Origin of the sequence: Pelagerythrobacter sp., assembly GCF_041912895.1 — a bacterium.
Lineage (GTDB): Bacteria > Pseudomonadota > Alphaproteobacteria > Sphingomonadales > Sphingomonadaceae > Pelagerythrobacter.
This window is the reverse complement of record NZ_JAYSGI010000002.1, coordinates 502,271-554,612: the sequence shown is the minus strand read 5'-3', so window position 1 is coordinate 554,612 and position 52,342 is coordinate 502,271. Positions and strand designations below refer to the sequence as shown.

The following is a 52,342-nucleotide window of genomic DNA, read 5'->3' as shown; positions in this document are numbered from 1 at the left end:
TCGCTGTCGCCCGAGCTGTTCGTGTCGCTGATGGGGCGCGAGGCCAAGGCCAAGCCGATGAAGGGCACCCGCCCGCGCGCCGACGATCCGGCCGAGGACTGCGCGCTGGCGGAGGAACTTGCGGGTTCGGACAAGGACCGCGCCGAAAACCTGATGATCGTCGACCTGATGCGCAACGACCTGTCGCGCGTCGCCGAAGCGGGGAGCGTGCGGGTCGAGGCGCCGTTCGCGGTCGAGAGCTATCCCACGGTGCACCAGATGGTCACCACGGTGCGCGCGCGGCTGACCGAAGGGCGCAGCGCGGCGGACCTGCTGCGCGCGGTCTTCCCCTGCGGCTCGATCACCGGCGCGCCCAAGATTCGCGCGATGGAGCTGATCGCCGAGGTCGAGCGCGATGCGCGCGGACCCTACTGCGGCGCACTCGGGCGGATCGCCCCTGATGGCGACGCGGCGTTCAACGTCGCGATCCGCACGCTGCGGCTGACACCGATCGAGAACGGGCAAGGCAGCGCGGTGCTCGGCGTCGGCTCGGCGATCGTGGCCGACAGCGAACCGCTGGCCGAATGGCGCGAGGCGCTGCTGAAAGGCGGCTTCGCGCGGCGCAGTTCGCCCGATCACCGCGCGCCCGGCTTCGACCTGATCGAGACGATGCGCTTCACGCCCGACGAAGGGATCGCGCTGATCGAAGGGCACCTCGAGCGCATGAAGGCCAGCGCCGCCGCGCTCGGCTTCGCGTTCGACCGTCACGCGGCGCGCAACCGCATCCAGGCGCTGTGCTTCGAGCTGGAGCGCGAATCGCGCGTGCGGCTGCTCACCTCGCGCAGCGGCGCGATCGCGCTGGAGGCGAGCGACATCCCCGAACCGCCGGGCGAGCCGGTACGCTGCATCGCGCTGCCGCTGCCGGTCGATCCGGGGGACTGGCGGCTGCGGCACAAGACCACCGATCGCGGGTTCTACGCCGATGCGCTGGCGGTTGCGCACGACGCAGGCGCCGACGAGGCGCTGTTCGTGCGCGACGACGGGCTGGTGACCGAAGGCAGCTTCACCAACGTGTTCATGGAACGCGACGGCGTGTTGCTGACCCCGCCTACGCGACTGGGCCTGCTGCCCGGCGTGCGGCGCGGCGCGCTGATCGAGCAGGGCAAGGCGCGCGAGGCGGAGCTGACGCTGGCCGACCTCGACGGCGGATTTTTCACAGGCAACGCCCTGCGCGGGCTGATGCGGGCGATACTTGTATGACGATCGATATCCTGTTCGAAGACGGCGAAGCGCTGGTGATCGACAAGCCCGGCGGGCTACCGATCGAGCGCCCGCGCAAGGGCGGCGTTTCGCTGGAGGATCACCTCGACACGCTCAAGCTCGGCTTCCAGCGCGCGCCTGTGGCGGTGCATCGGCTCGACACCGATACCTCGGGCTGCCTGCTGCTGGCGCGCAATCCGAAGGCGCTGAAGCGATTCGCCAGGGCGTTCGAGGAGCGGCAGGTCGGTAAGCGCTATCTCGGCATTCTCGACGGCGTTCCGACGGAGGACGAGGGCACGATCGAACTGTCGCTCAGCAAGATTTCCTCCGCCGAGAAGGGCTGGCGGATGATCCCGGCGAAGAAGGGCAAGCCCTCGGTCACACACTGGCGCGTGCTCGCGCGGCAAGAGGATGCGAACGGTGGGCGCACGCTGGTCGAGTTCCGGCCCGAGACGGGGCGCACGCACCAGATTCGCGTCCACGCGGCGAGCGGGCTCGGCCTGCCGCTGCTCGGCGATCCGGTCTACGGCACGGGCAAGGGCGCGCCGCGCACGATGCTCCACGCCGCCGGGCTGACGGTGCAGCGCGAAGGCAAGCCCCCGATCGAAGCCGCCGCGCCCCTGCCTGCCGATTTCGCGGCGCTGGGGTTTCCGGATGGGTAGAATCCTCGATCGCGCGCTGGAAATCGCGGAAGAGAAGTTCATCGCCGCGAGCGGGCCGGGCGGCCAGAACGTCAACAAGGTCGCCACCGCCGTGCAGTTGCGGGTCGACGTGTTCGCTCTCGGCATGCCGCCCGATGCGTTCAACCGGCTCAAGGAAATCGCCGGCAGCCGAATGACGCAGGGCGGAGAGATCGTGCTGACCGCGCGCGAATACCGCACGCAGGAAGCGAACCGGGAGGCCGCGCGCGAACGGCTCGCCGCGCTGCTGAACGAAGCGCTGACCCCGCCGGCAAAGCGGGCCAAGAGCCGGGTCAACCGGGTGGGCAAGGTCAAGCGGCTCAAGGCCAAGAAGACGCGCGGCGCGGTCAAGGCCAATCGCGGCAAGGTCGACTGGTAGCCAGCTTGACTTTCGCCGGTGAATCGCCCAATGGCCGCGCCGGAATGGCGGTGCCGTGTGCGCCGCCCGTATTTTTTCGGGCCACAGCAGCCCACAGATCGATCTTTAGGAACACGCCATGGCGAAGCCCACCACCGTCAAGATCAAGCTCGTCTCGACCGCCGACACGGGCTTCTACTACGTGACCAAGAAGAACCCCCGGAACATCACCGAGAAGATGACCTTCCGCAAGTACGATCCCGTCGCGCGCAAGCACGTCGAGTTCAAGGAAGCGAAGATCAAGTAAGCTGAATTTCCGGAACCGGATGAATTCAGGATCGGTTCAACGCTCCGGACATAGCCACGGAGCATGAACACAGTGCACAAATTCGCCCTCACTCCCGCGCGCCTGGCAATCGCCGGCGCGCTGGCCATTGCCGCACCTGCGGCGCTGCTCGCCCCTGCCGCCCCGGTGGCCGCTGCCGAAGGCGATCTCGACCGCGCGGTGGCCGCGCTGCGCGGGATCAGCACGATGAAGGCCGATTTCACGCAGACCGACCGCAAGGGCCAGACCGTCTCGGGCGAGATGACGCTCAAGCGCCCCGGCAAGATCCGCTTCCAGTACGAAGACGGCGTGCCGCTGCTGCTGGTGTCCAACGGCAAGTCGTTCACGATGATCGATTACGAGGTGAACCAGGTCGAGCGCTGGCCGATTTCCGATTCGCCGCTCGGCGCGCTGCTCGATCCCAGCCGCGACGTGAAGCGGTACGGCAAGCTCGTGTCCACCGACCATCCCGATGTCGTCAGCGTCGAAGTGCGCGACACCAGTAAGCCGCAGTTCGGCGTAATCACGCTGATCTTCAGCCGCAATGCCTCCGCGCCCGGCGGGCTGCAACTGACCAACTGGGTCGCGCTCGATGCGCAGAACAATCGCACCACGGTGCGCCTGCGGAATCATAAGTACGGCGTGCAGGTGGCGGACAGCGCGTTCACTTATCAGGATCCGCGCCGTTCCACCCGTCGCCCCCGGTGAACGCATCGGCGACATGCGGTTCGCAGCTTGCGACGAGACGCGGTCGATTGTTCATTGGCTAGAAAGCACAGCGCGCCTATTTTGTAATCCACAAGGCGGCTCGAGGCGGGTTTCCCCCCTGTTGCCCTGACCTCGCAAGAAAGGTCGCTTTGTACAAAGCGTGACGAACGCTAACATGGAACCCTCGTGCCAATGCCCCCGGCACGAGGGTTTTTTGTTGTCGCCCTGCTTGCGGCGCCATGACGCGCTGCCTATCCCGCCTGCATGATCTCGATAGCCACCTGGAACATCAATTCGGTCCGCCTGCGTATCGAGCAGGTCAAGCGCGTGCTGATCGAGCATTCGCCCGATGTGCTGTGCCTGCAGGAGATCAAGTGCCAGGAAGCGCAGTTTCCGGCCAAGGCGCTGGCCGATCTCGGCTACGTCCACCAGGCGGTGCACGGGCAGAAGGGCTATCACGGCGTCGCCACCGTCAGCCGCGTGCCCATGCGCGAGTTTTCCCGGCATGACTGGCAGGACAACGGCGAGGCCCGTCATGTCGGGGTGGAGTTGCTCGGGCCCAAAGCCGGTTCGGGCAAGGGCATGGTGCTGGAGAACGTCTATATCCCGGCGGGCGGCGACATTCCCGATCGCGAAGTGAACCTGAAATTCGGCCAGAAGCTCGATTTCCTCGAACGGATGACGCGCTGGGCCGACGCGCTCGACCGGCCCACGCTGATCGTCGGCGATTTCAACATCGCCCCGCTCGAAAGCGACGTCTACGATCACAAGGCGCTGCTCAAGGTCGTCAGCCACACGCCCGTGGAGGTCGAGACGCTCGCGCGGTTCCGCGACGCGCACGGCTGGGTCGATCTGGGCCGCCGGTTCATCCCCGAGCCGGAGCGCAACTATTCGTGGTGGTCTTATCGCAGCTTCTGGCGGCAGAAGGACCAGGGCCGGCGGCTCGACCACATGTGGGCCAGCCCCGACCTCGCCGCGCAGGCGAAGAGCCACCGCTTCGTGGAAGAGACGCGGCGCTGGGAAAGCCCGAGCGACCACGTGCCGCTGATCACCGAGTTCGACCTCTGACCGCTCCCGGGCCATCCCCGGCCCGCCGCGCCGCGCAGGCGATCGACGCGCTGCGCCACGGCTGGCCGCTGGCGATGGACGGCGGGCCGGTGCTGCTGCCGGTGGAAACCGCTGTGGCGCGCGAGGCGGTGGCGGAGCGGATGCTGATTTCGGCGGCGCGCGCGGAAACATTGAAGCTCGCCAACCAGCGCACCGCTGCCGAGCCGCACGCGCCGGTGCTGATCCGCGGGGCCGAGCTGTTCGATCTTGTCGCCGCGCTGCCCGTCGCCGATCCCGCGCTCGACCTGCGCACCCCGCTGAAGGGGCCGTTTCGCGCCGAGGATATCGACTGGCCCGAGCAGGCGCGAGCAGCGCTCGAGTTCGCGCGCATCGCGGGAATCCTGCCCGCGTTCCTGGTCGATCCGGCCGACGCGGGCGAAGCGCAGCCGGTCGTCGCCACAGACCTCGCGGCATGGGCCGACAGCGCGGCGCTGCGCATCGCCACCCGCGCGCGCCTGCCTGTCTCGGCGAGCGAGGATGCGCAGATCGTCGCGTTCCGCAGCGCCGACGACTTGCGCGAACATGTCGCGCTGGTGATCGGCGAACAACGCAGCGACGTGGCCCCGCTGGTGCGGCTCCACTCCGAATGCCTGACCGGCGACATCCTCGGCAGCCTGAAATGCGATTGCGGCCCGCAGCTCGACGCCGCGCTCCACGCGATGGCGCACGAGGCCGGGCGCGGCAGTTGGGGCGTGCTGCTCTATCTGCGGCAGGAAGGGCGCGGGATCGGGCTGGTCAACAAGCTGCGCGCCTACCGCCTGCAGGATCAGGGCTTCGACACCGTGGACGCCAACCGCCGCCTCGGCCTGCCCGACGAAGCGCGGGATTTCCCGGTGGCGGCGCGGATGCTCGAACTGCTCGGCGTGAGGGCGATCCGTCTGATGACCAACAACCCGGCCAAGGTCGCCGCGCTCGAGACAAGCGGGATCGCGGTCGCCGAGCGCGTACCGCACCAGCTACCCGACAATCCGCACAACACCCGCTACCTCGCGACCAAGCGCGACCGTTCGGGGCATTTGCTGATCTAGCGGAGCTGGCTGTCCTTGCTGCCACGCCGGTTGATCGTTGAGTGGCGAGTGGCAGTGTCGCGCTGCGACTGGCAGGCGACGCAAGTGCGCACGCCGGGCAGCGCGGCGCGGCGCTTCTCGGGGATTTCCTCGCCGCATTCGTCGCAGTATTCGGCGCTCTCGCCGTGCGGCATACGGTTGCGCGCGGCGCGCACCGCGTCGCTCACCGTATCGTCGATCTGGTCCTGAACGGCCCCGTCGCGGGCCCAGCCGCCTGCCATCGTGCGCGCCTCCTTATCCGTTCAACCGGCGGGGGCGGAGCGCGGTTCCGCGCGTCAGCGTTCCTCGAAGCGCTGGATGCGCGCGCCCAATGCGTTGGGCCCGATATTGAGGCTGTCGCCGCTCCAGTCCGCGACGAAGGTCGAACTGCGGCTGACCGAGGGGGCGAAGCGCGCGTCGTTGCCTTCGATTCGCAGCCCATCGGAGCTGTGGTTCACGTCTTCCGCGCCGACCGCGATGAAGGCGGAGTAATTCTCCTTGTCGCGGCCCTGCACGAACCAGTTGTTGGTGATCTGGCCGGTCGCGCCGGCGGGCAGGTCGATCATGTAGTTGGTGCCACGCCCCGCCGAATCGTCGAAGCTCGATGCCGCGACGTCCACCCGCGCCGCGCGCGCCTTGACGTAATGGCCGCCGGTGCCGCGCTCGAAGCGGCTGCGGGTCACGCGCAAGTGGCCGTAATCGCCGATGTAGATCGAATGCGCGCAGCCGCCCGAGCCTTCGCAGGTGCCGAGGCCGGAGAAGGTCGACTTGTCGATCACGATCGTGCTCGAGGGATCGTCCGCCGTCAGGATGCCCTGCTGGCTGTCGGCGAACCACGATTGCGCCACGGTGAGATCGCCCTGTTCGAGCCGGATGCCCGCGCCGTTGTAGTCGGGCACGGCCATGCCGCGGAACACGAGGCCGGAAACCTTCGCCGAGCGCCCGCGCAGCACCAGCGCGGCCTTGCCTTCGCACGTCTCGCCGTCGAACACCGCCTTGCCGGGCTGCGCCGCGAGGTAGGAGACAGAGCCCGCTTCCTGCACCGCGCACTGGCGATAGGTGCCGTCGGCGATTGCGATCGTCCCCTCGCCCGCGCCGATCGCATCGACCGCCTGCTGGAGCGAGGCGTAACCCTGCCCGGTCTCGACCACCGTGAACGGCGCGGCGCCGCCTTGCGCAAGCAGCGCGGTTGCGGGGATCGCGCACGCGGCCAGCGCGGCGAGAGTGAGGCGGGCGGGCGTGATGCGGGCGCGGCTTTCCATGTAGTCCGCACTAGCGCAAAAGGGTTAACCGGCGGCTAAACCCGCCGCTACGGCGAAAGCGCGACCAGAGGTGCGACGAGCACGAACAGCACATGGCTGCCGGCATGGGCGAGCATGGCTGCTTCGAGCCCGTGGCGGGCGAACAGCCAGCCGAAGCCGAGCCCGGGCAGGACATTGCCCGCGAGGACTGCCGCGATCAGCCACATCGGCGGATCGGGCACGAGCATGAAGAGCATCCCGAAATGGCCGATGGCGAACAGCAGCGCGGCTGTCGCATTGGCGCTCCAGAATGCCACCGCGCGGGTCGTGCGCAGCGAAAGCAGTGCGATTATCGCCGTGCTCAGCACTCCCCAGCGCACAATGATTTCCTCGGCGATGCCGCCATAGAGCACCCGGGCGATTAGCGGCATCGCTATGTCGGGGGCCGCCGAGAATACCGCGCGGGTGGCATGACCATATGCGAGCAGGATCGCGGCCGTGGCGGCAACCACCGCGAGGATCGGCGGCAATGCGGCGCGCCAGGCGAACGCTGGCAATTTTCCGTGCACCATTGCCGCCAATATGGGGGTGGATAACCCGGCCCTGGGCGCGGCCCACCAGCCGAGCGGAACCGCGACCGCCACGAAAAGTGCCGGGTTGATCAGCAGCGCCCAGCGCGGAACGTCCATGCCCGCAGGCAGGGCGAGCTCAAGCGGCACCGCCAGAAGCGAGGCGACGCCCGCCATCCCGAGTAGCCAAAGCGCGGCCAGCACGCGAACATCGCGGCGGGGCGGCGATGCCTTCACCGCTTGCGCCCGGCCCGGTCGCGTTCGCGCTTGAGGCGTCGCAGTTCGGCGAGGTCGATCACCTCACTGCGTGGTTTGACCCACACGATCAGGGCGATCGTCCACACCGCCACCGCAAGCAGGAAGCCGATCACCATGATGGCGGTGACGGCGGGGGCAGGATCGCGCGACACCGCCCATATGAAGATGGCGCAGACGGGCGCGAGGGCGAGCAGCCACAGCGCCATGCCGCGCCAGCCCTCGGCATTGCGGGGATAGACCTTGAAATTCCAGCCATGCCGGTAACAGACGAATGGCTTGTCCTCGTCGCGCATCGCAACCTCCCTCAGTTGGCTTTCGGCGGCCTGCCCCGGCGCGGCGGGCTGGCGGTTTTCACGGGAATGCCGCGCGCCTTCAGCGCCTCGCGCAGCAGCATCTCGATCTCGGCGTTGGCGCTGCGCAGTTCGGCCGCGGCCAGCCGCTCGACCGCGGCGTGGACGGCCGGGTCGAGGCGGAGGGCAAAGGCTTTCTTCGCAGGCATCGGAGCGGCTTACTGGTACAGCGTGCCCGCGTTGACCACTGGCTGCGCCTCGCGCTCGCCGCACAGCACGACCATCAGGTTCGACACCATCGTCGCGCGCCGCTCGTCGTCGAGCTCGACGATGTTGTCCTGGCTGAGCTTGGTTAGTGCGTCCTCGACCATACCGACCGCGCCCATCACCAGCTTCGACCGGGCGGCGATCACCGCTTCGGCCTGCTGGCGGCGCAGCATCGCCCCGGCGATCTCGGAGGCATAGGCGAGGTGGGTGAGGCCTGCCTCGTCGACCACGATCCCCGCCACCTTGAGCCGGTCGTTCAATTCTTCCAGCAGCTCGCGATTGACCACCTCGGCGCTGCCGCGCAGCGTGAGTTCCTCGCCTTCCAGATCGTCGTAGGGATGGCGCGAGCCGACCGTGCGCAGGCCCGCCTCGATCTGGATATTGGCGAATTCCTGGAAATCGTCGACGTCGAAGCTGGCCTGCGCGGTGTCGGCCACGCGCCACACCACGTTGCACGCGATCTCGATCGGATTGCCCTTCAGGTCGTTGATCTTGACCTTGTCCGAATGGACGTTGCGCGCGCGGGCGGAGATCTTCTTGCGCCCCATCCACGGCCAGACCCAGCGCAGCCCCTCGGTCCGCTCGGTCCCGCGATATTCGCCGAACAGCGTGATGACCGCGGCCTGGTTCGGCTGGATCATGAAGAAGCCGCACAGCACGAACAGGAACGCGACCGATCCACCCGCGATGGCCCCGGCATAAGCCGCGATCGTGCCGTCGCTCGCCCCTTCGGCGGGCATTGCGGCGAAGATCACCCACACCGTCGCCACCAGCAGGATCAGCAGCAGCACGAGCATCAGGTAGCCGTTGTGCGAATGCGCCGCGCTTTCGCGGCTGGTCTTCATTCCCTTGAGCATGTCGGACATGACACGAATTCCCTTCCGATATAATTATGATATCATATATATATCGACTCACCGATTCGCGCAAGCCGTTTCGCTCAGGGGGGTTGAAACCGCGGCCGTTAGCCATCATCTGGCGCGTGCGGACCGGGCCCCTCTGGCGCGGCGCTGCGGCCCTTGGCCCCGCGCTGCGTGATGTCGGACCGCATCGGATGTTGCCGATGCCGGGCCCGGGGTCTTCCCCCCTCCCCCACACCTCGCGCGCGGCTCGGCACATCCGATTCGAACCCGACACCGTATCTGCCCGGAGCGCCCGCGATGACCGATTTCCTTTCCGCCGATTGGCTCGGCACACCCGCCTGGTTCTGGCTCGTCTTCCTCGTGATCGTGATCGCGCTGACCGCGTTCGATCTAGGCGTGCTGAACAAGGAAGACCGCGAGATGGGCGTGGCCGAATCGCTCAAGCTCAGCGCGTTCTACATCGGCATCGCGATGCTCTTCGGCGGTTGGATCTGGTTCGAGCGCGGGCCGGAGCCGGGGATGCAGTATTTCACCGGCTACTTCATCGAGAAGGCGCTCTCGATCGACAACGTCTTCGTGATCTCGCTGATCTTCACCTATTTCTCGATCCCGGCGAAATACCAGTATCGCGCGCTGCTGTGGGGCATCATGGCGGTGATCGTGCTGCGCGGGCTGATGATTGCCGGCGGCGCGGCGCTGGTCGCCGAAGCCTACTGGGTGCTCTATCTCTTCGCCGCGTTCCTGATCGTGACCGGCATCCGGATGTTCTTCACCTCCGACCACGATCCCGACATCGGCAACAACCCCGCGATCCGCTGGATTTCGCGCCACATGCGCGTGACGCGCGAGCTGCACGGCCACAAGTTCCTGGTCCGCACACCGAGCGAGAAGCGCGGCGGGCGCATGGTGCTGGCGGCGACGCCGCTGCTGCTGGCGCTGGTCGTCATCAACATCGCCGACCTGGTGTTCGCGATCGATTCGGTGCCCGCGATCTTCGCGATCACGACCGACACCTTCATCGTCTATACCAGCAACATCATGGCGATCCTCGGCCTGCGCGCGCTCTATTTCGCGCTCGCGGCGATGGTCCACCGCTTCGAATACCTGAAGTACGCGCTGGCCGCGGTGCTGGTGTTCATCGGCTCGAAAATCCTCGTGTCCGACTTCATTCTCGGCGGGGCGAAGTTCCCGCCCGTGCTGAGCCTGGGTGTCACGCTGGCGCTGATCGGCGCGGGGATCGGCTATTCGCTGTGGAAGACGCGCGGGGAAGAGATGGTCAAGCCGCCCGAATAACCGAAAGGAACCGGTCGCCGTAGGCGTCCAGCTTCTTCGCGCCGACACCGCCGATCGCGCCCAGTTCGGCGAGCGAGGCGGGACGGCGCGCGGCCATCTCCCGCAGCGTGGCGTCGTGGAAGATCACGTAGGGCGGCAGGCCGGCCTCGCTCGCCAGTTCGCGCCGCAGGTCGCGCAGCGCCTCGAACAGCGGATCGCCGACCGGGTTGGGGCTGGCATCGCGCCGCCGCCTGCGCTCGGAACGGGGCGGGACCACGATCGCCACCGCCTGCTCGCCCTTGAGGATCGCGCGGGCATCGCCGCCGAGCGCGAGCCCGCCGTGCTCGTTCGCGACCAGCGCGCCGCGCGCCTGCAACGCCCGGCTCAGCGGCTGGAGCAGGCGCGCCTCGTCACCCTCGACGATGCCGAACACCGACAGCCGGTCGTGCCCGCGCTGGCGCACGCGATCATCCTCCGCCCCGGTCAGCACCTTCTGCAAGTGCCCGAAGCCGAAGCTCTGCCCGGTGCGGTACGCGGCAGAGAGCAGCTTGCGCGCGAGTTCGGTCGCGTCGGTGACGCCGGGCGGGGACAGGCAGTTGTCGCAATTGCCGCACTGCGCGGGCGGGTCTTCGCCGAAATGGCGCAGCAGCACGGCGCGGCGGCAGCCGGCGGTCTCGACCAGCCCGGCGAGCGCATCGAGCCGCGCGCGCTCGCCCGTGCGGCGATTCTCCGGCACTTCGGACAATCGCTGGCGCGCCGTGGCGAAATCGCCCGCGCCCCACAGCATCACCGCCCGCGCCGGATCGCCGTCGCGCCCCGCGCGGCCGGTTTCCTGGTAATATCCCTCGATCGACTTCGGGATGCCCGCATGGGCGACGAAGCGCACGTCGGGTTTGTCGATCCCCATGCCGAAGGCGACCGTGGCGACGATCACCATGTCCTCGCTGCTGACGAACGCCGCCTGGTTGCCCCCGCGCACCGCCGGGTCCAGCCCGGCGTGATAGGGCCGCACCTCGCGCCCGGTGGCCGCGCCCAGCTTGTCCGCCAGATCCTCTACCTTGCGGCGCGTGGGGGCATAGACGATGCCCGGCCCCGGCACTTCGTCCATCAGCGCGGCGATCTGGCGCACCGGGTTGTCGCGGTGGCGCATGGCGTAGCGGATATTGGGCCGGTCGAACCCGGCGAGCACCAGCCCGTCCGCGGGAATGCCGAGCTGCTCCAGGATGTCGGCGCGGGTGTGCGCGTCGGCGGTGGCGGTAAGCGCGAGGCGCGGCACTTGCGGAAACGCGTCGAGCAGGCCGCGCAGCAGGCGGTAGTCTGGCCGGAAATCGTGGCCCCATTCGGACACGCAATGCGCCTCGTCCACCGCGAACAGCGCGAGCGGCGCGGAGCCGAGCAGTTCGCGGAAACCCGGCTGGCTGGCGCGTTCGGGCGCGACGTAGAGCAGGTCGAGCGTTCCGGACCGGAACCGGTCGAGCGTCTCGCGCCAGTCGGCATCGACGCTGGTCAGCGTCGCCGCCTCGATCCCGTTGGCGCGCGCAGCGCGCAGCTGGTCGTGCATCAGCGCGATCAGCGGGCTGACGACCACGCAGGTGCCCGGTAGCATCGCGGCGGGCAGCTGGTAGGTGAGCGACTTGCCCGCGCCGGTGGGCATCACCGCCAGCGTCGATTCGCCTGCCAACACCCGCGCCACCACTTGCGGCTGCACCCCGCGAAAATCGTCGAACCCGAACAGGCGGCGCAGTTCGCCGCGCGCCGCGCCCAGTCGTTCGTCGCCTTCCGAAATCGTCGCCATGCCACGGCCATGGCATAGCCGGGACGCGGGGTGAACGGGGCGGGGCCATTTTTGCAGATTGCGGTTGAAATGTGGCAGAGCTAAGTGAGCCGCACGCCATGTGGCGCCCGAATCACGGAGAACCCCCGATGAAGAAGTTCGCTTTCGCTCTCGCTCCCGTCGCCGCGCTGGCGCTCGCCGCCTGCGGCAGCAGCGACGACGCTTCGGTCGATGCCGAGGCCGACACCGTCGAAATGCCCGCCGACGAGGCGCTGACGCCGATCACCGACGAGCCGGTCGCCGCGCCGGTGACCACGCCGACCGCCGAAGACACGACCGCCGCCGACAACGCGGCCGCCGACGCCGATGCCGCGGGTGAAGCCGCCGCCGCGGCCGCGGCCGATGTCGCCGCCGAAGCCTCGACCGCTTCGGAAGAGACCGAGTAGGCGATCGTCCGCCGGCCCTTCGCGGGCCGAAAGAAACGCTTGGGAAGCGGGCGGTCGCACGGCGATTCGCCCGCTTTTCCTTTGTGCGCGCGGCGCTATGGTGCCCCGCCATGACCCGTATCGCCCTGCTCGCCCCCCTTGTCCTGCTCGCCGCGTGCGAGCCTGCCGACAACGAACCCGGCCCCGGCGGGGTGACGGTAGGCGAGGCGAAGGCGCTCGACGAAGCGGCCGAAATGCTCGAACAGCGGCGCCTGCCGCCCGAAGCGATGGGCCGCGATACCACCGCGGAGGACGAGCCGGCTACAGCGCCCGACGCCCCTCCTCCCGCCTCATAATCCGACCCGACGAGAGGACCGACAGGCATGGCCGAACCCGGCATGGACCCCGAACTTTTCGAACAGTTTCTCGACCAGCTCGAACGCTACGTGCGCGAACGGCTGATCCCCGCCGAGCGCGAGGTGATCGAGACCGACCGCATTCCCGACGCGATCGTGGCCGAGATGAAGGACATGGGGCTGTTCGGCCTGACCGTACCCGAGGACTACGACGGCGCGGGGCTGAGCACGAGCCAGTATGCGCGCGTGGTCAAGACGATGGCCTACGCCGCGCCCGCCTATCGCTCGATCTTCTCGATCAACGTCGGCATGTTCAACTCGGCGATCAAGAACGGCGGCACCGAGGCGCAGAAGGCCGAATGGTGGCCGCGGATCGCGGCGGGCGAGATCGCCTGTTTCGGCCTGACCGAGCCGGGATCGGGCAGTGACAGCGCCGCGATGGCGACCACCGCGCGGCGCGACCCCAGCGGGAACGGCTGGATACTCAACGGCACCAAACGCTACATCACCAACGCGCCGCACGCGCGGGTCGGGCTGATCATGGCGCGCACCGAGAAGGACAACCTGCCCAAGAACGCGCACGTCTCCGCCTTCATCGTGCCGATGGACGCGCCGGGCGTCACCGTGGGTTCGCCGGACGAGAAGATGGGCCAGTCGGGCAGCCATATCGCCGACGTGATCCTGGAAGACGTCCACGTGCCGGGCGAGGCGCTGCTGGGCGGCGAGACCGGCAAGGGCTTCGTGTTCGCGATGAAGAGCCTCGACAACGGGCGCATCTCGGTCGGCGCGGCATCGACCGGCTATGCGCGTCGCGCGCTCGATTCAGCACTGCGCTACGCCACCGAGCGCAAGGCGTTCGGCGAGCCGATCGCCAACTTCCAGCTGATCCAGCAGATGCTGGCCGAGAGCGAGACCGAGATCTACGCCGCCGAATGCATGATGGCCGACGTCGCCGCGCGGGTCGATCGCGGCGAAAGCACGATCCGGCAGGCCGCCGCGTTCAAGGTCTTCGCATCCGAGATGTGCGGCCGCGTGGTCGACCGCGTGGTGCAGATCTACGGCGGCGCGGGCTACCTCGCCGAATACGATGCCGAGCGCTTTTTCCGCGATGCGCGCATCTACCGCATCTACGAAGGCACGACGCAGATCCTCCAGCTGCAGATCGCCAAGCACATGCTGCGCGATTTCGCGGCGCAGGCCTGAATGTACGATCTCCTCCGCGGCCTTTCGCTCGTCGAGGTGTCGAGCTTCGTCGCCTCGCCGACCGCCGGGCTGTATTGCGCGCAGATGGGCGCGGAGGTCATTCGCGTCGACCAGATCGGCGGCGGGTTGGATTACGACCGCTACATGCAGACCGCCGAAGGGCGCAGCCTTGCGTGGGAGAATCTCAACCGCGCGAAGAAATCGGTCGCGCTCGACCTGCGCGGCGGCGAGGGGCGCGAGCTGTGCGTCGAGCTGGCGCGCGCGACCGGCCAGCTCGTCACCAACCTGCCGGAGAAGAGCTTCCTCTCCCATGCGGCGGTGAGCGAAGGGCGGCCCGACATGGTCTCGGTGCGGATCATGGGCTGGCACGACGGGCGCCAGGCGATGGACTTCACCGTCAACGCGGCCAGCGGCTATCCGCTGATGACCGGCCCTGACGAATGGGCGGCGGACACCGCGCCGCCAGTCAACCAGGTGCTGCCCGCGTGGGATTTCATCACCGGCGCCTATGGCGCCTTCGCGCTGTTGGCCGCGCTGCACCACCGCGCCGCGACCGGCGAGGGCAGCGAGGTGCGCGTGCCGCTGGGCGACGTCATGCTGGGCACGGTGGCCAACTCGGGCGCGATGGCCGAGATGCTCTATCGCGGGGACGACCGCGAACGGCTCGGCAACGCGATCTGGGGTGCGCTGGGCCGCGATTTCACCAGCCGCGACGGCAAGCGCTTCATGATCGCGGTGCTGACCAGCAAGCAGTGGCGCGCGATGGTCGGCGCGCTCGACATTGCGCAGCCGATCGCCGCGCTGGAGGCCGAAGCCGGGGTCGAATTCGCGCAGTCCGATCACCACCGCTTCGTCCATCGCGAGGCGCTGTTCGCGATCGTGCAGGAAGCAGCCGCACGCGAGGACTACGCAGTGCTGGCCGAGCGGCTGGCGGCGGCGGGCGCGACGTTCGAGCGCTACCGCACGATGCACGAGGCGGCGGGCGACCCGGCGCTGGTGACAGGCAACCCGCTGTTCGGCCCCTCGCCCGCCAACCCGAGCGGCTTCGAATACCCCGCCCCGCGCAGCTTCGCCAACCTGCCCGGCCGCGTGGCGGGCGATCCCGCGCCCGCGCCCTATCTCGGCCAGCACAGCGAAGAAGTGCTCGCCGAGCGACTGGGGCTGGCGTCGGGCGCAATTGCCGCACTGATCGATCGCGGCGTGGTCGCTGCGAGCGACAAGGACAGTTTCAGGAGACCAGCATGACCGCCAAACGCCGCGCTGCCATCGTCAGCCCCTTGCGCACGCCCGTCGGGCGCTTCCTCGGCACGCTCGCGCCGCTCACCGCGGGCGATCTGGGCGCGGCGATCCTGAAGGCGCTGATCGAGCGCAGCGGGATCGACCCCGAACGCGTCGACGACGTGGTGTTCAGCCAGGGCTACGGCAGCGGGGAAGCGCCCGCGATCGGCCACTGGGCCTGGCTCGCGGCGGGCCTGCCGCTGGAAGTCCCCGGCTACCAGCTCGACCGGCGCTGCGGATCGGGGCTGCAATCGGTCGTCAACGCGGCGATGATGATCGAGGCGGGCCATGCCGATGTGGTCGTGGCGGGCGGCTGCGATAGCATGTCCAACGTCGAGCATTACACCACCAGCCTGCGCGGCGGCACCAAGATGGGCGACGTCGAGTTGTGGGACCGGCTGACGCGCGGGCGGCTGATGAGCCAGCCGATCGAGCGGTTCGGCGTCATCACCGGGATGATCGAGACGGCCGAAAACCTCGCGAAGGATTACGGGATCACGCGCGAGGAGGCCGACGAATACGCCGTGCGCAGCCACCGCAATGCCGCCGCCGCGTGGGAGGCGGGGCGGTTCGACGCGCAGCTCGTCCCGCTCGAGGTGCCGCAGCGGCGCGGCGACCCGCTGGTGTTCGACCGCGACGAGGGCTTCCGGCCGGACGCGAGCATGGAGAGCCTCGGCGCGCTGCGCCCGCTGGAGAATGGCATCGTCACCGCGGGCAACGCCAGCCAGCAGAACGACGCCGCTGCCGCGTGCCTGGTGGTGGCGGAGGACAAGCTGGAGGAACTCGACCTCGCTCCCTCGCTGTGGTTCACCGGCTACGCGGCGGCGGGCTGCGACCCGAGCCGGATGGGCATCGGCCCCGTGCCCGCGGTGGAGCGGCTGCTCGCGCGCACCGGCATGGGCTGGGACGATGTGGGCCTGGTCGAACTGAACGAAGCGTTCGCGCCGCAGGTGCTCGCGGTGCTGAAAGGCTGGGGCTGGAGCGCGGACGACAGCCGCCGCGACATCCTCAACGTCAACGGCTCGGGCATCTCGCTCGGCCACCCGATCGGCGCGACGGGCGGGCGCATCCTCGCCGACATGGCGCACGAGATGCACCGGCGCGAAGTACGCTACGGGCTTGAGACGATGTGCATCGGCGGCGGCCAGGGCATCGCCGCACTGTTCGAGCGGGCGGCATGATCCTCCCCGGCACGGGGAGGGGGACCATGCATAGCATGGTGGAGGGGCACAGGCCGCTGCTCCGAACATCTGCTGCCCGGATCACATCGCCGTGCCCCTCCACCACCCTGCGGGTGGTTCCCCTCCCCCGGTGGGGGAGGATGGAATGAGCGACTGGCAGGCATGGATCGGGCGCGAGGAGCGCCGCGCGGATCGGCTCGACCCTGCGCTCGCGGCGCGGTGGTGCGCCGCGTTCGATCTGCCGCCGCCCGCACCCGGCGCCGCGATGCCGCAGGGCAGCCACTTCTGCCTCTGCACCCCCGACGCGCCGACCGCCACGCTGGGCGAGGACGGGCATCCGGCGCGCGACGACAGCCCCGACAGCTTCCTCCCACCGGTGCCGCTGGCGCGCCGGATGTGGGCTTCCAGCGCGATCGAATTCCACGCTCCCATCGCGGTCGGCGCCGCGATCGAGCGCGTTTCCCGCGTCGCCTCGATCGCCGCGAAGGAGGGGCGCAGCGGCCCGATGGTCTTCGTCGAAGTGGCGCACGAAACCGCCGCCGACGGCGTGTCGGCGGTGCGCGAGGTGCAGACGCTGGTCTATCGCGAGGCCGCCGCGCCCAACGCGCCGCTGTCGCCCCCGCCGTCGGACGAAGGCGCCTTCGATCCCGCCGGATGGGATGCGCACCGCGTGGTCCAGCCCGATCCGCGCGTGCTGTTCCGCTATTCGGCGCTGACCTTCAACACTCACCGTATCCATTACGACACGCCCTATGCGGAGGAAGTGGAGCGCTATCGCGGGCTCGTCGTCCACGGGCCGCTGACCGCCAGCCTGCTGCTGCAACTGGCGGCGCAAGAACTGGGCGACAACGCGCTCGCGAGCTTCGCCTTTCGCGGGATGAGCCCGGCGATCGCGGGGGAGCCGCTGCATCTCGCGATGAAGCGCAAGGACGGCGCAATCGAACTGGCGGCATTCGCGCGCGACGGGCGACAGGCGATGCAGGCGACCGCGCGCGCATAGAAAAGGGCGGCAGTCGCCCGCCGCCCTTTCCAGGTTCGCACTATGCGACGTCAGACCTCGGGATCGGCATCCACTTCGGCTTCGGTGTCGGCCGAGACGCTCGTGTCGTCGGCATCGGCTTCCACCGTCGCATCGACATCGGCGCTGGCGTCGGCTTCGTCGACGGTGTGATCGGCATGATCCACCACCTCTTCGGTCGTGTCGCGTGTGCGGTCGACGGTCTCGTCGGCGGTGTCGCGCACCCGCGTGGTGGTATCGTTGACCGGACCGGTGAGGTCGTCCGCTTCGGCATTCACGGTCGTATCGACATTGCCGGTGACGGGGCCGACGGCGCCTTCGACCGAACCGGTCGTGCCGCCGACGATCTGCGCGTGCGCCGCCGTGCCGCCGGCGCCGAGCGCGAGGGCGATCGAAAGCGTGAGAATCCTGTTCATCGTATCCATCCTTCTCAATGGCGAGATGGATAGGACGGGCTAGGTGCGGCAAAGCTCCCGCGGTTGCGGCGGTTTGCCCCGCGCCGTCGCCGGACGGAGCGCGTTAATCGCAGGTTTAACCGATCCGCTCGGCGCCGCGGCGATCCTTGCCCGAGCGGCGGGCACCGACGCGCCGGTCCGGCCCGGCGAATGGCTCCTGCTTCGTGCGGCGGTCGCCCTTGCGGCGATCGGCCGCCTTTGCATGCGAATCGCGTCCGGTCTCGGTCATTGGATCGTCGCCTTTCCAAACGGTCCGCGGCCCGCATCGCGCAGGCTCGGGACGAACCGCGCAGCAGGCTATGCGCGGCACGGTTTAGATGGCGTTAAAGACCTGTCCGGCACGCGGCAGATCATCGCTTTCCTCGCCCCCGCGCAGTCGCTAGGGCGCGGCAGGCAGGGAAGGTTTTTGCGAATATGAGCGACGAGACGGCGACGATCGCCAAGGCCCAGGTGCTGATCGAGGCGCTGCCCTATTTCCAGCGCTATGCCGGGCGCACCTTCGTGGTGAAATACGGCGGCCATGCGATGGGCGATCCAAAAGCCGCGCGCGAGTTCGCCAACGATATCGTGCTGCTGAAGGCGGTCGGCATCAACCCCGTGGTGGTCCACGGCGGCGGGCCGCAGATCGGCGCGATGCTGAAGAAGCTGGGGGTGGAGAGCACGTTCGTCGACGGCTTGCGCGTGACCGACAAGGCGACCGCCGAAGTGGCCGAGATGGTCCTGTCGGGCGCGATCAACAAGGAACTCGTCGGCTGGGTCAACCAGGCCGGAGGCAAGGCACTGGGCATCTCGGGCAAGGACGGCGGGCTCGTCACCGCGACGAAAGTCCAGCGCACCGCGAAGGACCCAGACAGCAATATCGAGCAGGCGGTCGATCTCGGCTTCGTGGGCGAGCCCTCGGCGGTCGATACGCGGGTGATCGATACCGCTGTCGGCGCCGGAATGATCCCGATCGTCGCCCCGATCGGCGCTGGCGAGGACGGCCACACCTACAACATCAACGCCGACACCATGGCGGGCGCGATCGCCGCTGCGCTGGGCGCGGCGCGGCTGTTCCTGCTGACCGACGTTCCCGGCGTGCTCGACAAGGGCGGCGAGCTGCTCAGCGATCTCACCCCCGCCGATATCGCCCGCCTGCGCGAAGACGGCACGATCGGCGGCGGCATGATCCCCAAGCTGGAAACCTGCGTCCACGCGGTCGAGGCGGGGTGCGAGGCCGCGGTGGTGCTCGACGGGCGGGTGCCGCACGCGATGCTGCTGGAATTCTTCACCGCGCGCGGGGCGGGCACGCTGATCCGCGCCGGCTGATAAGGCGCCTCGGGCGGTTGCTACGGCGGCCCCGATACGGGTAGGAAGGCGCCCGAAACGCCGACCGGGCAGGAAAGGGAATTACGTGGGTCTCATCATCGACATCCTCGGCATGCTGATCAACGTGGTGGTGATGCTCGTCATCATCCAGTTCATCATCGGGCTGCTGTTCGCGTTCAACGTCATCAACCAGCGCAACGAATTCCTCGCGCAGATCTACACCTCGATCAATTCGCTGCTCGAGCCGGTGCTCGCCCCAATCCGGCGCATCCTGCCGCAAACGGGCGCGATCGACTTCTCGCCGCTGGTGCTCATCATCGCGCTGCAGATCTTCATGCGCGTGCTGATCTACGTCGCCGTGGGCTATTGATGGCGGCCGACATTATCGACGGAAAGGCGTTCGCCGCCGCCCTGCGCGAGAAGGTCGGCGCGCTGGCGGCCGATTTCGCCGCTGCGGCGGGGCGCAAGGCGGGCCTCGCGGTGGTGCTGGTGGGCGAAGATCCGGCGAGCCAGGTCTATGTCGGCAGCAAGGGCAAGGCCACGCTCGCCGCCAACATGGAAAGTTTCGAGCACCGGCTGGCTGACGATACGTCCGAAGCCGACCTGCTCGCGCTGGTCGAACGGCTCAATGCCGATCCGGCGGTCGACGGCATCCTCGTGCAGCTCCCGCTGCCGAAACATATCGACGAACAGGCGGTGATCGCCGCGATCGACCCGGACAAGGACGTGGACGGGTTCCACGTCATCAACGCCGGGCGGCTCGCCGTGGGCCGGCGCGGCTTCGTCCCGTGCACACCGCTGGGCTGCATGATGCTGCTGGCCGACCGGCTGGGCGATCTTTCGGGGCTGGACGCGGTCGTCATCGGCCGTTCGAACATCGTCGGCAAGCCGATGGCGCAGCTTCTCACCGATGCCAACGCCACCGTCACCATCGCGCACAGCCGGACGAAGGATCTGCCCGGCGTGGTGCGGCGCGCGGACATCGTCGTCGCGGCGGTCGGGCGTGCGGAAATGGTGAAGGGCGACTGGCTGAAGCCCGGCGCGACGGTGATCGACGTGGGCATCAACCGCCTGGCGCCCGAACCCGGCACGGCCAAGGGGCGGCTGGTGGGCGACGTCGCCTTTGCCGAGGCGCGCGCGGTCGCGGGCGCGATCACCCCGGTGCCGGGCGGGGTCGGCCCGATGACGATCGCCGTGCTGCTCAGGAACACGCTCGTCGCCGCGCACCGCAACGCCGGAATCGCGCTGGCGGAGGATGCGATATGAGGAACCTGCTCGCGCTGGGCTGCATCGCCGCGCTGCTCGCCGGCTGCGCGAGCGGGAGCAACGATCCGCGCACGCGCTTCTATCGCTCGCTGTCCGAGCAGGCCAACCCGAGCGCGGTGGTGGCCGCCGAACTCGCCTTCGCCCGCGAGGCGCGCGAGGAAGGGCAGTGGACCGCCTTCCGCGAATTTTCGACCGGCGATGCGGTGATGTTCGTGCCCGAGGCGGTCAACGCGCGCGAATGGCTGTCCGGCCGCGCCGATCCGCCGCAGCCAGTCCAGTGGCAGCCGCATGAGGTCTGGGCGAGCTGCGACGGCTCGCTTTCGGTCACGCGCGGCGCATGGCAGCGGCCCGACGGCAGCACGGGCTATTTCACCACCGTGTGGGAGCGGCAGGGCCGCGCGGGCGACAACGAGAAATACCGCTGGGTGCTCGACCAGGGCGACGCGCTGGCCGAGCCGCTGGCCAGGCCCGACATCATTCAGACGCAAGTCGCCGATTGCGGCGGCGACGGCTTGCCCGCCACTGCCGCACCCGGCGCGAACACGGCGACGCAGGGTGGCGGCATGTCGCGCGATCGCACGCTCGCCTATGCCTGGACGGTCGCCCCCGATCTCTCGCGCACGCTGGCGGTCACGATGCTGATCGGCGGCGCGGCGGAAGAGGTCTTGACCGTTTCGGTCGCCGCGCCCACCGGCGGCTGATGACCGAGATCTTCATTTCCGCCTTCATCACGTTGTTCGTGGTGATCGATCCGCCCGGCTGCGCGCCGATCTATGCCGGGCTGACCAAGGGGGCGAGCGCCGCGCAGTCGCGCTCGATGGCGATCCGCGCGTGCCTGATCGCGCTCGCCATCCTGCTGGTCTTCGCGCTGTTTGGGCAGCAACTGCTCGCCGCGCTCCATATCGAGCTCGACAGCTTCCGCATCGCGGGCGGGCTGATGCTGTTCTGGATCGCGTTCGAGATGGTGTTCGAGAAGCGCACCCAGCGGCGCGAGGAACGCGCAGAGAAAGTCGCCGCCACGCCGGAGATCGAGGACGTGTCGGTCTTCCCGATGGCGATGCCGATGCTCGCCGGGCCGGGCGCGATCGCCGCGATCATGCTGCTGATGAACGAGGCCGACAGCACCAACCAGATGCTGGTCGTGCTCGGCGCGCTGCTGCTGGTGCTGGCGATCACGCTGGCCGCCTTCCTCGCCGCCGCCCCGCTGATCCGCCTGCTCGGCGACCGCGTGGAAGCGGTGATAACGCGCCTGCTGGGCGTCCTGCTCGCAGCGCTGGCGGCACAGTACGTGATCGACGGGCTGCGGGGGGCGTTCTTTTGAGTTACGCCCGCCCATCCGGGCGGACATCCTCGGCGCTGTTCCCTCCGCTACGCTACGGGGCGCCTGCGGGCGGCCGTTCGGCCTTGCGATCCGCTGGTCGCGGACCGGACTTTCGCCCGACAGCTTAGTCCGGGAATGTTTCGGTGCCTGACAGCCATGGCTTGGAAGGGATCGGTCGGCGACCAGCCGACCGCAAGCGCGAACGCGCGCCCGCAGCGACGCGCCCGAAGGGCGTGTGAGCGAGGATAGCCAAGGCCGCGGATGCGGCCGCCGGCGCTTGAGGCGAAACAAGCTACTGCAACGTCACTCTGTCACCGTCGCCGTCGCGGTGGCCGAAGAACTGCATGAGCTGGATCAGCAGCTCGCATCGTTCGCCCAGTGTCCCGGCCTCCAGCAGCGCCTGCTTCGCCGCCGGGTCGAACGGCGCGATCTGCGATACGCCGTTGATCAGCGCCATGTCGTCGAGCCGCTCGACCGAATCCCAGTCCACGCTGTAGCCCTGCGCATCGGCGAAGCGGCGCGCCTCGTGCTCGAACCCGGCGCGCTCGACGCTGCTCAGCACTTCGTCCTGGTCGTCCGCGATCAGCTCGGCCTCGATCCGGCGGAACGGGGTGGTCACGTCGAGTTCGCGCAGCACGCGGAAGCGCGATTCGCCTTCGAGCACGATGTTGTAGCGCCCGTCTTCGAGCGCCTCGACCTCGCCGATCCGCCCGACGCAGCCGATCGCGAACAGCGCGGAGCCCTCGGCCGGGCTTTGCGGCTGGATCATCGCGATCCGCCGGTCGCGCACCAGCGCCTCGCCCACCAGTGCGCGGTAACGCGGCTCGAACACGTGCAGCGGCAGTTGCAGGCCGGGAAACAGGATCGCGCCGGGCAGCGGGAAGATGGCGAGGCGGGTGGACAACGGGGATCAGCCGAACAGGATCTTCGACAACCGCCGCCGCGTGGCGACCACCCACGGGTCTTCCAGCCCGACCGCCTCGAAGATCTGGAGCAGCTTGGCGCGCGCCGCACCTTCGTTCCACTCGCGGTCGCGCTCGACCATCGCCAGCAGCGTGTCGGCGGCCTCGCCGCGGCTGTCGGCGGCGAAGGCCGCTTCGGCGAAGGCGAGCTGCTTGTCCATGTCGGCCGGATCTTCCGCCGCGCCGGCGCGCAGCGCCTGGAGCTCGCCGTCGTCGACTTTCGTGCCCGCGAGTTCGAGTGCACTGCGCGCAGTCTTGATCGCGGGGTCTTCGGCCAGTGCCGGATCGAGCGCATCGGCCAGCGCGCGCGCCTCGTCCGCCCGGCCCGCGGCGACCAGCGCGCGGATCAACCCGGCATGGGCGGCGGCGTTGTCGGGCGCCATGTCGATCACTTGCGCGAAGATGCCCGCGGCGCGTTCGCCGTCGCCTTCGGCCAGCACCTGCTCGCCCATGGTCACGAACTGCTCGACGTCCTGCGCCTGCTGGCCGCCCGCACCGCCGCCCGCGCCATCGAGCGGCAGCTTCTCGAGCAGCTGGTCGAGCATCTGCTTGAGCTGCGATTCGCTGCGCGCATTGGTCAGGTCGGCGACCGGCTGGCCCTGAAACATCGCATAGACCGTGGGGATCGAGCGGACCTGGAACTGGCTGGCGATGAACTGTTCCTCGTCCACGTTCACCTTGGCCAGCACCACGCCCTTGTCGGCATAGTCGGCGGCGACTTTCTCCAGCACCGGGGTCAGCGCCTTGCACGGCCCGCACCATTCGGCCCAGAAATCGAGGATGACGAGGTTCGACATCGACGGTTCGACCACGTCCTTGCGAAAGCGGTCGACCGCTTTCTGTTCGTCGATATTGAGGCCCATGCTAGCCAAGTGCAGCTCCCATTGTCGCGCGTTTCGATAAGCCGCCAATGTGGGCCTTCGCCGCCAATTGTGAAGCGAAAACCGCGCGCTCGCCCGCCGCGCATTTTCCCCTTGCGGCCTCGCCGACCCGCTGCTACTCGCGCCGCCTCCCGCCGGAACCACAGCATTTCCGGCAACGCCAGTGAGCGGGCGTAGCTCAGGGGTAGAGCACAACCTTGCCAAGGTTGGGGTCGAGAGTTCGAATCTCTTCGCCCGCTCCATCGATCCAGCAGAACGGTATTCGCGCATGCGGGCTCGGCGCCGCCCGGCGGGGCGCATGGCGCGCGCGCCGCTGAGCCAGCCCGAAATCGCCGTTTGTCGGATTCGCTGTGGACATGGGCGAACGAATCGCTATCAGGCCGCGATATGTTGTATCGTTATGCTATCGCGGCTCGGCCGCTCACCCTCCCGCTCGGCCTCGCGCTCTGCGCCATCGCCGCTCCCGCCCAGGCCCAAGACAGCCAGGCGCCCACGAGCGATTCGGACGACTTCCACGACCGGCGCGTCTCTACCAGCGGCGAGATCCTCGTCACCGCACAGGGGCTCGAGCAGCTCGACGTGCTCGCGGGCACTTCGGTCGTCGAAGGGGACGAATTGCAGCGCAATCTCGACGGCCAGATCGGCGAAGTGCTGCTGAAGGTGCCCGGGGTCTCGGCCACCAGCTTCTCGCCCGGCGCGTCGCGCCCCGTGCTGCGCGGCTTCCAGGGCGAGCGGGTCAAGGTGCTGATCGACGGGATCGGCGCGATCGACGTCTCCAATACCTCGGCCGATCACGCGACCTCGATCGACCCGCTCACCGCCGAGCGGATCGAGGTGCTGCGCGGCCCCGCAGTGCTGCTCTACGGCAGCCAGGCGATCGGCGGCGCGGTCAACGTGATCGACAAGCGCATCCCGCTGCGGCGGCTGAACGAGGCGTTCCATATCGACGCGCTCGCGGGGGCGAACACCGCCGCCGACCTGCGCGAAGGCGGCGCCTCGCTCGACGTTCCGCTCGGCGGCGGCTTCGTGGCGCACGTCGACGGCTCCTACCGCAAGACCGACGACCTCGACATCGCCGGCTACGTCGCCGCCCCCGAACTGCGCGCCGACCTGCTTGCCGACGCGGCCGAGGAAGAAGGCGAGGGCCATCTCGACGAAGCCAGCGAGCTGCGCGAGGCTGCCAACCGGCGCGGCACGCTGCCCGACAGCGCGACCGAGACCTGGAGCGCGAACGCAGGGTTCGCCTTCTTCGAGGGCGACAGCAACCTGGGCGCGTCGGTCGGCATCTACGATACCTTCTACGGCGTGCCGCTGCGCCCCGGCACGGGCCATCACCACGGCGAAGAGGGTGAAGATCACGATCACGACCACGAAGGCGAGGAGGGCCACGAGCACGGCGAGGAATCGGTCTCGATCGGCCTCAGGCAGTATCGCGCCGACATGCGCGGGCGGCTGGCACTGGGCGACGGCTTCTTCTCCGCGCTCAACACCCGCGTCGGCTTCAGCGACTACACCCACACCGAATTCGAGGGCGACGAGGTCGGCACCGTGTTCGACGTGAAGGGGATCGAGGCGCGCGCCGTGCTCGAACAGAGCGCACGCGGCGCCTGGACCGGGTCGAGCGGCGTGCAGTATTACTTCCGCGACTTCGACGCGTTCGGCGCAGAGGCCTACGTGCCGAAGAACCGCACCGACCAGTTTGCGCTGTTCAGCATGCAGGAGATCGCGTTCGATCCGTTCCAGCTCGAGCTCGCGGGCCGCTACGAGACGACCGACGTCGAATCGCAACCGATCGGCTTCCGCCGCTCGTTCGACACTTTCTCGGGCGCGGTCGGGTTGGTTTACGAGACCGCCGGCGGATTGCGCCTCGGCGTCAACGGCAGCCGCGCCGAGCGCGCGCCGAGCGCGGAGGAGCTGCTGTCGAACGGCCCGCATATCGCGACGCAGGCGTTCGAGATCGGCGACCCCGATCTCGAGGTCGAGGGCGCCTGGGGCGTCGAGGCCTTCGCGCGCGGCTCCATCGGGGCCGGCACGGTGAGCCTCGCGGTCTATCGCAACTGGTTCGACGACTACATCTTCCTGGCCGAAACCGGGCTGGAGCAGGACGAACTGCCGGTGTTCCAGTATCTCCAGGGCGACGCGACCTATTCGGGCATCGAAGGCCAGCTGACCTATCCGATCGTGGAGAGCGACGGCTTTACGCTGCTCGCCGATGTGCGCGGCGACTACATCCGCGCCGAGCTCGACGACGGCACGCCGCTGCCGCGCATTCCGCCGCTACGGCTGCTCGGCGCGCTCGAAGCGCAGACCGGGCCGTTCGACGTGCGCGGCGAGGTGCAGTGGTTCGACGATCAGGATCGCCTCGCCCCGTTCGAGACCGCGACCGATGGCTTCACCCACGTCAACGCCTCGATCGCGTGGAAGCCGGTGCGCGGCAACGACAACGTCACCGTGATGCTCCAGGCGGACAACATCTTCGACGCCGAGGGCCGCCGCCACGCGAGCTTCACCAAGGATTTCGTCCCGCTCGCGGGCCGCAACTTCAAGCTGAGCGTGCGGACGAGCTTCTGACCCGTTCGCACCGCCGCTCCGGTTACACTACGGTGCGGTCGGCCAGTCCTTCGGCCTTGCCTTCCGCATGCGCGGCGCGCAGCTCCGCCTTACGCGCGCGGTTGCGCTCGCGCATGTGGTCGAAGCTGCCGCGCATCTGGCCGTAGGCGAACACCACCAGCAGCCCGCCGGCCATCGCGAGGTTCTTGAGCGCGGCGGTGAGCTGCGTCGAATCGCCGAACTGGTTGTGGAAGAAGAAGATCGTCAGCAGGCAGAAACCGGCCAGCAGGATCGAGACCAGCCGGGTCATGAACCCGATCGCGAGCATCAGGCCGAGCACCAGTTCGAAAATGCCGGTCGGCAGCGCGAGCGAGCCCGGCAACGACGTGGCGCTGTCGATATAGGCTGCGGTTCCGGCCGGATCCATGATCTTGCCGATACCCGCCGAAATGAAGATTACCGCCAGCATTATGCGGCCGATGATCGCGGCGATGGTGGACATGCGCTTGCTCCTCTTCCCCGATTCCTGTGCGAACAATACGTTCGAAGCGGGAAAAAGGCTATCGCGCCGCCCGTTACAGCCGCGGCAGCGTGACTCCGCGCTGGCCCATGTACTTGCCCGCGCGGTCGCGATAGCTCGTCTCGCACCGCTCGTTGCCCTGCAGGAACAGGAACTGGCAGGCGCCTTCGTTGGCGTAGATTTTCGCCGGGAGCGGGGTGGTGTTGGAGAATTCGAGGGTGACGTGCCCCTCCCACCCCGGCTCCAGCGGAGTGACGTTCACGATGATCCCGCAGCGCGCATAGGTGCTCTTGCCGAGGCAGATCACCAGCACGTCTTCCGGCACGCGGAAATACTCCACGGTGCGCGCCAGGGCGAAGGAATTGGGCGGGATCACGCAGACATCGGTCTTGCGATCGACGAACGAGTTGGAAGCGAAATCCTTCGGATCGACCACCGCGCTGTCGACGTTGGTGAAGATCTTGAACTCGTCCGCCACCCGCGCGTCGTAGCCGTAGCTCGACAAGCCGTAGGAAATGCACCCCTCGCGCCGCTGCGCCTCGACGAACGGCTCGATCATGCCTGTCTCGGTCGCCTGCGTGCGGATCCAACGGTCGGAGAGAATCGCCATGCCGGAGGTGATTCCCCAGCGCGGCGGGCCGGGCAAGCCGAGGGCCGCCGTTATCCCCCTCTAGTCGATCTGCTTCGCGCCCAGTTGCGGGTTCATCAGCGCCACGCGGTTGAGCCACGCCTTGGGCTTGCGCAGCAGCTGCTTGGGATAATCGACCCGCAAGCCCGCGATCTGCGCCATCGCGCCGACGAAGTGGATGCAGTTGCGCGTATCGAGGTCGTAGTACTTGCCGGGCGCATCCCGCCATTTTTCCATCTCGGCCCGCACCTGCCAGTACTGCGCATCGCTGAGCGGCACGGTGAAGTGCCGGTTGGTGCTGCGCAGGTATTTCTCCTCCTCGATCAGGATCGCGTGCTCGACCGGGCCGCGCAGCACCGCGGGGGAGGCGCTCTTCGCGGTGAAGCCGTAGTTCTCGTGGATCGGCGCGCCGGTTTCCTCCAGCGTGCCTTCGAGCACCACGAAGGTATGCGGATAGCGGCCGAAGAACAGCGATCCGTTGAAGCTGTGGAAGCTCATGCGAACCTCGGCCGCCGCCCCCGCCGACCAGACGAGCGCGACGACAGCGAGGATCAGCGTGAGGAAGCGTGGCATCGCCGCCCGACTAGCAAATCCGCGATCAGCTCGCCAGCAGCGTGGCGTTGCCGCCCGCCGCCGTGGTGTCGATGCAGACCACCCGCTCGGTCGCGAAGCGCGCGACGTAGTTCGGTCCGCCCGCCTTCGGGCCGGTGCCCGACAGACCTTCGCCGCCGAACGGCTGGCTTTCCACGACCGCGCCGATCTGGTTGCGGTTGACGTAGAAATTGCCGACCCGCGCCCGCGCCTCGACGAAGCGGCGGGTGGCGTCGATCCGGCTGTGCAAGCCCAGCGTCAGGCCGTAACCGGCGGCGTTGATATCCTCCACCACCCGCTCCAGATCGCGCGCCTTGTAGCGCACCACGTGCAGAATCGGGCCGAAGTTCTCGCGCCTGAGGTCGAGAATCGAATCCATCTCGATGATCGTCGGCGCGACGAAGCAGCCGTCGCCCGTGCCGCGCGGCAGCTTGCGCCGCCACACGGTGCGCCCGTTCTTCTTGCGCCGCGCGACGTGCCGTTCGAGCGCGGCCTTCGCATCGGGGTCGATCACCGGGCCGACATCGGTTGCGAGGTCTTCGGGATCGCCGATGGTCAGCGCCTCGAACGCACCCTTGATCATCGTCAGCATCTCGTCGGCCACGTCGTCCTGCAGATAGAGCACGCGCAGCGCGCTGCACCGCTGGCCCGCGCTCTGGAACGCGCTGTTGACCACGTCGCGCGTCACCTGCTCGGGCAGCGCCGAGCTGTCGACGATCATCGCGTTCTGCCCGCCCGTCTCGGCGATCAGCGTGGCGATCGGCCCATCGCGCGCGGCGAGGCTGCGGTTGATCGCATGGGCGGTTTGCGTCGATCCGGTGAACGAGACGCCCGCGACGCGCGGATCGGAGGTGATGAGCTGGCCGACCTCGCCCGAACCGGGCAGGATCTGGAATACGTCTTCGGGAATGCCCGCGTCGTGGCACAGCTTCACTGCCAGCGCGGCGATCAGCGGGGTCTGCTCGGCGGGCTTGGCGAGCACCGCGTTGCCCGCGGCGAGCGCGGCGGCGGCGGGGCCGATGAAGATCGCCAGCGGGAAGTTCCACGGGGAAATCGTGGCGAACACGCCGCGCCCGTGCAGGCTCAGCCGGTTTTCCTCCCCCGTCGGGCCGGGCAGCGGGTGCGGCGCGGTGAACAGGCGGCGCGCCTCGTTCGCGTAATAGCGCAGGAAATCGACCGCCTCGCGCAGTTCGAGGATCGCATCCATCAGCGTCTTGCCCGCTTCGCGCTGGCACAGGCTGAGGATCTCGTCGGTGTGCGCCTCGAACATGTCGGCGGCGGCTTCGAGCAGGACAGCGCGCTTTTCGCCGCCGAGCGAATCCCAGCCGGGCTGGATCGCCGCGGCGCGGGTGATCGCGACGTCGACCTCTTCGGGCAGCGCATCGCGCCGGGTGCCGACCTCGTGCGTCAGATCCTGCGGCTGGGTGATCGGCGCGACCTCGCCCTGTTCGGGCGAGCGCAGCGTCGGCTCGGCATGCCAGCGGCGCGCGTCGAGCACGTGCAGGCGTTCGAGCAGCGGCTCGATCACCAGCGGATCGGAGATGTCGATCCCGGCGCTGTTGCGGCGGCCGGGGAAGATATCGGCGGGCAGCGGGATCGCCGGATTGCGCTTTGGCTCCAGCGCGGCGAGATCGGCGGTCGGGTCGGTCGTCAACTCGCTCACCGGCACGTCCGCATCGGCCATGCGATTGACGAACGAGCTGTTCGCCCCGTTCTCGAGCAGGCGGCGCACGAGATAGGCGAGCAGATCCTTGTGTGTGCCGACCGGCGCGTAGATGCGCACCGGCGTCCTGCGGTTGCCCTCGACCTCGGCGAGCGCGCCATAGACGTCCTCGCCCATGCCGTGCAGCCGCTGGAATTCGAAATCGGGCTGGGTCCGGCTGCCCGTATCGCTCTTGCTCGCCAGCGTCTTGATCGCGCCGATGGTGTAGGCGTTGTGCGTGGCGAAGGCGGGGTAGAGCACGTCGCGCGCTTCCAGCATCTTGGCCGCGCAGGCGAGATACGACACGTCGGTCGCGACCTTGCGGGTGAACACGGGAAAATCGGTGAGCCCGTGGACCTGACTCAGCTTGATCTCGGTATCCCAGTAGGCGCCCTTCACCAGCCGCACCATCAGCCGGCGGTTGTGCTGGCGCGCCAGCTTGGCGGTCCATTCGCACAGCGGCACGCCGCGCTTCTGGTAGGCCTGGATCGCGAGGCCGAAGCCTTCCCACTGGCTGCCGTCGGGCCGCGCGAAGATTTCGTCGTCGGCCACCAGCGCCTCGAACACGTCGAGCGAGGGTTCCAGCCGTTCGGCTTCCTCGGCGTCGATCGTGAAGTGCATGTTGGCATCGCGCGCCTGGATCGCGAGTTCGCGCACGATCGGCACCAGCGCCTTGATCGCGGCTTCGGCGTGGAAGTGATCGTATTTCGGGTAGAGCGCCGACAGCTTCACCGAAATGCCCGGCGAGCTGGCGATGCTGCCGCCCGTCTCGCGCGCAAGCCGCGCGATCGCGTTGCCGTAGGCCACGCGGTAGCGCTCGGCGTCGGCGAAGGTCATCGCCGCTTCGCCCAGCATGTCGAAGCTGTGCGTGAGGCCTTTCGCGCGCTCGGGTGCGGCGCGCTTCAGCGCTTCCTCGATCGTGCGGCCGAAGACGAACTGGCCCCCGAGGATGCGCATCGCCTGGAACGTGGCCTTGCGGATCACCGGCTCGCCCAGCCGGTTGATGGTGTTGCGCAGGGTGCGGCCCATGCCGCGCTGGTGCTGCTCGGGACGTTCGAGCACTTCGCCCGTCAGCATCAGCGAGAAGGTCGCCGCGTTGACGAAAGTGGAGGAGCTTTCGCCGAGATGCTCCGACCAGTCGATATCGCCGATCTTGTCGCGGATCAGCGCGTCGGCCGTCTTGCTGTCGGGCACGCGCAGCAGCGCTTCGGCGAGGCACATCAGCGCGATGCCTTCCTCGGTCGCGAGGCCGAACTGCTGCATGAAGGCGTCGATCCCGCTCGCCTTGCGCTCGCGCGCGCCCTCGATCAGCCTGCCGGCGAGCGCGGCGCTCTCGCCGTGAACGGCACTGGCGGGCGCGGCCTGCCGCATCCGTTCGGCGATGCACGCCTCCTCTTCCTGGCGGTAGGCCTGGCGGACGGCGGTGCGGTTCAGAATCTTGGGTGCGGGCATGGTGAGCGACTCGGGTGGGAGGAGGTATTCGCGCGGCGCCTTGAACGCGCCGCGAGCCGCGATCAAGCGTAGTCGCTTGCCAGCGCGGCCGTTACGGATTCGCGGGCGGAGGCGCGCTCGCGGTCGCCCAGGTGCAGGCCCACCTTGCCCCGGCGCCACAGCACGTCGTCCGCCGTCTGCGCGAACTCCTCGCGGCGCAGGTAATCGACCTCGGCCTCGGTCATCCCGCCGCCGCAATCGCGGCCCAGCTCGGCGAGCGAGCGGGCGCGCCCGATCACCCGCTCGATCCGGGTGCCGTAGGCGCGCGCCATGCGCAGCGCGGTCGCCTCGGGCAGCCACGGCCACAGCGCGCGGATTTCGCCGAGGAAGGCGTCGAAGGTATCCGCGAAGTCGCCGCCCGGCAGCGCGGCGTCGGCGGTCCACGGTTCGCCGGGGACCGGCATGTGCCCGCCGAGCCGCTCGAGCGCGTGTTCGGCGAGCCTGCGATAGGTGGTGATCTTGCCGCCGTAGACGCTCAGCAAGGGCGGATTACCCTCAGGCGCATCGACCGCGAAGACGTAGTCGCGCGTCACGGTCGCGTTGCTCGCGGCGTTGTCCTCGTAAAGTGGCCTGACCCCTGCATATGACGAGACGACGTCCGCCGCCGCAACGGGTTCCCGGAAGTATTCGCTCGCCGCCGTGCAGAGGTAGTCGCGCTCGGCATCCGAGATTGCCACCGCGTCGCGGTCGCCGTCGAACAGCCGGTCGGTCGTGCCGATCAGGGTGAAGTCGCGCTCGTAGGGAATCGCGAAGACGATCCGCCCGTCGCCGTTCTGGAAGATATAGGCGTGCGGCCCGGCGAACTTGCGGCGGATGACGATGTGGCTGCCCTTGACCAGCCGCAGGTGCGCCTGGGCCCGCCCGCCGGTCGCCAGCGCGGCGATGTCGTCGACCCACGGCCCCGCCGCGTTGGCGACCGCGCGCGCCCGCACCGTCTTGCCGCTGCCGCCGCTGTCGAGCGTGGCGCGCCAGTGATCGCCCGCGCGCTCCAGCGCGGTGCAGCGCGTGCGCGTCATCACCTGCGCGCCGCGCTCGCGCGCGTCCATCGCGTTCAGCACCACCAGCCGCGCGTCGTCGACCCAGCAGTCGGAATATTCGAAGCCGCTCACGAAGCGGTCCTGCAGGATCGCGTCGTGCGGCGGCTGGCGCAAGTCGATGCCCGCGCTGCGCGGCAGCGACCCGCGTCCGCCCAGCCGATCGTAGAGGAACAGCCCGGCGCGCAGCATCCATTTGGGCCGCAGCCCCGCGTCGTGCGGCAGGACGAAGCGCATCGGGCGCACCAGATGCGGCGCGATCCGCAGCAGCACCTCGCGCTCGCGCAGCGCCTCGCGCACCAGCCGGAACTCGTAATGCTCGAGATAGCGCAAGCCGCCGTGAACCAGCTTGGTACTGGCCGAGGAGGTGTGGCTGGCGAGATCGTCCTTCTCGACCAGCGCGACCTTCATCCCGCGCCCCGCCGCATCGCGCGCGATCCCCGCGCCGTTCACGCCGCCGCCGATGACGAGAAGGTCCAGCATTCTCGTGCGCCCTATCGGTTCGCGGGCCGGGTGGCGAGCCATTTGCAGCAGGCCGTGCCCCCGCTATGGCCAAGGCGAAACCTAGGGAGTGCAACGAATGGCAGGCCGCTATTTCGATCAATGGCAGGTGGGCGACCGGATCGAGCACGAGATCCGCCGCACGGTGACCGAGACCGACAACCTGCTGTTCACCACGATGACGCACAACCCGCAGCCGCTGCACCTCGATGCCGAGGCCGCGCGCGAGAGCGAGTTCGGGCAGATCCTCGTCAACGGCACCTTCACCTTCGCGCTGATGGTGGGCGTGAGCGTGGGCGAGACGACGCTGGGCACGCTCGTCGCCAATCTCGGCTACGACAAGGTCGCGATGCCCAAGCCCGTGGCGATCGGCGACACGCTGCGCGCCACCAGCGAGGTCATCGCCCTGCGCGAATCGAAGTCGCGGCCCGAAGCGGGGATCGTCACCTTCGCGCACGAGATGCTCAACCAGCGCGGCGAGGTGGTCTGCCGCTGCGAACGCTCCGCGCTGCTCAAGCGAACGCCGGGCTGACGGGCGGCGCGCTCCGCCTCGCGTTATCTTGCCATTCACCCGCCCGCGCCTACATTGCGCGGTGAAAGGATTCTTTCTGCGATGAGCGACGACAAGCAGCCCGACGGGCCCGACAACGGCGGCGGCGCGAACCCCTGGGTGAAGAGCCTGATGATGTGGGGCGGGATTTTCCTCGCGCTGGTGCTCGTCGTCTCGATGTTCGGCAACGCCGGGCAGCCCGCGGGCAAGGAAATCGGCTATTCGACCTTCCGCGAGAATGTCGAGGCCGGCACCGTCAAGCAGGTCACCATCTCGCCCGAACAGATCACCGGCACGATGGACAACGGCGATGCCTTCTCCACCGTCCCCGTCACCAGCGACACGCGGCTGACCGAACTGCTCGATGCGAACGGCGTCGAATACACCGGCACCGCGCCGGAACGGATGAACCTGCTGCTCGCGATCCTGATCCAGTCGCTGCCGTTCATCCTGATCCTCGGCATCGCCTTCTTCGCGCTGCGCCAGGTCCAGAAGGGCGGCGGCGCGGGCGGCGCGATGGGCTTCGGCAAGTCGAAGGCCAAGATGCTGACCGAAAAGCAGGGCAAGGTGACGTTCGACGACGTCGCCGGCATCGACGAGGCGCGCGAGGAACTGGAAGAGATCGTCGAGTTCCTCAAGGATCCGCAGCGCTTCTCCAAGCTCGGCGGGCAGATTCCCAAGGGCGCGCTGCTGGTCGGCAGCCCCGGCACCGGCAAGACCCTGCTCGCGCGCGCGATCGCGGGCGAGGCGGGCGTGCCGTTCTTCACTATCTCCGGCTCCGACTTCGTCGAGATGTTCGTCGGCGTCGGCGCCAGCCGCGTGCGCGACATGTTCGAACAGGCGAAGAAGAACGCGCCGTGCATCGTCTTCATCGACGAGATCGACGCGGTCGGCCGCCACCGCGGCCACGGCCTCGGCAATTCGAACGACGAGCGCGAGCAGACGCTGAACCAACTCCTCGTCGAGATGGACGGGTTCGAGGCGAACGAAGGCATCATCATCATCGCCGCGACCAACCGGCCCGACGTGCTCGATCCGGCGCTGTTGCGTCCGGGCCGCTTCGACCGCCAGGTCGTAGTGCCCGTGCCCGACATCGAGGGGCGCGAGAAGATCCTCGCCGTCCACATGAAGAAGGTGCCGCTGGCGCCCGACGTGAACCCGCGCACGATCGCGCGCGGCACGCCCGGCTTCTCCGGCGCGGACCTCGCCAACCTCGTCAACGAAGCCGCGCTGCTCGCCGCACGCCGCAAGAAGCGCCTCGTCGCGATGCAGGAATTCGAGGACGCGAAGGACAAGGTCATGATGGGCAGCGAGCGCCGCTCGATGGTCATGACCGACGACGAGAAGAAGATGACCGCCTATCACGAGGCGGGGCACGCGCTCGTCGGGCTGAACGAGCCTGCGTCCGACCCGATCCACAAGGCAACGATCATCCCGCGCGGCCGCGCGCTGGGCATGGTGATGCGCCTGCCCGAACGCGACAACTACTCGTATCACCGCGACAAGATGCACGCCGACCTCGCCGTGGCGATGGGCGGGCGCGTGGCGGAAGAGATCATCTTCGGCCACGACAAGGTCTCCAGCGGCGCGTCGTCCGACATCCAGTACGCGACCAAGCTGGCGCGCAACATGGTCACCAAGTGGGGCATGAGCGACAAGCTGGGGCCGCTGCAGTACGAGGAAAGCCAGGAAGGCTACCTCGGCATGGGCCAGACCGCGCGCACGATGGGTTCGGGCGACACCAACAAGCTGATCGATGCCGAGATCCGCGATCTGGTGGAAGGCGCGCACAAGCGCGCGACCGAAATCCTCAAGGATCAGGAAGACAAGCTCCACCTGCTCGCGCAGGCGATGCTCGAATACGAGACGCTGACCGGCGACGAGATCAAGGAACTGCTCGACAGCGGCAAGATCGACCGCCCCGACGCGCCCAAGGGCCCGGCGGTGCGCCCGGTCACCGGATCGGCGATCCCCAAGGCCGGCAAGCGCTTCGGCGGCGACGGCGCGCCCCAGGGCGCCTGAGCGGACGCTGAGCACCGCTCGCTGGCAAACCGGGGCGACCTGCGGTATCGTGCGGCCATGAGCAAGCTCTCGCCCATCGTCTCGGAATTCGAGACCGAGGAGGAAGCGGCCGCCTACGACCGCTGGTTCCGCGCCAAGGTCGCCGCCTCGCTCGCCGACCCGCGCCCGCCGGTGCCGCATGACGAGGCGATGGCGCGGATCCAAGCGCATCTGGATCGAGTGGCCGCGCGTAGGTGATTCGCGTCATCTGGCGTGAACGCGCTCTGGAAGAGCTTGAGGATATCATCGACTACGTCGGCGATCGCGACATAGCGGCGGCGATCAGGCTCCAAGCGAGAATCCGCGCTTGTGCGGAGCGCATCGTTTATGCCCCGCGCGCCTACCGCAAAGGCCGCATCGAGGATACGCGCGAAGCGGTTGCCCATCCCAACTACATTCTCGTCTTCCGCCTGACCGACGAAGCGGTCGAAATCGTCAACGTGATCCACAGCCGCCAGCAGTATCCCCCGCGCGGCTGACCGGCATCAGTGCCCGGCCATCCAGCCGATCCCCATCACGAACAGGCTGATCGCGATCCACGCGAACACGCTCAGCACCAGCATCCGCAGGATCGCGCCGATCCGGCTGGTGCCGTAAGTGCCGCGGATCTGGCGGTACATGTGCCACGGCGCGTAGCACAGCAGCAGCCCGCACAGCACCGGCGCGCCGACGAAGAACAGCAGGCTGCTCACCGCCACCAGCGCGATCATGAAGGTGATCGAATAGGTGGTGAAGACGGTGTGGTCGTAGCCGCGGAACCGGCGCGAGAAGGGAAACATCAGCCATACGAACGGCACGCTGAGCGGGATCAGCATCCAGCTGAACTTGTAGGCGTTGGTCTGCAGCTTGTAGATCGCGAGCTGCGGGTTCTGGGTGATCTTGTTCCACGCCGCGGTCAGTTCGTTGCCTGCGGGAAGCGGATTGCGCTCGAACCCTTCGCGGAAACTGGTCTCGAACTCGCTGCCGACGCCGCCAAGCACCATCTCCAGCCCCTGCTGATCCTCGCGCAGCGACGCGATCCGCTCGTCGATCTCGGCGACTTCGGCCGCGTCGCCGCTCTCCGCCTCGCGCTGCGTCTGCAGCTCGGCGAGCTGGCGTTCGTTTGCGGCATAGGCGGATTTCACCTGCTCCATCGCGTTGACGTCCGGCTCGAACGCCTGCGATCCGCCGAGCGCGCTGAACAGCGCGTAGCTGAGGAACACCACGAACAGGAACAGCGCGATCGGGCTGACGTAGCTAGCACGCCTGCCGTCGATGTATTCGCGCGTCAGCTTGCCCGGCTTCCACACCAGCAGCGGCACCGTGCGCCAGGTCTTGCCTTCGAAATGGAGCACGCCGTGCAGCAGATCGTGGAAGAACGCGCTCAGCGTGCGGTGGACGTGCGCGCGTTGCCCGCACTGGTGGCAATGCGGCCCGGCCAGCGGCGTGCCGCAATTGAGGCAGGCGCTTTCCGCCGTATGCCCGCCGGGTCCCGGCACCGTTTCGCCCGCACGCGGCTCCGCCGCCCGCGCCGCCATCGCACCGGTGGCGATATCCGCCATGCTCTCGCCGATGTCCCCACTCATCCGCCGGCTTCTAGTCCCGGCCGGGCGCCGATGGAAGGGCGCGCTATCGGACGTTCGCCTCGAGCCAGTCGAGCGCCGCATCGAATCGGGCTCCGTGGTGCTCTTCGACCGCCTGATCTTCGCGCGCGCGCTTGGCCGGGCGGAAGGCGCTCGACGGATCTTTCGTGTGACGTTTCATCAGGATGGCGGCGCGCTCGGGCGCGCCCGGCAGCGGCGGCAGGTCCAGACATTCCCGGGCGCGGCGGACCGCGGCTTCGGGATCGGCGACGATCTTCTCGAAGTCGATCCGCGTGTCCACCGGCCAGCCGTTGCGCGCGATCGCCGCGTCGAACAGCGATTCCTGGAACCAGTGGAGCAGCGCCATCAGCCGCGCCATCTGGTCCAGCGTATCGCCGCCGCCCGCGACGGCCGAGCGCAGCAGCGCATCACCGTCCGGTACGACCGGCGCGATCTGCGCCGCAAGGCGGGCGCAGAAGGCCAGCCGCTGGTTGCCGCCGCGAAACGTCGCGCCGAGAAAGTGCCGGCGCTTCATCGACACGAACACCGCGCGCGTGACCCGGCCCGGCGCGCAGAGTTCGGGCAACAGCGAATTGACCCAATTGGTCGGCTTGACGACGACCGTCACGTCGTCGTCCCTAACGCTGCCGAGTTCCGCAAGCGCATAGTCGAGCAGCGGGCCGAGCGGCGCCGCGGCCCTGCCCGCCGCGATCAGTTCGCGCTGTCCGGCGATGTCGGCCAGGCACTGCGGCTCCTTCAACGCAACCACGTGCCCCGGCCGGTCGAGCAACCGGGCGAGCAGCGTCGATCCGGCGAAGCCGACGTGGAAGACGAAGCGCGTGGCCTTGCGCGCGGACCGTCGCGTCAGGTCCAGCGGCCGGAAGGCCTGATCGCGCCAGAAGGTTTCGCGGCCATCGAGAAAGCTGGCCCCGGCCAGGCGCGACCGGTCCGTCGCGACCACGATCGTCTCGCGCTCGACGCTGTCCAGGCGATGCAGGAAAGCGATTTCCTCACCGGTCGGCGTTCGATCGATCTGCTGGGAAACCATGCGATCGCGCTCGACGGTTTCCCGGCGGCGCGCGACGGGAAATCGTCAAGCCGCTCCGCGCGCCCGTCGAACGTCCGAGAATGATCGACCGACGACTTTTCCGCTGCAGGCCGAAACGAAAAGGGCCGCCTCTGCGGGCGGCCCTCGACGTTGGATATTCCGGCCCGTGATCAGCCGTCCCCCGTGATCAGCCGTCGTAGTCGGCGCCGATCGAGGTCGAGCGGGCGGGGGCCGAGGCGGTGATGCGCAGCGCTTCGGCCGACTGGCTGAGCGAGCCGATCTCGTCGGCCTCGTCCTCGTCGTCGGGGAGGATCTTCTGCAGGTTCACAGTCAGCGATTCGGCCAGTTCCTTGGGCCGGATCGTGGTCTCGGCGATTTCGCGCAGCGCGACGACCGGGTTCTTGTCGCGGTCGCGATCGATCGTCAGCTCCGCGCCGCCCGAGATTTCACGCGCGCGCTGGCCGGCCAGCAGCACGAGATCGAAACGGTTGGGAATCTTGTCGACGCAATCTTCGACGGTAACGCGCGCCATGGGGCACTCCGGTGTTTGAAAGCCTTTCGGGAAGCGGGTCAGCTAGGCGCGCGGGCCGCGAGAGTCAAGGATTTGCGCCGCGTCGCACCACGCCCTAAGGCGGCGAAATGGCCGATCCCGCCGCCTCTTCCGGCTTTACCGATCCGGAACCGTTCGAGACCGAGGCGGGCGGTCAGCATCTGGCCTTCTATCCCGCCGGGCGCGATCGGCGCGCCGCGCTGTTCAAGCTGATCGAGGGCGCGCGCGAATCGCTGAAGATCTGCTTCTACATCTTCGCCACCGATGCGACCGGCGTCGCGGTATGCGATGCGCTGACCGCGGCGGCGCGGCGCGGGGTCGACATCATGCTGGTGGTCGACCGGTTCGGCGCCGACGCGGACGAAGAGTTCTTCGCCCCGCTCACCGCCGCGGGCGCCACGGTGCGCTTCTTCGGCAAGCGCTGGAACGAACGCTACCTGATCCGCAACCACCAGAAGATGGTGATTGCCGACGATACGCACGGCATGTTCGGCGGCTTCAACATCGAGGACAGCTATTTCGAGCCGCCCGAACGCAACGGATGGACCGATCTCGCCGTCGCCATCGAAGGGCCCGCGGTGGCGGGCATGGTCGAATGGTTCGCGAAGCTCGATGAGTGGACCAACGGCAAGGGCGGCCACTTCCGATCGATCCGGCGCGCGGTGCGCAACTGGGACTGGGCGGAGGGTGGCGCGCGCTGGCTGGTCGGCGGGCCGACGAGCGAGCTGTCGACCTGGGCGCGCTGCGTCAGCCAGGATCTCATCGCGGGCAAGCGGCTCGACATGATCATGGCCTATTTCTCACCGCCCAAGCGGCTGCTGCGGCGGATCGGACGGATCGCCCGGCACGGCGAGGCGCGGCTGGTGATGGCGGGCAAGAGCGACAACAACGCCACGATCGGCGCCACCCGGTCGCTCTACGGCTATCTGCTGGGCAAGCGCGCCGAAATCTACGAATACACACCATGCAAGCTGCACACCAAGCTGATTGTGCTGGACGACGTGGTCTATGTCGGCAGCGCCAATTTCGACATGCGCAGCCTCTACCTCAACCTCGAACTGATGCTGCAGATCGAGGACGCCGCGCTCGCCCGGCGGATGCGCGAATACATCTCCGACCACGTCGCCGCCTCGCAGGAAATCACGCCCGAACTGCATCGGCGGCGCGCGACGCTGTGGAACCGGGTGCGCTGGAACCTCGGCTGGCTGCTCGTCAGCGTGCTCGACTACACGGTGACCCGGCGGCTCAACCTCGGCCTGTGACACCTTGCGCGGACCTTCCGCCGCCTTTCCGCGTTGGGGGCGGCGAAGGAGAAATCCGATGCGTATTGCGATACTCGGCGCGGCGCTCGCCCTCGCGGCCTGCAACGAGGGGGCGGAGCCCGCGAACGATCCAGCCGGCGACGCCGCCACCCCGGCTGCGCCCGCGACCATCGAACCCGCGGGCCTCGAGGTGCTCGGCGAGTCGGATATCTCGGGGGCCGCGCTCAAAGGCGAACTGGCGTGCGGCTTCCGCCGCGAGGGCGAAGGCGAAGGCCTGCTGTTCCTCGGTCGTGGCAACGTCGACCGCACGGAGGGCGCGACCGGCGCGGTAAAATATGCGGGCCAGGTCGTCAGTGTCGCGATAGACGGCACCGGCGGCTACGACGCGATGGCCGACGGTGCGCGCTTTACCGGCGAAGGCCTGTCGCTGAGCATCGCCCCGCAGGATGGCGAACCGCTCGCCGAAGATCCGCAGATCGCCATGGAATCGCCGCTCCACCCGGCGACACTTACCTTCACCCCCGAAGGCGGCCCCGAGCAGGCGATCCAGGGGCTGTACGAATGCGGGCCGTGATCCGGCCCTAGTCGTAGTCGCCCGACCTGCGATCGTCCTCGGCGAGGTCGGAGAAGCGGGTGATGCGCGGTTCGAACCGCAGGCGCACCTTGCCGGTCGCGCCGTGGCGCTGCTTGGCGACGATCAGCTCGGCGAGGCCGAACACCCGCTCCATCTCGCTCGCCCAGGTGGCGTGCGCCTCGTGCGTCTTGGCGTCGTCGCTCTCGACCGGGCGCTTGGGCTCGCGCGAAGCGACGTAGTAGTCCTCGCGGTAGATGAACCACACCATGTCGGCGTCCTGCTCGATCGAGCCCGATTCGCGCAGGTCCGACAGCATCGGGCGCTTGTCGTCGCGCTGCTCGACCGCACGGCTGAGCTGCGACAGCGCGATCACCGGCACATCGAGTTCCTTCGCCAGCGTCTTGAGGCCCCGGCTGATCTCCGAGATTTCGTTCACCCGGTTGTCGGTCGCGCGGCCCGAACCCTGCAGCAATTGCAGGTAGTCGACGATCACCAGCCCGATCTCGTGCTTGCGCTTCAGCCGCCGCGCGCGGGTGCGCAGCGCGGCGATGGTGAGCGCGGGCGTATCGTCGATGAACAGCGGCAGTTCGGCGAGCCGCTGGCTGGCAAACGACAGCTTCTGGAAATCGTCGCGGCTGATCTTGCCCATGCGCAGCGCTTCGGAACTGATGCCCGCCTGCTCGGCGAGGATGCGCGTGGCGAGCTGGTCCGCGCTCATTTCCAGGCTGAACAGCGCGACGCCCGCGCCGACCGACCTGCCTTCGTCGATCTCGTCGCGCCGGTCGCGCAGCAGGCGGTCGGCGCAATTGAACGCGATGTTGGTCGCGAGCGACGACTTGCCCATGCCGGGCCGCCCGGCGAGGATGATGAGGTCCGAGTTGTGCAGCCCGCCGCACTTGTCGTTGATCGAGGTCAGCCCGGTGGTCTTGCCCGAGATGTGGCCGCCCGAATTGATCGCCAGTTCGATCATGCCGAGCGCCTTGTTGGTCGCCATGCCGAAGCTCGATGCCTCGTTGCTCGACGATGCGCCCTCGGCCACCTTGAACAGGTCCGCTTCGGCCTGCGCGATGCGCTCCATCGGGGCGACGTCCTCGCTGGTGTCGAGCGCCCCGGTCACCAGCGTGCGGCCCACGCTGACCAGTTCGCGCAGCAGCGCCAGGTCGTAGATCTGCTGAGCCAGTTCGCGCGGGGCGAGCAGGCCCTGCCCGTCGGCGGTGAGCTGCGCGAGATAGGTGATCCCGCCCAGCTCCTTCAGCGCCTCGTCGCCTTCGAAATAGGGCTTCAGCGTCACCGGGGTGACCACCGCGTTGCGATCGAGCAGCGTCAGCACGCGCTCGTACACGCGCTGGTGGACCGGCTCGAAGAAATGCTCGGGCCGAATCGCCACCGGCAGTTCCTCGATCACCCGGTTGTCGATCAGCACCGCGCCGAGAAAGGCGGCCTCCGCCTCGATATTCGCGGGCAGCGCGCGGCCCTGCGCGGCGTCGGCATCGGGGCGGGTCAGGAGGTCTAGATCGGCCATCGCCGGCCTTGTGCGCAGGCCTGTATCGACATGGCAAGAGTGCAACCGTCATGGTCTCTTGTGGATAGCGGGGACAGGTTTCGCGCAGAGACGCAAAGGCGCGGAGAAGCGTGGCTCAGGGGTTGATTTCGTCACTTTCGCGAAGCGACGATGCGTCTCGACAGCACGATCTCGAGCATCGCTTCGCGGCGAGAATTGCGCCCGGCATCAGCCCTGACCCCTCCGCGTCTCCGCGTGAATCAAAGCGCCTTCCCGCACCTCGGCGCCAACCAGCACTTGCCCCGGCCCCTTCGCATCTGCGAAAGCGGCGCGATCATGCCCGCCCCGCCCGACACCTGGCGCATCGCCCACATCGCGCTCGATCAGGACACGATCCTGTGGCGCAACGCCGACGTCGAGCAGGAACGGCGGGTCGCGATCTACGATCTGATCGAGGAGAACACCTTCAAGCCGCTGCGCGCGGTGGAGAAGGGGCACGACGGGCCGTACCGGCTGGCGCTGTCGGTGCAGGACGGACGGCTCGCGCTGGAGATTCGCGACATGGCCGAAGCGCCGGTGGAAACGCTGGTGCTCGGGCTCGCGCGCTTCCGCCGCCCGATCCGCGAATATTTCGCGATCTGCGACAGCTATTACCAGGCGATTCGCAAGGCCACCCCGGCGGAGATCGAGACGATCGACATGGCCCGGCGCGGCATTCACAACGGAGCGGCCGAACTGCTGATGGAGCGGCTGGAGGGCAAGGTCGAAACCGACTTCGCCACCGCGCGGCGGCTGTTCACGCTGATCTGCGTACTGCATATCAAGGGCTGAGGGGGGCTCATGGCGAAAAGGGGGCGGAAAGCCAGCTGGCGCGCGCGCATATTCGCGCTGGTGCTGCTCGTCGCGCTCGCGGGTGGCGCGTGGCTGTGGTGGGGCCTGCAGAACTGGCGCCCGGACGAGACCGCCTTTCCCGATCAGGGGGTGGAGGTCGGCGCCGGCGACGGCGTGGTCAATTTCCGCATCCTGCGCGCGACGGGGGCGAGCTTCGCCTATCTCGACGCCAGCGACGGCGCGGCGGCGCAGGACGCGCGTTTCGGCGCGAATCTCTCGGCCGCCCGCACCGCGAACCTGCAGGTGGGCGCCGTCCATCGGTTCGATCCGTGCAGCATGGCCGACGGGCAATCGGCCAATTTCGTCACCATGGTCCCGCGCGACCCCGACCTGCTGCCGCCCGCGATCGAGCTTTCGCGCACCGCCGACGACTGCCCCGACCGGGTGAGCGACGCGGCGGTCGAAAGCGAACTGATGACGCTCATCAACCAGATCGAGATGCACGCGGGCAAGCCGGTGATCCTCAAGATCGATCCGGGCTTCGAGGGCCGCTACCGCCTCGCCGGCATGTTCGAACGCAACCTGTGGCTCACGCGCACGCGTTTCCAGCCGGACTATGCCGGCCGGCCATGGCTGCTGTGGACCGCCAACACCGCGCTGCGCACCGCCGCGAGCGACGACCCGCTACGCTGGGTGGTGGCGCAGCCGTGATCTTTGCGGCTACAGCCGCGCCATGACCGACGACGCCCTCATCGCCGCCGCCCGCGAGGCCGCGGGAAATTCGTATTCGCCCTATTCGAACTTCGCGGTGGGCGCGGCGTTGCGCTTCGCCGACGGCAGCGTGGTGACCGGCAGCAATATCGAGAACGCCAGCTACGGCCTCGCGCTGTGCGCCGAGACGGTGGCGGTGGCGAAGGCGATGGCGGACGGGGTGCGCGGCGGGCTGGAGGCGGTCGCGGTCACCGGACCGGGAATCGATCCGATCACCCCGTGCGGCCGGTGCCGGCAGGTGCTCCACGAACTCGCCGCGCTCGGCGGGACCGACCCGGAGATCCTCTGCGTCGGGCCTTCAGAGGTGCGCCGCACCCGGCTCAGTACTTTGTTGCCCGACGCGTTCGGCCCGGAGAGCCTCTGACCGCTCAGTCCTTGCCCTCGAACCATTCGAGCAACGCGCCGAGGCAGTTGCGGCCGAGCTGCATGCAGCGTTCGGGCGACCAGTTCTGCTCGGGATCGGGCAGGTCGTCGTTGTCCTTGTAGGGCATCTCGAGCGTCATCGCGGTCGCGCCGAAGCGGTGTGCGACCTGCGTCGTGCTCATCGACAGGTTCGCCTTGCCCGGCTGCGACACGGCGTAGCCCCGTGCGGTCTGAAAATCGGGCGTACGGCGTTCGAGGATCGCGCGGTAGCGGGTGAAGCCCGCCAAGTGCTCGTCGGTCAGATCGGGAATGCCCTCGTACCCGGCGAGGAACACCGCGGGGATCGCCTCGTCGCCGTGGACGTCCATCGCGAAGTCCACTCCGCTCGTGTCCATCGCAGTGCGGATCGCGAGCACTTCGGGCGAATTCTCCGCGGTCGGATTGTCCCATTCGCGGTTGAGGTTCACGCCCTTGGCGTTCGTGCGCAGGTGCCCCCGGCGCGAGCCGTCGGGGTTGCAGTTGGGCACGACGTGGAAGCGGCACTTGGCCCGCAGCGCGCGCGCGACCGGGTCGGCGGGATCGGTCAGGCGTTCGAGCGCGCCTTCCATCCACCATTCGGCCATCGTCTCGCCCGGATGCTGGCGCGCGTAGAGCCAGACCTGCTTGTCGCCCTCGCCGAATTCGAGGCAGTCGATCGGCTGCCCGTCCAGCGTCTGGCCAAGGCGGCGATAGTCGACGCCTTCGCTCGCCGCGCATTCGGCGACGAGATCGTGATGCCGCTCCATCGAATAGGGCGCGAAATAGGCGAACCAGGCGAGATCGCTGGCAGGCGTGTAACGCACCGTCAGCGTGCCGCCGTCCTCGCCCTTGTCGTAGCTCGACGGAGTCGCCGCCCAGTATTCGCGGTCCTCGCTCACCCGGCAGTTGTAGGCGGGCCAGCCGAGCGGATAGGCCGAGGTTTCAAGCCCGGTAATCTTCAGCGTCAGCTCGCGCCCCGCCGCGCCGCTGACGCGGAAATGGAACCACTGCTTGAATTCGGACTGGTGATCCTGCCGGATCGCGAGGCGGGCGACCGCGCCATCGACCGACAGCACTTCGATATTGCCGCCGTCGAAATTGCTGTCGATCGCGATGGTGCTGGCGTTGCCGGTCAATCGGGAACCCTCACTTCTATCGTTTCGCCGTTGTTGCCGGGAAAGTCGCGGAACAGCGCGTCGGCCACGGCGGCGGCATTGGCGGGCGTATCGGCATAAGGCGAGTTGTCGCTTACCGAAAATTGCGCCCGGCCTTCCCAATATGTCGCGTTGGTCGACTTGTCACGGATCATCACGCCGACCATGGTGTCGATCATCTCGCGCGGACCTCCGCCGCCGAGGTTGAACCCGAGGCCGAGCCCGACGCCCGAACCGTAGCTGCCGGTGCCGCCGCCGACGCCCACGCTGACGGGGCCGCGCCGCTGGCCGCCGGGTCCGGAACTGTAACGCTCGACCCGCACTTGCGCGACTTGCGTCGCTGCATCGCGCGAACCTTCGCGATAGCCCAGCGCTGCTAGTTCACGGGCGATCGCGTCCTTGTAAGGGGCAAGCGCGAGCGAATCGCCGTCCACGCCAGGCGCGGTCTCGACGAAGATCGTGCCCCGGCCGAGCTGGCTCGAAGCGGTCGGCTCGAGGAAGCGCGTCACCTCGACCGGCCCGGTCACGGCGGGGGTGGCGCAGGCGGCGAGCGAGGCGAGCGCGGCGGTTGCTAGCGCGAATTTGGCAGGCTTCATGGGGCGACTCCTTCTCCTGTGCGGCGCGGCAGGGCGCCGGTCTCCTCCCGAACAACGCATCGCACGGCGCGGTGTGCCCGCGCGGGCGAACGGTTCCTTTACCGTCGCGCGCCTAGTGGGGGCCGATGGATCGCAAGACGCCCGTCCTCGTCACCGGCGGCGCCGGCTATATCGGCAGCCACGCCGTGCTCGCGCTGCTCGATGCGGGCTGGCCGGTGGCGGTGATCGACGACCTGTCGACCGGCTTTCGCTTCGCGGTGCCGCCCGGCGTGCCGTTCTACCGCGGCGACGTGGCCGACGCGGACTTGCTCGCGCGCATCTTCGAGGAACAGCGCATCGGCGCGGTGATGCATTTCGCCGGATCGGTGGTGGTGCCCGAATCGGTCGCCGACCCGCTCAAGTATTACGACAACAACACCGCGAAGAGCCGCGCGCTGATCGCCGCCGTGGTCGCCGCGGGGGTGCCGCACATGATCTTCTCCAGCACCGCGGCGACGTACGGCATGCCCGACGTGTCCCCGGTGCGCGAGGACACGCCGCAGCACCCGATCAACCCCTACGGCTGGTCCAAACTGATGACCGAGCGGATGCTGGCCGACACCGCCGCCGCGCACCCGCTCAACTACTGCGCGCTCCGCTATTTCAACGTCGCCGGGGCCGATCCGCAGGCACGCAGCGGGCAATCGACCGCGGGCGCGACCCACCTGCTCAAGGTCGCGTGCGAGGCGGCGACGGGCAAGCGCAGCCACGTCGACGTGTTCGGCACCGATTACGCCACGCCCGACGGCACCGGAGTGCGCGACTACATCCATGTCAGCGATCTCGCCGAGGCACACGTGCTCGCGCTGGAGGCGCTGATTGCCGAGCCCGCCCGCTCGCTGACGATGAACTGCGGCTACGGCCGGGGGTTCTCGGTGCGCGAGGTGCTCGACGCGGTCGATCGGGTGACCGGCGGCACGATCGAGCGGCGCCATGGTCCGCGCCGCGCGGGCGACCCCGATTCTCTCGTCGCCGACCCCGCGCTGATCCGCGCGACCCTGCCGTGGCGGCCGCGCCATGCCGATCTGGAGCGAATCGTGTCCCACGCGCTGCAATGGGAACGCGTGCTCGGCGAGCACCTGGGCGGCGAAAGCCCCGCGTTGCGCGCGCGACCGGCGGCCTGATCGCTTGACTTTGCCTGCCGTCGCCCTTAGGCGCGCGGCTTGATTTTGCGGCATCGGGGGCCATCTCCGGTGCCGATTTCGTTCCCGGGAAAGACCAATGAAGATCCGCAACAGCCTCAAGTCGCTCAAGGGCCGTCACCGTGATTGCCGCGTGATCCGCCGCCGTGGGCGCACCTACGTCATCAACAAGACGAACCGCCGCTTCAAGGCCCGCCAGGGCTGATGAACGCCGCGCCGCGATTCGTTCGCGGCCGCGCTGGATCGAAGGGCCCTCGCGAAAGCGGGGGCCTTTTGCATGTCGTCGAGGGTGGCGTCGATTTGCTCCCTCCGGTCGCTGCGCCCCGCACCAGCCCGCACCCCCCCCCGGCCACCCGTAGGCTACTATCGCTGGGGGGCCGGGTGGGGGTGCGGGCTGGTGCCGCTTCCGGCGGATCGACAATGCGGACGAAGCCGACCCTTCCGTGACCGCCGGAAAGATCAACGCCGTAGTGTTCGACGTCGGGCGCGTGCTCGTGCAGTGGGAACTGCGCGCGCTGTTCGCCCAGCTGATCGACGACGGGGAGGAGCTCGACTGGTTCCTCGCCAACGTCGTGACCGAGGCGTGGCATTTCCAGCACGATCGCGGGCGCGCGCTTGCCGACATGGTGGCCGAGCGCAAGGCGGAGTTTCCCGACCACGCCCCTCTGATCGACGCCTATGCCGGCCGGTTCCTCGAAACGATCCCCGGCCCGGTGCCCGGCACTGCGGCGCTGGTGGGGCGGCTGGCGGCACGCGGCGTGCCGCTCTACGCCATCACCAATTTCGGTGCGGAGCTGTGGGACATGTTCCGCCCGACCGAGCCGCTGCTCGACCTGTTCGGCGATATCGTGGTCTCGGGCCGGGAGAAGCTGGCCAAGCCCGATCCGGCGATCTTCGCGCTCGCCGCGCAGCGCTTCGGCCATGATCCGGAACACATGCTGTTCATCGACGACAACCGCGCCAATATCGAGGCCGCCAGTGCGCTTGGCTGGCAGGTCCATCATTTCGCCGATGCCCCCGCGCTCGAACGCGACCTCACGGCGCGCGGGCTGATATGAAAAAGGGCCCCCGGCGCGATGCCGGAGGCCCTGCAGTAACCACCCTTTCGGAGAGGACGGGCGGGATCAGTTGCCGTTGCAGCGCGCGAGGTCTTCGGCGGCGAACGCTTCGCCCTTGGCGGTGAAGCCGGTCACTTCGCCCAGCTCGCGGGCGACGCGCTGGCAGATGACGAGCGGGCGCGAATTGCTCTTGGCAGCGACGCAGGTGGTACCTTGGCACTGCCAGGCGACGCCGCTGATGATCTTGGTCCGCTCGGCCGCCGGGGCGGCGAGTTCGGCGGTGTAGAACGCACCGCCGGCGGCCTGCGCCGGGCTTGGTGCGACCAGCGCGCCGAACGTCAGCGTGCTGTAGACCAGCGCCAGCGCGGTCGCGGCGGCTGTGCGGACGAGGGGAGAGGAGGAGGCGGTCATCGGAAAAATCCTTTTCGCGGGGCTTTCTTCGCAAATCAGTTTCTATTAGAGACTGGTTGCGAATCGCTACCTACATTCCGACATTATAGGTTGCAAGAGAAAACTTAGTTTCGATTTTGTGGTGGCGTGCCTTCGGGCTACAACACCACCGGGAGAACGATGCGATGGGTGATGTGAGAGAACCGCTGCGCGAGCTGACCAGTTGCGGCCTGCCCGAGGCGCTCGAGGTCATGGGCGAGCGCTGGAGCTTCATGATCCTGCGCGCCAGCTTCAACGGCCTCCATCATTTCGAGGAGTTCCTCAGCGAACTCGGGATCGCGCGCAACATCCTCTCGAACCGGCTCGCCAAGCTGGTCGAGCACGGCATTCTCGACCGCCAGCCGTGCCCGGACGACCGGCGGCGGATCGAATACCGGCTGACGGCCAAGGGCTTCGACCTGCTGCCGGCGATGGTTTCGCTGCGCCAGTGGGGCCAGAAATACGGCTCCGAAGTGGTCGAAGATCCGGTGCTGGTCGACGAGATCGACCGCCTGCCGATCGGCCCGACCTCGATCCTCGCGCACGACGGGCGCATCCTCGGCCCGGCCGACCTGCGCCTCGTCAGACCCGATCGGGTCGGCCTGCGCGAAGACGGCTCCCGCGCCGAAGCCGGCGAACCGCTCGACCGCGGCGACACCGCCTGGCCCCACCGCGTGCAGGCGGCGGAATAGAAGCAGCCACCACAATCGCCGCACCCTATCATCCCCCGGTCAAACGGTCGGTCGAGATTGCCGGGCACAAGACCTCGATCAGCTTGGAACCGCTGTTCTGGGACATGCTGCGCGATGCCGCCGCGCGCGAAGGGGTGCCGGTGAACGCGCTCGTCGCGCGGATCGACGAGGAGCGGATCGCGGCCGAAACCCCGCCGGGCTTGGCGGGGGCGATCCGCCTGTGGCTGGTCGCGAACGGCGGATAGCGAAACGGGCCGAGCCGCGAGGCTCGACCCGTTCGATAATCGCGGCCGCCGTCAGTATGTCGAGGGCGGATCGCTCGCCGGGAAGCTCTGGTCGCTCGCCTCGTCGGTCTTGCTCCAGCCGCGCTTGGGTTTGTCGCGCATCGAACCCGGCCCCGCATCGCGCACGGCGGCGTCGCCCTGGTTGCCGGCGAACGCCGGGCGGTCGCCCTTCTGGTTCTCGTAGACCTTGTATCCGACGTAACCCAGCGCGCCGAGCGCCGCGAGTTTCAACAGTGCCATGATGGCCTCCTTTGCCTTTTGCCCCGATCAACGCCGTGCATCGGGGAAAGGTCCGGCGCTTGCGCGTTATTCGTCGCCGATCCGTTCGATCTTCGCGCCGACCAGCGCCAGCTTCTCTTCCAGCCGCTCGTAGCCGCGGTCGAGGTGGTAGAGACGGCGCACCTGCGTTTCGCCCTGCGCGGCCAGCCCGGCGATCACGAGGCTCATCGAGGCGCGCAGGTCGGTCGCCATCACCTCCGCCCCGGTCAGCCCGCCCACGCCGTGGACGATCGCGGTGCGGCCCGAGGTCTCGATATGCGCGCCCATCCGGCTCAGCTCGGGCACGTGCATGTAGCGGTTCTCGAAGATCGTCTCGGTCAGCACGCTGGTGCCCTCGGCCACGGTCAGCAGCGCCATCAGCTGCGCCTGCATGTCGGTGGCGAGGCCCGGATAGGGCGCGGTGGTGAGGTTCGCCGCCTTGAGCGGCCCGTTCGCCGCGATGCGCACGCCTTTTCCTTCCGCCTCCGCCTCCACACCGATGTTGCGCAGCGCGTGGAGCGTGGCCGACATCTCCTCCGCGTTCGCGCCCGCCAGCAGCACCTCGCCCCCGGTGATCGCCGCGGCGCAGGCGTAGCTGCCCGCTTCGATCCGGTCGGCCATCACGCGGTAGGTCGCCCCGTGCAGCCGCTTGACCCCGTGAATCGTGAGGTCGGACGTGCCGACGCCCTCGATCTCCGCGCCCATCGCGGAAAGCAGGTTGCACAAATCGACGATCTCCGGCTCGCGCGCGGCGTTGCGCAACCGGCTAGTGCCGTTGGCGAGCACCGCGGCCATCAGCGCGTTCTCGGTCGCGCCGACCGATACCACGGGGAAATCGAACTCGCCGCCCGGCAGCCCGCCATCGGGCGCGACCGCCTTGACGTAGCCCTGCGCCAGCTCGATCTCGGCCCCGAACGCCTCCAGCACCTTCAGGTGCAGGTCGATCGGGCGGTTGCCGATCGCGCAGCCGCCGGGCAGCGACACGGTTGCCTCGCCCATCCGCGCCAGCATCGGGCCGAGCACGAGGATCGAGGCGCGCATCTTGCGCACCAGTTCGTAGGGCGCGACCGACGAAGTGATCCGCGGCGCCTCCAGCGTCATCACCCGCCCGAAATCCTCGGGCCGCGAACCCTGGATCGAGGTGGTGACCCCGAACTGGTTCATCAGGTGCTGGAACCCGTCGATGTCAGCCAGCCGCGGCAGGTTGCGCAGCGTCAGCGGCTCTTCGGTCAGCAGCGCGCAAGGGATGAGCGTGAGCGCGGCGTTCTTCGCGCCCGAAATCGGAATCGTGCCGGAAAGGCGGTGCCGGCCCTCGATGATGATCTTGTCCATGGTCGAGCGTTTAGCGCGAATCCGTGCCTCATCAAGTCGCGCCTTGCGACCAGCGCCCGGGCTTCGTATCGCCTTGCCCCATGCCCAACCGCAAACCGATCCGCAAAGCTGTGTTCCCCGTCGCCGGGCTCGGGACCCGCTTCCTGCCCGCGACCAAGGCGATCCCCAAGGAACTGCTGCCGATCGTCGACCGCCCGCTGATCCAGTACGCGGTGGACGAGGCGCGCGAGGCGGGGATCGAGCAGATGATCTTCGTCACCGGGCGCGGCAAGACCGCGATCGTCGAACATTTCGACATCGCCTACGAGCTCGAGACCACGATGGACGAGCGCGGCAAGGATCTCGCCATCCTCGCCCCCACGCGCTTCACCCCCGGCGACGTCATCACCGTGCGCCAGCAGGTGCCGCTCGGCCTCGGCCACGCGATCTGGTGCGCGCGCGCGATCGTGGGCGACGAGCCGTTCGCGATCTTCCTGCCCGACGAACTGATGATCGCCGACCAGGGCGGCACCGGCTGCATGAAGCAGATGGTGGAAGCCTACGAGGAGGTCGGCGGCAACCTGATCTCGGTGCTCGAGGTGCCGCGCGAGGACGTCTCGAGCTACGGCGTGATCGATCCGGGCGCGGACGTTCCGGGTTCAGGCGGCACGCTGACCGAAGTGCGCGGGCTGGTGGAGAAACCCCCGGTCGACCAGGCGCCCTCGAACAAGATCATCTCCGGCCGCTACATCCTCCAGCCCGAGGTCATGCGCACGCTGGAGGATCAGGAGAAGGGCGCGGGTGGCGAGATCCAGCTGACCGACGCGATGGCGCGCATGATCGGCACCCAGCCGTTCCACGCCGTCACCTTCGCCGGCCGCCGCTTCGACTGCGGCAGCAAGCTGGGCTTCGTCGAAGCGACCCTCGCGCTGGCGCTGGAACGCGAGGACATGGGCGCGGAAGTGCGGGCGATAGCGGAGCGGTTGCTCGGAAAGTGAATCCTCCCCGGACCGGGGAGGGGGACCACCCGCAAGGTGGTGGAGGGGTCCCGGCCACGAGCGCGGCCCCTGCGAATCGCTTTTACTTACTCTTCCGCGCAACTCTGCGCTCGGTACGCTTGTTGGCCTGCTCCGCACCCGCGAGCGGATTCACCAGCTTCTCGTAAAGCCCGAATAGATGCTCCACCCGGTCGCGGTCGCTGTCAAACGGCTTCTTGCGATAGAGCCGGTCGACCGCGGCATCGAGCGCGCGGTGCGCCTTGCGCAGATCGGCGGGCATGGTGTCGGGATCGTAGAGATCGGCGAGGCTGGAGGTCGGATGCGCCGCGCGCGCGTCGAGCACGGCCTGCGCCAGCTCCTCGACCTTCTCGCGCTGCGCGGGCGTGGCTTCGGGCCAGGGGAATTAGACGAGGCCACTTGAAAATCGAAAGTCGGTTTTCAAACGTCCGCCAATTTCAGAACCCGCTTATCCCCTTGACGCATGTAGCTAATTGTGCCATTTAAGATGGCATGACGAAGAAAAGCCCCTCTGCCAGCCCTGACTTCTCGGTTCGCAAGTTTTTCCAGCGCTTCCCCACCGAGGAAGCTTGCCTCGATCATATCATGACGGTGCGGTTTGGCG

60 protein-coding genes, 1 tRNA gene and 2 pseudogenes (2 of these 63 cut by a window edge) are annotated in these 52,342 nt (G+C 68.4%); 37 read left to right on the top strand and 26 right to left on the bottom strand.

The genetic code is table 11. From position 1 onward, the window contains the following. From pabB to ribA, 7 genes are all read left to right on the top strand, one after another. On the top strand, positions 1 to 1,239 hold the 3' portion of the coding sequence (pabB, locus tag ACE3QC_RS09770) for an aminodeoxychorismate synthase component I (protein ID WP_374407686.1). The gene continues 585 nt to the left of window position 1, outside the view; only the last 1,239 of its 1,824 coding nucleotides appear in the window; its start codon lies off the left edge, out of view; the stop codon is at positions 1,237 to 1,239. Next, entirely contained in the window at positions 1,236 to 1,901 is a 666-nt protein-coding gene (locus ACE3QC_RS09765; RefSeq protein ID WP_374407684.1) for an RluA family pseudouridine synthase, read from the top strand. The genes pabB and ACE3QC_RS09765 overlap by 4 nt, the downstream gene beginning before the upstream one ends. Continuing rightward, on the top strand, positions 1,894 to 2,298 hold the full coding sequence (arfB, locus tag ACE3QC_RS09760) for an alternative ribosome rescue aminoacyl-tRNA hydrolase ArfB (protein WP_374407682.1): 405 nt from the start codon (positions 1,894 to 1,896) through the stop codon (positions 2,296 to 2,298). The genes ACE3QC_RS09765 and arfB overlap by 8 nt, the downstream gene beginning before the upstream one ends. Before the next feature lie 118 nt (positions 2,299 to 2,416). Next, positions 2,417 to 2,584: a 50S ribosomal protein L33 gene (gene rpmG / locus ACE3QC_RS09755; RefSeq protein WP_374407680.1), complete on the top strand. Its 168-nt coding sequence runs from the start codon at positions 2,417 to 2,419 to the stop codon at positions 2,582 to 2,584. A 63-nt stretch (positions 2,585 to 2,647) separates the two neighbouring features. Next, positions 2,648 to 3,310 (top strand): outer membrane lipoprotein carrier protein LolA, encoded by a 663-nt coding sequence (locus tag ACE3QC_RS09750; RefSeq protein ID WP_374407679.1) that lies wholly within the window; start codon positions 2,648 to 2,650, stop codon positions 3,308 to 3,310. Positions 3,311 to 3,574: 264 nt separating this feature from the next. Beyond that, positions 3,575 to 4,378 (top strand): exodeoxyribonuclease III, encoded by an 804-nt coding sequence (locus ACE3QC_RS09745; RefSeq protein ID WP_374407677.1) that lies wholly within the window; start codon positions 3,575 to 3,577, stop codon positions 4,376 to 4,378. 74 nt (positions 4,379 to 4,452) lie between these two features. Next, positions 4,453 to 5,445 carry a GTP cyclohydrolase II gene (gene ribA / locus ACE3QC_RS09740; protein ID WP_374407675.1) on the top strand — a complete coding sequence of 331 codons (993 nt, stop codon included), beginning with the start codon at positions 4,453 to 4,455 and terminating at the stop codon, positions 5,443 to 5,445. Here the strand turns inward: ribA and ACE3QC_RS09735 are convergent. The 6 genes from ACE3QC_RS09735 to ACE3QC_RS09710 are packed head-to-tail and all read right to left on the bottom strand — an operon-like array spanning position 5,442 to position 8,954. After that, complete coding sequence (locus ACE3QC_RS09735) at positions 5,442 to 5,705, bottom strand: DksA/TraR family C4-type zinc finger protein (protein WP_374407673.1); 264 nt, start codon at positions 5,703 to 5,705, stop codon at positions 5,442 to 5,444. The two genes, ribA and ACE3QC_RS09735, sit on opposite strands and share 4 nt — an antisense overlap. A 54-nt stretch (positions 5,706 to 5,759) precedes the next feature. Next, positions 5,760 to 6,725: a right-handed parallel beta-helix repeat-containing protein gene (locus ACE3QC_RS09730; RefSeq protein WP_374407671.1), complete on the bottom strand. Its 966-nt coding sequence runs from the start codon at positions 6,723 to 6,725 to the stop codon at positions 5,760 to 5,762. A gap of 47 nt (positions 6,726 to 6,772) precedes the next feature. Next, entirely contained in the window at positions 6,773 to 7,510 is a 738-nt protein-coding gene (locus tag ACE3QC_RS09725; protein ID WP_374407669.1) for a hypothetical protein, read from the bottom strand. Further along, the gene (locus ACE3QC_RS09720; protein WP_374407667.1) at positions 7,507 to 7,824 is read right to left on the bottom strand and encodes a hypothetical protein; all 318 of its coding nucleotides are present in this window, start codon (positions 7,822 to 7,824) and stop codon (positions 7,507 to 7,509) included. The genes ACE3QC_RS09725 and ACE3QC_RS09720 overlap by 4 nt, the downstream gene beginning before the upstream one ends. 11 nt (positions 7,825 to 7,835) lie before the next feature. After that, complete coding sequence (locus ACE3QC_RS09715; protein WP_374407665.1) at positions 7,836 to 8,030, bottom strand: toxin-antitoxin system HicB family antitoxin; 195 nt, start codon at positions 8,028 to 8,030, stop codon at positions 7,836 to 7,838. 9 nt (positions 8,031 to 8,039) lie between these two features. Then, positions 8,040 to 8,954 (bottom strand): SPFH domain-containing protein, encoded by a 915-nt coding sequence (locus ACE3QC_RS09710; RefSeq protein ID WP_374407663.1) that lies wholly within the window; start codon positions 8,952 to 8,954, stop codon positions 8,040 to 8,042. Between the two features lie 294 nt (positions 8,955 to 9,248). Between ACE3QC_RS09710 and ACE3QC_RS09705 the strand changes: the two genes are divergently transcribed. Beyond that, positions 9,249 to 10,244 carry a TerC family protein gene (locus tag ACE3QC_RS09705; RefSeq protein WP_374407661.1) on the top strand — a complete coding sequence of 332 codons (996 nt, stop codon included), beginning with the start codon at positions 9,249 to 9,251 and terminating at the stop codon, positions 10,242 to 10,244. Here ACE3QC_RS09705 and recQ read toward each other — a convergent pair. Further along, positions 10,228 to 12,018, bottom strand: coding sequence for a DNA helicase RecQ (gene recQ, locus ACE3QC_RS09700; RefSeq protein ID WP_374407659.1), 1,791 nt, complete (start codon positions 12,016 to 12,018; stop codon positions 10,228 to 10,230). The genes ACE3QC_RS09705 and recQ overlap by 17 nt on opposite strands. Before the next feature lie 128 nt (positions 12,019 to 12,146). On the opposite strand from recQ, the gene ACE3QC_RS09695 reads away from it, so the two are divergent. From ACE3QC_RS09695 to ACE3QC_RS09670, 6 genes are all read left to right on the top strand, one after another. Continuing rightward, a complete protein-coding gene (locus ACE3QC_RS09695; RefSeq protein ID WP_374407657.1) occupies positions 12,147 to 12,443 on the top strand; it encodes a hypothetical protein in 297 nt (98 codons plus the stop codon). A gap of 110 nt (positions 12,444 to 12,553) precedes the next feature. Further along, complete coding sequence (locus ACE3QC_RS09690; RefSeq protein ID WP_374407655.1) at positions 12,554 to 12,778, top strand: hypothetical protein; 225 nt, start codon at positions 12,554 to 12,556, stop codon at positions 12,776 to 12,778. 27 nt (positions 12,779 to 12,805) lie between these two features. Next, positions 12,806 to 13,981: an acyl-CoA dehydrogenase family protein gene (locus ACE3QC_RS09685; protein WP_374407653.1), complete on the top strand. Its 1,176-nt coding sequence runs from the start codon at positions 12,806 to 12,808 to the stop codon at positions 13,979 to 13,981. Next, positions 13,982 to 15,226, top strand: a complete 1,245-nt coding sequence (locus tag ACE3QC_RS09680) for a CoA transferase (protein ID WP_374407651.1) — start codon at positions 13,982 to 13,984, stop codon at positions 15,224 to 15,226. Further along, the gene (locus ACE3QC_RS09675) at positions 15,223 to 16,440 is read left to right on the top strand and encodes an acetyl-CoA C-acetyltransferase (RefSeq protein ID WP_374407649.1); all 1,218 of its coding nucleotides are present in this window, start codon (positions 15,223 to 15,225) and stop codon (positions 16,438 to 16,440) included. Before ACE3QC_RS09680 ends, ACE3QC_RS09675 begins: the two co-directional genes overlap by 4 nt. Positions 16,441 to 16,585: 145 nt before the next feature. Continuing rightward, positions 16,586 to 17,440: a MaoC family dehydratase N-terminal domain-containing protein gene (locus ACE3QC_RS09670; RefSeq protein ID WP_374407647.1), complete on the top strand. Its 855-nt coding sequence runs from the start codon at positions 16,586 to 16,588 to the stop codon at positions 17,438 to 17,440. Between the two features lie 50 nt (positions 17,441 to 17,490). Here the strand turns inward: ACE3QC_RS09670 and ACE3QC_RS09665 are convergent, their stop codons facing one another. Next, positions 17,491 to 17,874, bottom strand: a complete 384-nt coding sequence (locus tag ACE3QC_RS09665) for a hypothetical protein (protein ID WP_374407645.1) — start codon at positions 17,872 to 17,874, stop codon at positions 17,491 to 17,493. Positions 17,875 to 17,989: 115 nt separating this feature from the next. After that, complete coding sequence (locus ACE3QC_RS09660) at positions 17,990 to 18,142, bottom strand: hypothetical protein (protein WP_374407643.1); 153 nt, start codon at positions 18,140 to 18,142, stop codon at positions 17,990 to 17,992. A 185-nt stretch (positions 18,143 to 18,327) separates the two neighbouring features. On the opposite strand from ACE3QC_RS09660, the gene argB reads away from it, so the two are divergent. The 5 genes from argB (at position 18,328) to ACE3QC_RS09635 (ending at position 21,808) form a co-directional block, all read left to right on the top strand. Further along, entirely contained in the window at positions 18,328 to 19,221 is an 894-nt protein-coding gene (gene argB / locus ACE3QC_RS09655) for an acetylglutamate kinase (protein WP_374407641.1), read from the top strand. Between the two features lie 112 nt (positions 19,222 to 19,333). Then, positions 19,334 to 19,591 (top strand): YggT family protein, encoded by a 258-nt coding sequence (locus ACE3QC_RS09650; protein WP_374408051.1) that lies wholly within the window; start codon positions 19,334 to 19,336, stop codon positions 19,589 to 19,591. Beyond that, entirely contained in the window at positions 19,591 to 20,487 is an 897-nt protein-coding gene (folD, locus tag ACE3QC_RS09645) for a bifunctional methylenetetrahydrofolate dehydrogenase/methenyltetrahydrofolate cyclohydrolase FolD (RefSeq protein WP_374407639.1), read from the top strand. Before ACE3QC_RS09650 ends, folD begins: the two co-directional genes overlap by 1 nt. Then, complete coding sequence (locus tag ACE3QC_RS09640) at positions 20,484 to 21,188, top strand: hypothetical protein (RefSeq protein ID WP_374407637.1); 705 nt, start codon at positions 20,484 to 20,486, stop codon at positions 21,186 to 21,188. The genes folD and ACE3QC_RS09640 overlap by 4 nt, the downstream gene beginning before the upstream one ends. Next, complete coding sequence (locus ACE3QC_RS09635) at positions 21,188 to 21,808, top strand: MarC family protein (protein WP_374407635.1); 621 nt, start codon at positions 21,188 to 21,190, stop codon at positions 21,806 to 21,808. Before ACE3QC_RS09640 ends, ACE3QC_RS09635 begins: the two co-directional genes overlap by 1 nt. Positions 21,809 to 22,100: 292 nt before the next feature. Here the strand turns inward: ACE3QC_RS09635 and ACE3QC_RS09630 are convergent, their stop codons facing one another. Together ACE3QC_RS09630 and ACE3QC_RS09625 are read right to left on the bottom strand one after the other, a co-directional pair. Then, positions 22,101 to 22,712 (bottom strand): LON peptidase substrate-binding domain-containing protein, encoded by a 612-nt coding sequence (locus ACE3QC_RS09630; protein WP_374407633.1) that lies wholly within the window; start codon positions 22,710 to 22,712, stop codon positions 22,101 to 22,103. A gap of 6 nt (positions 22,713 to 22,718) precedes the next feature. Continuing rightward, entirely contained in the window at positions 22,719 to 23,633 is a 915-nt protein-coding gene (locus ACE3QC_RS09625) for a tetratricopeptide repeat protein (RefSeq protein ID WP_374408049.1), read from the bottom strand. Positions 23,634 to 23,818: 185 nt separating this feature from the next. Between ACE3QC_RS09625 and ACE3QC_RS09620 the strand changes: the two genes are divergently transcribed. Together ACE3QC_RS09620 and ACE3QC_RS09615 are read left to right on the top strand one after the other, a co-directional pair. Continuing rightward, positions 23,819 to 23,893 (top strand) — tRNA-Gly (locus ACE3QC_RS09620). A 145-nt stretch (positions 23,894 to 24,038) separates the two neighbouring features. Beyond that, entirely contained in the window at positions 24,039 to 26,222 is a 2,184-nt protein-coding gene (locus tag ACE3QC_RS09615; protein WP_374407631.1) for a TonB-dependent receptor, read from the top strand. 22 nt (positions 26,223 to 26,244) lie between these two features. On the opposite strand, the gene ACE3QC_RS09610 is transcribed toward ACE3QC_RS09615, so the two are convergent. The 5 genes from ACE3QC_RS09610 to glpD all read right to left on the bottom strand — a co-directional run bounded on the left by ACE3QC_RS09610 (position 26,245) and on the right by glpD (position 32,650). Continuing rightward, positions 26,245 to 26,703 carry a DoxX family protein gene (locus tag ACE3QC_RS09610; RefSeq protein WP_374407629.1) on the bottom strand — a complete coding sequence of 153 codons (459 nt, stop codon included), beginning with the start codon at positions 26,701 to 26,703 and terminating at the stop codon, positions 26,245 to 26,247. 73 nt (positions 26,704 to 26,776) lie between these two features. After that, positions 26,777 to 27,331, bottom strand: a complete 555-nt coding sequence (dcd, locus tag ACE3QC_RS09605) for a dCTP deaminase (RefSeq protein ID WP_374407627.1) — start codon at positions 27,329 to 27,331, stop codon at positions 26,777 to 26,779. A gap of 60 nt (positions 27,332 to 27,391) precedes the next feature. Next, on the bottom strand, positions 27,392 to 27,922 hold the full coding sequence (locus ACE3QC_RS09600) for a hypothetical protein (RefSeq protein ID WP_374407625.1): 531 nt from the start codon (positions 27,920 to 27,922) through the stop codon (positions 27,392 to 27,394). A gap of 25 nt (positions 27,923 to 27,947) precedes the next feature. After that, positions 27,948 to 31,094, bottom strand: coding sequence for a bifunctional proline dehydrogenase/L-glutamate gamma-semialdehyde dehydrogenase PutA (gene putA, locus ACE3QC_RS09595; RefSeq protein ID WP_374408047.1), 3,147 nt, complete (start codon positions 31,092 to 31,094; stop codon positions 27,948 to 27,950). Positions 31,095 to 31,156: 62 nt separating this feature from the next. After that, entirely contained in the window at positions 31,157 to 32,650 is a 1,494-nt protein-coding gene (glpD, locus tag ACE3QC_RS09590; RefSeq protein WP_374407623.1) for a glycerol-3-phosphate dehydrogenase, read from the bottom strand. Between the two features lie 97 nt (positions 32,651 to 32,747). On the opposite strand from glpD, the gene ACE3QC_RS09585 reads away from it, so the two are divergent. The 4 genes from ACE3QC_RS09585 to ACE3QC_RS09570 all read left to right on the top strand — a co-directional run bounded on the left by ACE3QC_RS09585 (position 32,748) and on the right by ACE3QC_RS09570 (position 35,758). Continuing rightward, positions 32,748 to 33,200: a MaoC family dehydratase gene (locus ACE3QC_RS09585; protein WP_374407621.1), complete on the top strand. Its 453-nt coding sequence runs from the start codon at positions 32,748 to 32,750 to the stop codon at positions 33,198 to 33,200. 81 nt (positions 33,201 to 33,281) lie between these two features. Next, on the top strand, positions 33,282 to 35,240 hold the full coding sequence (gene ftsH, locus ACE3QC_RS09580) for an ATP-dependent zinc metalloprotease FtsH (protein WP_374407619.1): 1,959 nt from the start codon (positions 33,282 to 33,284) through the stop codon (positions 35,238 to 35,240). Between the two features lie 57 nt (positions 35,241 to 35,297). Then, positions 35,298 to 35,477 carry a stability determinant gene (locus ACE3QC_RS09575; protein ID WP_374407617.1) on the top strand — a complete coding sequence of 60 codons (180 nt, stop codon included), beginning with the start codon at positions 35,298 to 35,300 and terminating at the stop codon, positions 35,475 to 35,477. Further along, positions 35,474 to 35,758, top strand: a complete 285-nt coding sequence (locus ACE3QC_RS09570) for a type II toxin-antitoxin system RelE/ParE family toxin (RefSeq protein WP_374407615.1) — start codon at positions 35,474 to 35,476, stop codon at positions 35,756 to 35,758. The genes ACE3QC_RS09575 and ACE3QC_RS09570 overlap by 4 nt, the downstream gene beginning before the upstream one ends. A 6-nt stretch (positions 35,759 to 35,764) precedes the next feature. Here the strand turns inward: ACE3QC_RS09570 and ACE3QC_RS09565 are convergent, their stop codons facing one another. From ACE3QC_RS09565 to rpoZ, 3 genes are all read right to left on the bottom strand, one after another. Further along, a complete protein-coding gene (locus ACE3QC_RS09565) occupies positions 35,765 to 36,844 on the bottom strand; it encodes a DUF3667 domain-containing protein (RefSeq protein ID WP_374407613.1) in 1,080 nt (359 codons plus the stop codon). Positions 36,845 to 36,887: 43 nt separating this feature from the next. Next, entirely contained in the window at positions 36,888 to 37,889 is a 1,002-nt protein-coding gene (locus ACE3QC_RS09560) for a hypothetical protein (protein WP_374407612.1), read from the bottom strand. Positions 37,890 to 38,076: 187 nt separating this feature from the next. Continuing rightward, positions 38,077 to 38,421, bottom strand: coding sequence for a DNA-directed RNA polymerase subunit omega (gene rpoZ, locus ACE3QC_RS09555; RefSeq protein ID WP_374407611.1), 345 nt, complete (start codon positions 38,419 to 38,421; stop codon positions 38,077 to 38,079). Between the two features lie 107 nt (positions 38,422 to 38,528). On the opposite strand from rpoZ, the gene ACE3QC_RS09550 reads away from it, so the two are divergent. Beyond that, the gene (locus tag ACE3QC_RS09550; RefSeq protein WP_374407610.1) at positions 38,529 to 39,701 is read left to right on the top strand and encodes a phosphatidylserine/phosphatidylglycerophosphate/cardiolipin synthase family protein; all 1,173 of its coding nucleotides are present in this window, start codon (positions 38,529 to 38,531) and stop codon (positions 39,699 to 39,701) included. 58 nt (positions 39,702 to 39,759) lie between these two features. Further along, the gene (locus ACE3QC_RS09545) at positions 39,760 to 40,275 is read left to right on the top strand and encodes a hypothetical protein (protein WP_374407608.1); all 516 of its coding nucleotides are present in this window, start codon (positions 39,760 to 39,762) and stop codon (positions 40,273 to 40,275) included. 7 nt (positions 40,276 to 40,282) lie between these two features. Here the strand turns inward: ACE3QC_RS09545 and ACE3QC_RS09540 are convergent, their stop codons facing one another. Beyond that, complete coding sequence (locus tag ACE3QC_RS09540; protein ID WP_374407606.1) at positions 40,283 to 41,797, bottom strand: replicative DNA helicase; 1,515 nt, start codon at positions 41,795 to 41,797, stop codon at positions 40,283 to 40,285. A gap of 315 nt (positions 41,798 to 42,112) precedes the next feature. Between ACE3QC_RS09540 and ACE3QC_RS09535 the strand changes: the two genes are divergently transcribed. The 3 genes from ACE3QC_RS09535 to ACE3QC_RS09525 are packed head-to-tail and all read left to right on the top strand — an operon-like array spanning position 42,113 to position 43,742. Then, on the top strand, positions 42,113 to 42,607 hold the full coding sequence (locus ACE3QC_RS09535; protein WP_374407604.1) for a UPF0262 family protein: 495 nt from the start codon (positions 42,113 to 42,115) through the stop codon (positions 42,605 to 42,607). A gap of 9 nt (positions 42,608 to 42,616) precedes the next feature. Beyond that, positions 42,617 to 43,318, top strand: a complete 702-nt coding sequence (locus ACE3QC_RS09530) for a glycoside hydrolase family 25 protein (RefSeq protein ID WP_374407602.1) — start codon at positions 42,617 to 42,619, stop codon at positions 43,316 to 43,318. A gap of 22 nt (positions 43,319 to 43,340) precedes the next feature. After that, positions 43,341 to 43,742 (top strand): cytidine deaminase, encoded by a 402-nt coding sequence (locus ACE3QC_RS09525; RefSeq protein ID WP_374407600.1) that lies wholly within the window; start codon positions 43,341 to 43,343, stop codon positions 43,740 to 43,742. A 4-nt stretch (positions 43,743 to 43,746) separates the two neighbouring features. Here the strand turns inward: ACE3QC_RS09525 and ACE3QC_RS09520 are convergent, their stop codons facing one another. Further along, complete coding sequence (locus ACE3QC_RS09520; RefSeq protein WP_374407598.1) at positions 43,747 to 44,895, bottom strand: M14-type cytosolic carboxypeptidase; 1,149 nt, start codon at positions 44,893 to 44,895, stop codon at positions 43,747 to 43,749. Further along, positions 44,892 to 45,509, bottom strand: a complete 618-nt coding sequence (locus tag ACE3QC_RS09515; RefSeq protein WP_374407596.1) for a DUF4136 domain-containing protein — start codon at positions 45,507 to 45,509, stop codon at positions 44,892 to 44,894. Before ACE3QC_RS09515 ends, ACE3QC_RS09520 begins: the two co-directional genes overlap by 4 nt. Positions 45,510 to 45,634: 125 nt before the next feature. Here ACE3QC_RS09515 and galE point away from each other — a divergent pair, with 125 nt between their 5' ends. The 3 genes from galE (at position 45,635) to ACE3QC_RS09500 (ending at position 47,748) form a co-directional block, all read left to right on the top strand. After that, positions 45,635 to 46,672, top strand: a complete 1,038-nt coding sequence (galE, locus tag ACE3QC_RS09510; protein WP_374407594.1) for a UDP-glucose 4-epimerase GalE — start codon at positions 45,635 to 45,637, stop codon at positions 46,670 to 46,672. Positions 46,673 to 46,769: 97 nt separating this feature from the next. After that, complete coding sequence (gene ykgO, locus ACE3QC_RS09505) at positions 46,770 to 46,895, top strand: type B 50S ribosomal protein L36 (RefSeq protein ID WP_050599643.1); 126 nt, start codon at positions 46,770 to 46,772, stop codon at positions 46,893 to 46,895. A gap of 238 nt (positions 46,896 to 47,133) precedes the next feature. Continuing rightward, positions 47,134 to 47,748, top strand: coding sequence for an HAD family hydrolase (locus ACE3QC_RS09500; RefSeq protein ID WP_374407591.1), 615 nt, complete (start codon positions 47,134 to 47,136; stop codon positions 47,746 to 47,748). Positions 47,749 to 47,814: 66 nt separating this feature from the next. On the opposite strand, the gene ACE3QC_RS09495 is transcribed toward ACE3QC_RS09500, so the two are convergent. Next, positions 47,815 to 48,159: a hypothetical protein gene (locus ACE3QC_RS09495; RefSeq protein WP_374407589.1), complete on the bottom strand. Its 345-nt coding sequence runs from the start codon at positions 48,157 to 48,159 to the stop codon at positions 47,815 to 47,817. A gap of 164 nt (positions 48,160 to 48,323) precedes the next feature. On the opposite strand from ACE3QC_RS09495, the gene ACE3QC_RS09490 reads away from it, so the two are divergent. Then, positions 48,324 to 48,869, top strand: coding sequence for a winged helix-turn-helix transcriptional regulator (locus tag ACE3QC_RS09490; protein WP_374407587.1), 546 nt, complete (start codon positions 48,324 to 48,326; stop codon positions 48,867 to 48,869). A gap of 14 nt (positions 48,870 to 48,883) precedes the next feature. After that, a complete protein-coding gene (locus tag ACE3QC_RS09485) occupies positions 48,884 to 49,114 on the top strand; it encodes a ribbon-helix-helix domain-containing protein (RefSeq protein WP_374408045.1) in 231 nt (76 codons plus the stop codon). 51 nt (positions 49,115 to 49,165) lie between these two features. Here ACE3QC_RS09485 and ACE3QC_RS09480 read toward each other — a convergent pair whose 3' ends face one another. Together ACE3QC_RS09480 and murA are read right to left on the bottom strand one after the other, a co-directional pair. After that, positions 49,166 to 49,393 carry a hypothetical protein gene (locus ACE3QC_RS09480; RefSeq protein WP_374407585.1) on the bottom strand — a complete coding sequence of 76 codons (228 nt, stop codon included), beginning with the start codon at positions 49,391 to 49,393 and terminating at the stop codon, positions 49,166 to 49,168. A gap of 66 nt (positions 49,394 to 49,459) precedes the next feature. After that, a complete protein-coding gene (gene murA, locus ACE3QC_RS09475; RefSeq protein WP_374407583.1) occupies positions 49,460 to 50,743 on the bottom strand; it encodes a UDP-N-acetylglucosamine 1-carboxyvinyltransferase in 1,284 nt (427 codons plus the stop codon). 80 nt (positions 50,744 to 50,823) lie between these two features. Between murA and ACE3QC_RS09470 the strand changes: the two genes are divergently transcribed. Then, complete coding sequence (locus tag ACE3QC_RS09470) at positions 50,824 to 51,720, top strand: UTP--glucose-1-phosphate uridylyltransferase (protein WP_374407581.1); 897 nt, start codon at positions 50,824 to 50,826, stop codon at positions 51,718 to 51,720. 82 nt (positions 51,721 to 51,802) lie between these two features. Here the strand turns inward: ACE3QC_RS09470 and ACE3QC_RS09465 are convergent. After that, positions 51,803 to 52,093 (bottom strand): annotated as a pseudogene (locus ACE3QC_RS09465) (type IIL restriction-modification enzyme MmeI); the annotation flags it as partial. 137 nt (positions 52,094 to 52,230) lie between these two features. Between ACE3QC_RS09465 and ACE3QC_RS09460 the strand changes: the two are divergent. Beyond that, a pseudogene (locus ACE3QC_RS09460) lies at positions 52,231 to 52,342 on the top strand (IS1595 family transposase) (it continues 789 nt past the right edge of the window).

What these genes read in the sequence shown, in the direction of transcription:
- ACE3QC_RS09765 (WP_374407684.1), top strand. Translation starts at nt 1,236, where the DNA reads ATGACGATCGATATCCTGTTCGAAGACGGCGAAGCGCTGGTGATCGAC.
- arfB (WP_374407682.1), top strand. Translation starts at nt 1,894, where the DNA reads ATGGGTAGAATCCTCGATCGCGCGCTGGAAATCGCGGAAGAGAAGTTC.
- rpmG (WP_374407680.1), top strand. Translation starts at nt 2,417, where the DNA reads ATGGCGAAGCCCACCACCGTCAAGATCAAGCTCGTCTCGACCGCCGAC.
- ACE3QC_RS09750 (WP_374407679.1), top strand. Translation starts at nt 2,648, where the DNA reads ATGAACACAGTGCACAAATTCGCCCTCACTCCCGCGCGCCTGGCAATC.
- ACE3QC_RS09745 (WP_374407677.1), top strand. Translation starts at nt 3,575, where the DNA reads ATGATCTCGATAGCCACCTGGAACATCAATTCGGTCCGCCTGCGTATC.
- ribA (WP_374407675.1), top strand. Translation starts at nt 4,453, where the DNA reads ATGGACGGCGGGCCGGTGCTGCTGCCGGTGGAAACCGCTGTGGCGCGC.
- ACE3QC_RS09735 (WP_374407673.1), bottom strand. Translation starts at nt 5,705, where the DNA reads ATGGCAGGCGGCTGGGCCCGCGACGGGGCCGTTCAGGACCAGATCGAC.
- ACE3QC_RS09730 (WP_374407671.1), bottom strand. Translation starts at nt 6,725, where the DNA reads ATGGAAAGCCGCGCCCGCATCACGCCCGCCCGCCTCACTCTCGCCGCG.
- ACE3QC_RS09720 (WP_374407667.1), bottom strand. Translation starts at nt 7,824, where the DNA reads ATGCGCGACGAGGACAAGCCATTCGTCTGTTACCGGCATGGCTGGAAT.
- ACE3QC_RS09715 (WP_374407665.1), bottom strand. Translation starts at nt 8,030, where the DNA reads ATGCCTGCGAAGAAAGCCTTTGCCCTCCGCCTCGACCCGGCCGTCCAC.
- ACE3QC_RS09710 (WP_374407663.1), bottom strand. Translation starts at nt 8,954, where the DNA reads ATGTCCGACATGCTCAAGGGAATGAAGACCAGCCGCGAAAGCGCGGCG.
- ACE3QC_RS09705 (WP_374407661.1), top strand. Translation starts at nt 9,249, where the DNA reads ATGACCGATTTCCTTTCCGCCGATTGGCTCGGCACACCCGCCTGGTTC.
- recQ (WP_374407659.1), bottom strand. Translation starts at nt 12,018, where the DNA reads ATGGCGACGATTTCGGAAGGCGACGAACGACTGGGCGCGGCGCGCGGC.
- ACE3QC_RS09695 (WP_374407657.1), top strand. Translation starts at nt 12,147, where the DNA reads ATGAAGAAGTTCGCTTTCGCTCTCGCTCCCGTCGCCGCGCTGGCGCTC.
- ACE3QC_RS09690 (WP_374407655.1), top strand. Translation starts at nt 12,554, where the DNA reads ATGACCCGTATCGCCCTGCTCGCCCCCCTTGTCCTGCTCGCCGCGTGC.
- ACE3QC_RS09685 (WP_374407653.1), top strand. Translation starts at nt 12,806, where the DNA reads ATGGCCGAACCCGGCATGGACCCCGAACTTTTCGAACAGTTTCTCGAC.
- ACE3QC_RS09680 (WP_374407651.1), top strand. Translation starts at nt 13,982, where the DNA reads ATGTACGATCTCCTCCGCGGCCTTTCGCTCGTCGAGGTGTCGAGCTTC.
- ACE3QC_RS09675 (WP_374407649.1), top strand. Translation starts at nt 15,223, where the DNA reads ATGACCGCCAAACGCCGCGCTGCCATCGTCAGCCCCTTGCGCACGCCC.
- ACE3QC_RS09670 (WP_374407647.1), top strand. Translation starts at nt 16,586, where the DNA reads ATGAGCGACTGGCAGGCATGGATCGGGCGCGAGGAGCGCCGCGCGGAT.
- ACE3QC_RS09665 (WP_374407645.1), bottom strand. Translation starts at nt 17,874, where the DNA reads ATGAACAGGATTCTCACGCTTTCGATCGCCCTCGCGCTCGGCGCCGGC.
- ACE3QC_RS09660 (WP_374407643.1), bottom strand. Translation starts at nt 18,142, where the DNA reads ATGACCGAGACCGGACGCGATTCGCATGCAAAGGCGGCCGATCGCCGC.
- argB (WP_374407641.1), top strand. Translation starts at nt 18,328, where the DNA reads ATGAGCGACGAGACGGCGACGATCGCCAAGGCCCAGGTGCTGATCGAG.
- ACE3QC_RS09650 (WP_374408051.1), top strand. Translation starts at nt 19,334, where the DNA reads ATGCTGATCAACGTGGTGGTGATGCTCGTCATCATCCAGTTCATCATC.
- folD (WP_374407639.1), top strand. Translation starts at nt 19,591, where the DNA reads ATGGCGGCCGACATTATCGACGGAAAGGCGTTCGCCGCCGCCCTGCGC.
- ACE3QC_RS09640 (WP_374407637.1), top strand. Translation starts at nt 20,484, where the DNA reads ATGAGGAACCTGCTCGCGCTGGGCTGCATCGCCGCGCTGCTCGCCGGC.
- ACE3QC_RS09635 (WP_374407635.1), top strand. Translation starts at nt 21,188, where the DNA reads ATGACCGAGATCTTCATTTCCGCCTTCATCACGTTGTTCGTGGTGATC.
- ACE3QC_RS09625 (WP_374408049.1), bottom strand. Translation starts at nt 23,633, where the DNA reads ATGGGCCTCAATATCGACGAACAGAAAGCGGTCGACCGCTTTCGCAAG.
- ACE3QC_RS09615 (WP_374407631.1), top strand. Translation starts at nt 24,039, where the DNA reads ATGTTGTATCGTTATGCTATCGCGGCTCGGCCGCTCACCCTCCCGCTC.
- ACE3QC_RS09610 (WP_374407629.1), bottom strand. Translation starts at nt 26,703, where the DNA reads ATGTCCACCATCGCCGCGATCATCGGCCGCATAATGCTGGCGGTAATC.
- dcd (WP_374407627.1), bottom strand. Translation starts at nt 27,331, where the DNA reads ATGGCGATTCTCTCCGACCGTTGGATCCGCACGCAGGCGACCGAGACA.
- ACE3QC_RS09600 (WP_374407625.1), bottom strand. Translation starts at nt 27,922, where the DNA reads ATGCCACGCTTCCTCACGCTGATCCTCGCTGTCGTCGCGCTCGTCTGG.
- putA (WP_374408047.1), bottom strand. Translation starts at nt 31,094, where the DNA reads ATGCCCGCACCCAAGATTCTGAACCGCACCGCCGTCCGCCAGGCCTAC.
- glpD (WP_374407623.1), bottom strand. Translation starts at nt 32,650, where the DNA reads ATGCTGGACCTTCTCGTCATCGGCGGCGGCGTGAACGGCGCGGGGATC.
- ACE3QC_RS09585 (WP_374407621.1), top strand. Translation starts at nt 32,748, where the DNA reads ATGGCAGGCCGCTATTTCGATCAATGGCAGGTGGGCGACCGGATCGAG.
- ftsH (WP_374407619.1), top strand. Translation starts at nt 33,282, where the DNA reads ATGAGCGACGACAAGCAGCCCGACGGGCCCGACAACGGCGGCGGCGCG.
- ACE3QC_RS09575 (WP_374407617.1), top strand. Translation starts at nt 35,298, where the DNA reads ATGAGCAAGCTCTCGCCCATCGTCTCGGAATTCGAGACCGAGGAGGAA.
- ACE3QC_RS09565 (WP_374407613.1), bottom strand. Translation starts at nt 36,844, where the DNA reads ATGAGTGGGGACATCGGCGAGAGCATGGCGGATATCGCCACCGGTGCG.
- ACE3QC_RS09560 (WP_374407612.1), bottom strand. Translation starts at nt 37,889, where the DNA reads ATGGTTTCCCAGCAGATCGATCGAACGCCGACCGGTGAGGAAATCGCT.
- rpoZ (WP_374407611.1), bottom strand. Translation starts at nt 38,421, where the DNA reads ATGGCGCGCGTTACCGTCGAAGATTGCGTCGACAAGATTCCCAACCGT.
- ACE3QC_RS09550 (WP_374407610.1), top strand. Translation starts at nt 38,529, where the DNA reads ATGGCCGATCCCGCCGCCTCTTCCGGCTTTACCGATCCGGAACCGTTC.
- ACE3QC_RS09545 (WP_374407608.1), top strand. Translation starts at nt 39,760, where the DNA reads ATGCGTATTGCGATACTCGGCGCGGCGCTCGCCCTCGCGGCCTGCAAC.
- ACE3QC_RS09540 (WP_374407606.1), bottom strand. Translation starts at nt 41,797, where the DNA reads ATGGCCGATCTAGACCTCCTGACCCGCCCCGATGCCGACGCCGCGCAG.
- ACE3QC_RS09535 (WP_374407604.1), top strand. Translation starts at nt 42,113, where the DNA reads ATGCCCGCCCCGCCCGACACCTGGCGCATCGCCCACATCGCGCTCGAT.
- ACE3QC_RS09530 (WP_374407602.1), top strand. Translation starts at nt 42,617, where the DNA reads ATGGCGAAAAGGGGGCGGAAAGCCAGCTGGCGCGCGCGCATATTCGCG.
- ACE3QC_RS09525 (WP_374407600.1), top strand. Translation starts at nt 43,341, where the DNA reads ATGACCGACGACGCCCTCATCGCCGCCGCCCGCGAGGCCGCGGGAAAT.
- ACE3QC_RS09515 (WP_374407596.1), bottom strand. Translation starts at nt 45,509, where the DNA reads ATGAAGCCTGCCAAATTCGCGCTAGCAACCGCCGCGCTCGCCTCGCTC.
- galE (WP_374407594.1), top strand. Translation starts at nt 45,635, where the DNA reads ATGGATCGCAAGACGCCCGTCCTCGTCACCGGCGGCGCCGGCTATATC.
- ykgO (WP_050599643.1), top strand. Translation starts at nt 46,770, where the DNA reads ATGAAGATCCGCAACAGCCTCAAGTCGCTCAAGGGCCGTCACCGTGAT.
- ACE3QC_RS09495 (WP_374407589.1), bottom strand. Translation starts at nt 48,159, where the DNA reads ATGACCGCCTCCTCCTCTCCCCTCGTCCGCACAGCCGCCGCGACCGCG.
- ACE3QC_RS09490 (WP_374407587.1), top strand. Translation starts at nt 48,324, where the DNA reads ATGGGTGATGTGAGAGAACCGCTGCGCGAGCTGACCAGTTGCGGCCTG.
- ACE3QC_RS09480 (WP_374407585.1), bottom strand. Translation starts at nt 49,393, where the DNA reads ATGGCACTGTTGAAACTCGCGGCGCTCGGCGCGCTGGGTTACGTCGGA.
- murA (WP_374407583.1), bottom strand. Translation starts at nt 50,743, where the DNA reads ATGGACAAGATCATCATCGAGGGCCGGCACCGCCTTTCCGGCACGATT.
- ACE3QC_RS09470 (WP_374407581.1), top strand. Translation starts at nt 50,824, where the DNA reads ATGCCCAACCGCAAACCGATCCGCAAAGCTGTGTTCCCCGTCGCCGGG.